This is a genomic window from Ferrovibrio sp. GW821-FHT12B10, from assembly GCF_058807515.1.
The window spans coordinates 1,503,384-1,559,271 of sequence record NZ_JBXAQT010000001.1 but is presented as its reverse complement, the minus strand read 5'-3'; the positions used below and the strand labels follow the sequence as shown (position 1 = coordinate 1,559,271).

At 63.5% G+C, this 55,888-nt stretch carries 55 protein-coding genes and 1 tRNA gene (2 of these 56 only partly in view); 36 read left to right on the top strand and 20 right to left on the bottom strand.

Features of this window, described 5'->3' with window-relative positions; translation table 11 throughout:
• The 7 genes from AC1RRT_RS07905 to AC1RRT_RS07875 all read right to left on the bottom strand — a co-directional run.
• A protein-coding gene (locus tag AC1RRT_RS07905) for a carbohydrate ABC transporter permease (protein WP_493013232.1) crosses the window boundary here: on the bottom strand, positions 1-665 show its 5' portion. Its footprint begins 289 nt before the window's first position; the window shows 665 of its 954 coding nt (coding positions 1-665); it begins with the start codon at positions 663-665; the stop codon falls past the left edge of the window.
• 95 nt (positions 666-760) lie between these two features.
• Positions 761-2,065 (bottom strand): ABC transporter substrate-binding protein, encoded by a 1,305-nt coding sequence (locus tag AC1RRT_RS07900; RefSeq protein ID WP_493013231.1) that lies wholly within the window; start codon positions 2,063-2,065, stop codon positions 761-763.
• Between the two features lie 22 nt (positions 2,066-2,087).
• Positions 2,088-3,146 carry an ABC transporter ATP-binding protein gene (locus AC1RRT_RS07895; RefSeq protein WP_493013230.1) on the bottom strand — a complete coding sequence of 353 codons (1,059 nt, stop codon included), beginning with the start codon at positions 3,144-3,146 and terminating at the stop codon, positions 2,088-2,090.
• Between the two features lie 263 nt (positions 3,147-3,409).
• Entirely contained in the window at positions 3,410-4,612 is a 1,203-nt protein-coding gene (locus AC1RRT_RS07890; RefSeq protein ID WP_493013229.1) for a BaiN/RdsA family NAD(P)/FAD-dependent oxidoreductase, read from the bottom strand.
• Between the two features lie 18 nt (positions 4,613-4,630).
• Positions 4,631-5,389: a precorrin-6A synthase (deacetylating) gene (gene cobF, locus AC1RRT_RS07885; RefSeq protein ID WP_493013228.1), complete on the bottom strand. Its 759-nt coding sequence runs from the start codon at positions 5,387-5,389 to the stop codon at positions 4,631-4,633.
• Positions 5,390-5,456: 67 nt separating this feature from the next.
• Positions 5,457-6,011 carry a DUF4142 domain-containing protein gene (locus AC1RRT_RS07880; protein WP_493013227.1) on the bottom strand — a complete coding sequence of 185 codons (555 nt, stop codon included), beginning with the start codon at positions 6,009-6,011 and terminating at the stop codon, positions 5,457-5,459.
• 85 nt (positions 6,012-6,096) lie between these two features.
• Positions 6,097-6,501 (bottom strand): hypothetical protein, encoded by a 405-nt coding sequence (locus AC1RRT_RS07875; protein ID WP_493013226.1) that lies wholly within the window; start codon positions 6,499-6,501, stop codon positions 6,097-6,099.
• Positions 6,502-6,796: 295 nt separating this feature from the next.
• On the opposite strand from AC1RRT_RS07875, the gene AC1RRT_RS07870 reads away from it, so the two are divergent.
• From AC1RRT_RS07870 to AC1RRT_RS07860, 3 genes are all read left to right on the top strand, one after another.
• Positions 6,797-7,549, top strand: coding sequence for a hemerythrin domain-containing protein (locus tag AC1RRT_RS07870; protein WP_493013225.1), 753 nt, complete (start codon positions 6,797-6,799; stop codon positions 7,547-7,549).
• Positions 7,550-7,694: 145 nt separating this feature from the next.
• On the top strand, positions 7,695-8,045 hold the full coding sequence (locus tag AC1RRT_RS07865) for a hypothetical protein (protein WP_493013224.1): 351 nt from the start codon (positions 7,695-7,697) through the stop codon (positions 8,043-8,045).
• A 9-nt stretch (positions 8,046-8,054) separates the two neighbouring features.
• The gene (locus AC1RRT_RS07860) at positions 8,055-8,357 is read left to right on the top strand and encodes a hypothetical protein (protein WP_493013223.1); all 303 of its coding nucleotides are present in this window, start codon (positions 8,055-8,057) and stop codon (positions 8,355-8,357) included.
• A gap of 8 nt (positions 8,358-8,365) precedes the next feature.
• Here the strand turns inward: AC1RRT_RS07860 and AC1RRT_RS07855 are convergent, their stop codons facing one another.
• Positions 8,366-9,430: an alpha/beta fold hydrolase gene (locus AC1RRT_RS07855; RefSeq protein WP_493013222.1), complete on the bottom strand. Its 1,065-nt coding sequence runs from the start codon at positions 9,428-9,430 to the stop codon at positions 8,366-8,368.
• Positions 9,431-9,525: 95 nt separating this feature from the next.
• Between AC1RRT_RS07855 and dinB the strand changes: the two genes are divergently transcribed.
• From dinB to AC1RRT_RS07840, 3 genes are all read left to right on the top strand, one after another.
• The gene (gene dinB, locus AC1RRT_RS07850; RefSeq protein ID WP_493013221.1) at positions 9,526-10,671 is read left to right on the top strand and encodes a DNA polymerase IV; all 1,146 of its coding nucleotides are present in this window, start codon (positions 9,526-9,528) and stop codon (positions 10,669-10,671) included.
• 128 nt (positions 10,672-10,799) lie between these two features.
• Positions 10,800-11,477 (top strand): peroxiredoxin-like family protein, encoded by a 678-nt coding sequence (locus AC1RRT_RS07845; protein WP_493013220.1) that lies wholly within the window; start codon positions 10,800-10,802, stop codon positions 11,475-11,477.
• Between the two features lie 106 nt (positions 11,478-11,583).
• Positions 11,584-12,495 (top strand): LysR family transcriptional regulator, encoded by a 912-nt coding sequence (locus AC1RRT_RS07840; protein ID WP_493013219.1) that lies wholly within the window; start codon positions 11,584-11,586, stop codon positions 12,493-12,495.
• Here the strand turns inward: AC1RRT_RS07840 and AC1RRT_RS07835 are convergent.
• On the bottom strand, positions 12,477-14,891 hold the full coding sequence (locus tag AC1RRT_RS07835) for a thiamine pyrophosphate-binding protein (protein ID WP_493013218.1): 2,415 nt from the start codon (positions 14,889-14,891) through the stop codon (positions 12,477-12,479). The two genes, AC1RRT_RS07840 and AC1RRT_RS07835, sit on opposite strands and share 19 nt — an antisense overlap.
• Before the next feature lie 113 nt (positions 14,892-15,004).
• Between AC1RRT_RS07835 and AC1RRT_RS07830 the strand changes: the two genes are divergently transcribed.
• From AC1RRT_RS07830 to AC1RRT_RS07820, 3 genes are all read left to right on the top strand, one after another.
• Positions 15,005-15,484, top strand: coding sequence for an Lrp/AsnC family transcriptional regulator (locus tag AC1RRT_RS07830; protein WP_493013217.1), 480 nt, complete (start codon positions 15,005-15,007; stop codon positions 15,482-15,484).
• Positions 15,485-15,555: 71 nt separating this feature from the next.
• Positions 15,556-16,599 (top strand): dihydroorotase, encoded by a 1,044-nt coding sequence (gene pyrC, locus AC1RRT_RS07825; RefSeq protein WP_493013216.1) that lies wholly within the window; start codon positions 15,556-15,558, stop codon positions 16,597-16,599.
• Positions 16,600-17,070: a nucleoside 2-deoxyribosyltransferase gene (locus AC1RRT_RS07820; RefSeq protein ID WP_493013215.1), complete on the top strand. Its 471-nt coding sequence runs from the start codon at positions 16,600-16,602 to the stop codon at positions 17,068-17,070.
• Here AC1RRT_RS07820 and AC1RRT_RS07815 read toward each other — a convergent pair.
• Positions 17,060-17,146, bottom strand: a complete 87-nt coding sequence (locus AC1RRT_RS07815; protein ID WP_493015154.1) for a small membrane protein YohP — start codon at positions 17,144-17,146, stop codon at positions 17,060-17,062. The genes AC1RRT_RS07820 and AC1RRT_RS07815 overlap by 11 nt on opposite strands.
• A gap of 45 nt (positions 17,147-17,191) precedes the next feature.
• On the bottom strand, positions 17,192-18,088 hold the full coding sequence (locus AC1RRT_RS07810; protein WP_493013214.1) for a LysR family transcriptional regulator: 897 nt from the start codon (positions 18,086-18,088) through the stop codon (positions 17,192-17,194).
• Positions 18,089-18,208: 120 nt separating this feature from the next.
• Between AC1RRT_RS07810 and AC1RRT_RS07805 the strand changes: the two genes are divergently transcribed.
• Positions 18,209-20,347, top strand: coding sequence for a malate synthase G (locus AC1RRT_RS07805; protein ID WP_493013213.1), 2,139 nt, complete (start codon positions 18,209-18,211; stop codon positions 20,345-20,347).
• On the opposite strand, the gene AC1RRT_RS07800 is transcribed toward AC1RRT_RS07805, so the two are convergent.
• Positions 20,344-21,237 carry a LysR substrate-binding domain-containing protein gene (locus AC1RRT_RS07800; RefSeq protein WP_493013212.1) on the bottom strand — a complete coding sequence of 298 codons (894 nt, stop codon included), beginning with the start codon at positions 21,235-21,237 and terminating at the stop codon, positions 20,344-20,346. The genes AC1RRT_RS07805 and AC1RRT_RS07800 overlap by 4 nt on opposite strands.
• 165 nt (positions 21,238-21,402) lie before the next feature.
• Between AC1RRT_RS07800 and speB the strand changes: the two genes are divergently transcribed.
• From speB to AC1RRT_RS07740, 12 genes are all read left to right on the top strand, one after another.
• Positions 21,403-22,455, top strand: coding sequence for an agmatinase (gene speB / locus AC1RRT_RS07795; RefSeq protein ID WP_493013211.1), 1,053 nt, complete (start codon positions 21,403-21,405; stop codon positions 22,453-22,455).
• Entirely contained in the window at positions 22,452-23,891 is a 1,440-nt protein-coding gene (gene argH / locus AC1RRT_RS07790) for an argininosuccinate lyase (protein ID WP_493013210.1), read from the top strand. Before speB ends, argH begins: the two co-directional genes overlap by 4 nt.
• A gap of 52 nt (positions 23,892-23,943) precedes the next feature.
• Positions 23,944-24,846: an amino acid ABC transporter permease gene (locus AC1RRT_RS07785; RefSeq protein ID WP_493013209.1), complete on the top strand. Its 903-nt coding sequence runs from the start codon at positions 23,944-23,946 to the stop codon at positions 24,844-24,846.
• Entirely contained in the window at positions 24,843-25,616 is a 774-nt protein-coding gene (locus AC1RRT_RS07780; protein WP_493013208.1) for an amino acid ABC transporter ATP-binding protein, read from the top strand. Before AC1RRT_RS07785 ends, AC1RRT_RS07780 begins: the two co-directional genes overlap by 4 nt.
• Positions 25,617-25,639: 23 nt before the next feature.
• The gene (locus tag AC1RRT_RS07775; protein WP_493013207.1) at positions 25,640-26,467 is read left to right on the top strand and encodes an ABC transporter substrate-binding protein; all 828 of its coding nucleotides are present in this window, start codon (positions 25,640-25,642) and stop codon (positions 26,465-26,467) included.
• A 76-nt stretch (positions 26,468-26,543) separates the two neighbouring features.
• Entirely contained in the window at positions 26,544-27,848 is a 1,305-nt protein-coding gene (locus AC1RRT_RS07770) for an Hsp70 family protein (RefSeq protein WP_493013206.1), read from the top strand.
• A gap of 190 nt (positions 27,849-28,038) precedes the next feature.
• Complete coding sequence (locus AC1RRT_RS07765) at positions 28,039-29,676, top strand: ABC transporter substrate-binding protein (RefSeq protein WP_493013205.1); 1,638 nt, start codon at positions 28,039-28,041, stop codon at positions 29,674-29,676.
• A gap of 66 nt (positions 29,677-29,742) precedes the next feature.
• Entirely contained in the window at positions 29,743-30,792 is a 1,050-nt protein-coding gene (locus tag AC1RRT_RS07760; protein WP_493013204.1) for an ABC transporter ATP-binding protein, read from the top strand.
• Complete coding sequence (locus AC1RRT_RS07755; protein WP_493013203.1) at positions 30,789-31,820, top strand: ABC transporter ATP-binding protein; 1,032 nt, start codon at positions 30,789-30,791, stop codon at positions 31,818-31,820. The genes AC1RRT_RS07760 and AC1RRT_RS07755 overlap by 4 nt, the downstream gene beginning before the upstream one ends.
• Positions 31,821-31,841: 21 nt before the next feature.
• On the top strand, positions 31,842-32,768 hold the full coding sequence (locus AC1RRT_RS07750; protein ID WP_493013202.1) for an ABC transporter permease: 927 nt from the start codon (positions 31,842-31,844) through the stop codon (positions 32,766-32,768).
• A gap of 15 nt (positions 32,769-32,783) precedes the next feature.
• On the top strand, positions 32,784-33,674 hold the full coding sequence (locus AC1RRT_RS07745) for an ABC transporter permease (protein ID WP_493013201.1): 891 nt from the start codon (positions 32,784-32,786) through the stop codon (positions 33,672-33,674).
• Positions 33,675-33,689: 15 nt separating this feature from the next.
• A complete protein-coding gene (locus AC1RRT_RS07740) occupies positions 33,690-35,225 on the top strand; it encodes an alkaline phosphatase family protein (RefSeq protein WP_493013200.1) in 1,536 nt (511 codons plus the stop codon).
• A 6-nt stretch (positions 35,226-35,231) separates the two neighbouring features.
• Here the strand turns inward: AC1RRT_RS07740 and AC1RRT_RS07735 are convergent, their stop codons facing one another.
• From AC1RRT_RS07735 to AC1RRT_RS07725, 3 genes are read right to left on the bottom strand one after another with little or no spacing between them, the layout of a single operon-like run.
• On the bottom strand, positions 35,232-36,731 hold the full coding sequence (locus AC1RRT_RS07735; RefSeq protein WP_493013199.1) for a tripartite tricarboxylate transporter permease: 1,500 nt from the start codon (positions 36,729-36,731) through the stop codon (positions 35,232-35,234).
• Positions 36,732-36,738: 7 nt separating this feature from the next.
• A complete protein-coding gene (locus AC1RRT_RS07730) occupies positions 36,739-37,197 on the bottom strand; it encodes a tripartite tricarboxylate transporter TctB family protein (protein ID WP_493013198.1) in 459 nt (152 codons plus the stop codon).
• A gap of 11 nt (positions 37,198-37,208) precedes the next feature.
• Positions 37,209-38,186: a Bug family tripartite tricarboxylate transporter substrate binding protein gene (locus AC1RRT_RS07725; RefSeq protein ID WP_493013197.1), complete on the bottom strand. Its 978-nt coding sequence runs from the start codon at positions 38,184-38,186 to the stop codon at positions 37,209-37,211.
• 129 nt (positions 38,187-38,315) lie between these two features.
• Between AC1RRT_RS07725 and AC1RRT_RS07720 the strand changes: the two genes are divergently transcribed.
• The 6 genes from AC1RRT_RS07720 (at position 38,316) to AC1RRT_RS07695 (ending at position 44,162) form a co-directional block, all read left to right on the top strand.
• Positions 38,316-39,191: a LysR family transcriptional regulator gene (locus AC1RRT_RS07720; RefSeq protein ID WP_493013196.1), complete on the top strand. Its 876-nt coding sequence runs from the start codon at positions 38,316-38,318 to the stop codon at positions 39,189-39,191.
• Between the two features lie 139 nt (positions 39,192-39,330).
• Positions 39,331-40,530 carry an ABC transporter substrate-binding protein gene (locus AC1RRT_RS07715; RefSeq protein WP_493013195.1) on the top strand — a complete coding sequence of 400 codons (1,200 nt, stop codon included), beginning with the start codon at positions 39,331-39,333 and terminating at the stop codon, positions 40,528-40,530.
• A gap of 201 nt (positions 40,531-40,731) precedes the next feature.
• Entirely contained in the window at positions 40,732-41,625 is an 894-nt protein-coding gene (locus AC1RRT_RS07710; protein ID WP_493013194.1) for a DUF3034 family protein, read from the top strand.
• A 23-nt stretch (positions 41,626-41,648) separates the two neighbouring features.
• The gene (locus AC1RRT_RS07705; protein ID WP_493013193.1) at positions 41,649-42,092 is read left to right on the top strand and encodes a group I truncated hemoglobin; all 444 of its coding nucleotides are present in this window, start codon (positions 41,649-41,651) and stop codon (positions 42,090-42,092) included.
• Between the two features lie 14 nt (positions 42,093-42,106).
• A complete protein-coding gene (locus AC1RRT_RS07700; protein ID WP_493013192.1) occupies positions 42,107-42,433 on the top strand; it encodes a cupredoxin domain-containing protein in 327 nt (108 codons plus the stop codon).
• 19 nt (positions 42,434-42,452) lie between these two features.
• Entirely contained in the window at positions 42,453-44,162 is a 1,710-nt protein-coding gene (locus tag AC1RRT_RS07695) for a methyl-accepting chemotaxis protein (protein WP_493013191.1), read from the top strand.
• Between the two features lie 3 nt (positions 44,163-44,165).
• On the opposite strand, the gene AC1RRT_RS07690 is transcribed toward AC1RRT_RS07695, so the two are convergent.
• Complete coding sequence (locus AC1RRT_RS07690) at positions 44,166-44,729, bottom strand: PilZ domain-containing protein (RefSeq protein WP_493013190.1); 564 nt, start codon at positions 44,727-44,729, stop codon at positions 44,166-44,168.
• A 155-nt stretch (positions 44,730-44,884) separates the two neighbouring features.
• Between AC1RRT_RS07690 and AC1RRT_RS07685 the strand changes: the two genes are divergently transcribed.
• The 4 genes from AC1RRT_RS07685 (at position 44,885) to AC1RRT_RS07670 (ending at position 50,317) form a co-directional block, all read left to right on the top strand.
• Positions 44,885-46,129: a pentapeptide repeat-containing protein gene (locus AC1RRT_RS07685; RefSeq protein ID WP_493013189.1), complete on the top strand. Its 1,245-nt coding sequence runs from the start codon at positions 44,885-44,887 to the stop codon at positions 46,127-46,129.
• 154 nt (positions 46,130-46,283) lie between these two features.
• On the top strand, positions 46,284-47,504 hold the full coding sequence (locus AC1RRT_RS07680) for a pentapeptide repeat-containing protein (RefSeq protein ID WP_493013188.1): 1,221 nt from the start codon (positions 46,284-46,286) through the stop codon (positions 47,502-47,504).
• A 110-nt stretch (positions 47,505-47,614) separates the two neighbouring features.
• Positions 47,615-48,835, top strand: a complete 1,221-nt coding sequence (locus AC1RRT_RS07675; RefSeq protein WP_493013187.1) for a pentapeptide repeat-containing protein — start codon at positions 47,615-47,617, stop codon at positions 48,833-48,835.
• A gap of 198 nt (positions 48,836-49,033) precedes the next feature.
• Positions 49,034-50,317, top strand: a complete 1,284-nt coding sequence (locus AC1RRT_RS07670; protein WP_493013186.1) for a pentapeptide repeat-containing protein — start codon at positions 49,034-49,036, stop codon at positions 50,315-50,317.
• A gap of 74 nt (positions 50,318-50,391) precedes the next feature.
• Here AC1RRT_RS07670 and AC1RRT_RS07665 read toward each other — a convergent pair whose 3' ends face one another.
• Both AC1RRT_RS07665 and AC1RRT_RS07660 read right to left on the bottom strand, forming a co-directional pair.
• Positions 50,392-51,870 (bottom strand): catalase, encoded by a 1,479-nt coding sequence (locus tag AC1RRT_RS07665; protein WP_493013185.1) that lies wholly within the window; start codon positions 51,868-51,870, stop codon positions 50,392-50,394.
• 116 nt (positions 51,871-51,986) lie between these two features.
• A complete protein-coding gene (locus tag AC1RRT_RS07660; RefSeq protein ID WP_493013184.1) occupies positions 51,987-52,250 on the bottom strand; it encodes a hypothetical protein in 264 nt (87 codons plus the stop codon).
• A 275-nt stretch (positions 52,251-52,525) separates the two neighbouring features.
• Between AC1RRT_RS07660 and AC1RRT_RS07655 the strand changes: the two genes are divergently transcribed.
• The gene (locus AC1RRT_RS07655; protein WP_493013183.1) at positions 52,526-52,885 is read left to right on the top strand and encodes a hypothetical protein; all 360 of its coding nucleotides are present in this window, start codon (positions 52,526-52,528) and stop codon (positions 52,883-52,885) included.
• A 16-nt stretch (positions 52,886-52,901) separates the two neighbouring features.
• Here AC1RRT_RS07655 and AC1RRT_RS07650 read toward each other — a convergent pair whose 3' ends face one another.
• On the bottom strand, positions 52,902-53,459 hold the full coding sequence (locus tag AC1RRT_RS07650; protein ID WP_493013182.1) for a PAS domain-containing protein: 558 nt from the start codon (positions 53,457-53,459) through the stop codon (positions 52,902-52,904).
• 90 nt (positions 53,460-53,549) lie between these two features.
• A tRNA-Thr gene (locus tag AC1RRT_RS07645) sits at positions 53,550-53,624 on the bottom strand.
• 244 nt (positions 53,625-53,868) lie between these two features.
• Between AC1RRT_RS07645 and AC1RRT_RS07640 the strand changes: the two genes are divergently transcribed.
• The 3 genes in view from AC1RRT_RS07640 to AC1RRT_RS07630 are tightly spaced (at most 43 nt apart) and all read left to right on the top strand, a layout consistent with a single transcriptional unit that may run on beyond the window.
• On the top strand, positions 53,869-54,651 hold the full coding sequence (locus AC1RRT_RS07640) for a CYTH domain-containing protein (RefSeq protein WP_493013181.1): 783 nt from the start codon (positions 53,869-53,871) through the stop codon (positions 54,649-54,651).
• Positions 54,652-54,694: 43 nt separating this feature from the next.
• Positions 54,695-55,249, top strand: a complete 555-nt coding sequence (dcd, locus tag AC1RRT_RS07635) for a dCTP deaminase (protein ID WP_493013180.1) — start codon at positions 54,695-54,697, stop codon at positions 55,247-55,249.
• 3 nt (positions 55,250-55,252) lie between these two features.
• Positions 55,253-55,888, top strand: partial view of a hypothetical protein gene (locus tag AC1RRT_RS07630; protein WP_493013179.1) — the 5' portion only. The gene runs 54 nt beyond the window's last position; only the first 636 of its 690 coding nucleotides appear in the window; the start codon lies at positions 55,253-55,255; its stop codon lies beyond the right edge, outside the window.

Sequence of the window (55,888 nt, the reverse complement as noted above, 5' to 3'; positions counted from 1 at the left end):
CGGAAACGCTGCCAAGGCGTGGCGCCGTCCAGTGTCGCCGCTTCGTAGAGCGACGGCGAGACGGTCTGCAGGCCGGCCAGCAGCGTGATCGCGACAAAAGGTACGCCGCGCCAGATATTGGCGAAGATGGTCGACCAGCGGGCGTTCCAGGGGTCACCCAGGAAATCGATGTTGGCCGTGATCAAGCCCATCTTCTTCAGCGACCATGAAATGATCGAGAACTGCGAGTCGTAGATCCACCAGAAGGCGATGGCCGAAAGCACCGTTGGCACGATGAAGGGGATCAGCACGGCAGCCCGGATCAGGGCTTTGAAGGGAATATGCTTGTTGAGCAGCAGCGCCAGATAGAGCCCGGCGACAAACTTCACGGCGCTGGCGAGGATCGTGTAGAGCAGCGTGTTGAAGACCGACAGCCAGAAGGTCGAATCACCCTGCAGCCATTCGTAATTCTCGAAACCAATGAATACGCCGCCGCGACCGATCTTGGTATCGGTGAAGGACAGCCAGACGCCCAAGCCCAGTGGATAGGCGAGAAAGAGTACGAGGATGCCGAGCGCGGGCAGCATGAACCAGTATCCAAGCCAGGTCCGGTTTGACTTGAGCTGGCTCCAGGCGCTGACCTCGATCTTCTGCGGCGGGCGCCGTACCGTGGGTTTATCGATCACATCAACCATGCTGTTCCCGTTCAATGCCGCCAGTATCAATACCGTCGATGGAAAAGCAGACGGTCACGGGCGGAAGCCGCCCGTGACCGTTAGCGTCAGCGGTAGATACGTTTTGCCTGTCGTTCTGCAACGGCGATGGCACCCTTGATGTCCTCGCGACCGGTCGCATAGTTGGCGAACATGTCGACGACGATGAAGTCGGCGATCGCAGCCGCGGCCTTCTCGCCCAGCGTACCCAGACCGCCCGGCGTAAGCGTGCGCTTGCAGACGTCACGATACGGCGTGCGCTTCGGATCGGCCATCCAGACCGGGTTCTTGTCGTATTCGTTCAGGAAGTGCGTCAGGTAGCCCTGCGCCGACTCGATCCACGGATTGAAGTTCACCGCTTCCAGCATGAAGGCGGTGAAGGCCTTGCAGGCCTGCGGAGCCTTGGTGAAGTTGAAGGTGAGGATCGGGAAGGCCAGATGCAGTTCGGTGGGTTTACCCACCGGGCCGATCGGCAGGTAGGCATGGTTCATGTCGTCGGCGACAGCCTTGTTTTCCTTTTGGGCCGCTACGTAGACCGAAATGCCGTTCGAGGTGAGGTGAAGATCGCCGGACACGAAGATCTTGTTGTTCGACGAGTCGTTCCACGACGCCGTGCCGGGGATGAAGTTCTCATAGAGAGCCTTCACGAATTCCAGCGACTTGGCCGTTTCGGGCGAGTTGATAATGACCTTGTCGTCCTTGTCGACCAGATTGCCACCATGCGACCACAGGGCCCAGTGCAGCCAGGTATTGGCGTCACCCGACGCGTGGCCGAGCGCGAAACCGGCCGGCGTGTTGTTCTTCTTCAGGGCCTTCACCAGTTCAAGCATGCCGCCCGTATCCTTGGGGAATTCCTTGAAGCCGGCCTTTTCCATCGAGGAGATGCGGTAGTTGATCAGGCCGCCGGTGCTGGCGATCGGGATGCAGATCCACTTGCCGCCCGACTTGCCATAGGCTTCGGCCGACGGCACCCAGCCACCGTATTTCTTGCCGAGATAATCGGCCACGTCGCTCACATCCAGGCATTTTGCCGGGAAGAGATGGGGCAGCGAATACAGGCCCCAGACCATGTCGAGGCCCTGGCCAGTATTGGCGACCACCGAAGCCTTCGGCTGGATGTCGTCATAAGATTCGTTGGAGACGGTGATTTCCACACCGGTCGCCGCCTTGAAGGCCTCGACCATCTTCATGAAGGCGACATCTTCGGCTTCGACGAAACGACGCCAGCGCATCAGGTTGAGTTTGGCGCCGGCTTCCGGTTTCCAGGGCGCGGTCTGCGCCCAGGCTTTGGCCCAATCAAAGAACGCGGTGCTGCTGAGCATAGCGGCAGCAGCAGAGCCCTGAACGAATGTACGGCGAGTCACATCTTTCATCAGTCGCTTCCTCCGTTGATTATCAGGCATTCAGCCTTTTTCCAGTCGAGGTATCAAACAGGTGGACAAGCCCCGGGTTGGGTTTGAGCCGGATCTTGTCGCCCGGCTTGAATTGGTGACGTTCATGAAACACGGCGATGACATCTTCACCGCCGAGCTTGGCGGCGACCATGATTTCCGATCCGGTCGGCTCGACCACGCGGACTTCCGCTTCCACGCCGTCAGCGGCGAGGGCGAAATGCTCGGGCCGGATGCCATAGACGGCCGGCCGGCCGGCGGATCCGCTGGGTGCCGTCGACAGGGGTAGGTGGATACCGCCCTGGCCCTCGAAGCCTCCGCCGTTGATCGTGCCACGCACGAAATTCATGGCGGGTGAACCGATGAAGCCAGCCACGAACTGGTTGTCCGGACGGTCATACAGGTCGAGCGGCGCGCCGATCTGTTCGACGCGGCCGTCATGCATGACGACGATCCGATCGGCCATGGTCATGGCTTCAACCTGATCATGCGTCACATAGACAGTGGTGGTTTTGAGGCGTTGATGGAGTTCCTTGATCTCGGTCCGCATCGCGACGCGCAGCTTGGCATCGAGGTTGGACAGCGGCTCATCGAACAGGAAGACCTGCGGATCGCGGACGATGGCGCGGCCCATCGCGACGCGCTGGCGCTGGCCACCCGAAAGTTGGCGCGGATAGCGTTCCAGCAGCGGTTTCAGGCCCAGGATATTAGCGGCCTGCTGAACGCGTTCGTCGATTTCGCTTTTCTCGGCGCCGCGCAGCATCATCGAGAAGGCCATGTTGGCCTCGACGGTCATATGGGGATAGAGCGCGTAGTTCTGGAACACCATCGCCACGTCACGCTCTTTGGGCGGAACATTGTTGACGACGCGGTCGCCGATCGAAATTTCACCGCCGGTGATGTTTTCGAGGCCTGCGATCATGCGCAGAAGGGTGGATTTGCCGCAGCCTGAAGGTCCCACAAGGACGACAAATTCGCCATCCGGGATATCGATCGAAACGCCATGCAACACATGCGTCGCGCCGAACGCCTTGCGGACGTCGCGGCAGATTACACCGGCCATTATGGCACTCCTCCCTATATCTCATATATTTGTTGAGGAGCATCCTATAGCCGGCGTGGAGACGCGAGCAAGCACAGTATGGAAGGCGCACAGAGGAGCGGCTGCGCGTGCTGACCGCAGTGCAATATCGATGAGCTGTCAGCCTGTGACTGGATGGATGGCGTGACAGATAAAGGTGTTATGTCCGATCGACTTCGGCCTGTGCACATGCAGCATGGCGTCAGGTGCGGTCTCTTCGTCGATGCGCCGGACGTTCTTATTTCTCAACGGCGCTGCAGCCAGTCCACCACGCCCTGGCCAGCCGCCAGGCCGGTGGCCAGACAGCCCTGCAACAGATAACCGCCGGTGGGCGCTTCCCAGTCGAGCATCTCGCCGGCCGCAAACACACCGGGTCTATGGCGCAACATCAGATGCGGATCCAGTTCATTGCGGGCAATGCCGCCAGCAGTCGAGATTGCTCGCGCCAGGCCAAAGGGTTCGGTCAACTGCAGTGGCAACGCCTTGATCAGATCGGCCAGCGGTGTGGCGGCGTCGCCGCCATGCAAGGCTTCCTGCACCAGGCCGATGGCGACCGGCGGCAGGTTGATGCGCTTGCGCAGGAAATTCGACAGTGATGCGCCGCGCCGTGGCTCTTTCAGGTCCTTGGTCAGGGCCGCCACAGCCAGGTCGGGACGCAGGTCGATCGTCAGCCGTGCGGCGCCATCGCGGGTGATGGCGTCGCGCAAGGGAGCGGAGAGCGCATAGACCGCGCCACCTTCGATGCCTTCTGCCGTGATCATCGCCTCGCCACGCGCGGCATGGCCGTCGACCGACAGTGCGATGTGTTTCAGCGGCGCGCCGGCATGACGCTCGCGGAACATGTCGGACCATGCGACGCGGAAACCGCAATTGGATGGCTGCAGTGGCGCAATCGCGATGCCGGGCAGCAGCGCAGTCCAGCTGCCATCGGCGCCAAGCCGGGGCCAGGAGGCGCCGCCTAGCGCCAGCACGGTTGCATCTGCGGTGAAACTTGTGCCATCGGCAAACCGCAATGCGCCATCCTCTGTCCAGCCGGCCCACTGCGCGCGCGTCACGATGCGTACGCCCAGGTCATCCAGCCGTGCCAGCCAGGCGCGCAGCAACGGGCTTGCCTTCATCGCCTTGGGGAACACGCGGCCGCTGCTGCCGGTGAAGGTCGGTTGCCCCAGTGCTTCGCACCACTGCACCAGCGCTGTCGGCGAAAAGGCATCCAGATACGGCTGCATCCAGTCGCTGGCTGCGCCATAGCGGTTGCGGAAACGCTCGATCGGTTCGGAATGGGTGATGTTGAGGCCGCCGCGTCCGGCCATCAGCAGCTTGCGCCCCAGACTAGGCATGCGGTCGAAGACGCTGACGGCGAGGCCAGCGCGGCTCATCACCTCGGCGGCCATCAATCCGGCCGGGCCGCCGCCGATGACGGCGACACGATGCTTGTGCGGGCTGCTCATGATCCTAGGCGGGTTGCTTCAGCGTCTTTTAAGCAGATAGCTGTCCATGATCCAGCCATTCGCCGTCTTGGCCGCATTGCGCCGGCGGCCGATTTCCTCCGCGACGTCGCCCAGTTTCCCTGAGATCAGGATCTCGTCGGGCGTGCCGATATAGGCGCCCCAGTAGATGTCAAAGGCCTCGCCATCCAGCGTGGCATAGGCATTGTCGGCATCCAGCATGACGAAGGCGCTGTCGGCATCGGCGGGAAAGCCCTGCGCCAGGCGACGCCCGGTGGTGATCGTGACGCCTTGCCCGATCTGGTTCAGGGTGGTGCGATGAACGGCGGTCAGGGCATGCAGGCTGCTAATGCCGGGAATCACCTCATAAGTAATGTCATGCCGGCCGGCGCGGGCGATCTCCTCCACGATGCGGATGGTGCTGTCGTAAAGCGAGGGGTCGCCCCAGACCAGGAAGCTGCCGCAGTCTCCGTCCTGCAGTTCCTCGGCGATCAGGCGCTCGAAGATTGCCCGCTTGTCGCGGTTGAGACTGTCGATCACGGCGCCATAGGCACCGGCATCGCGGCTCCAATCGGGGCTCTGTGCCTCGGCGAAACGATAGCTACGACCCTTGTCGATGAAGCGCTCGCAGATGTCGCGGCGCAGCGCGATCATCTTGTTCTTGTCGGCGCCCTTGTCGAGCAGGAAGAACACGTCGGTGCGGTTGAGCGCCTTCACCGCCTGCATGGTGATGTAATCGGGATGTCCGGCGCCAATGCCGATGATCAGAATAGTCTTCATGGGTCCTGCCGCCGTCTGACCGGCGCAGGGTAGCAGGTCTGTCCTTAAGAGGGCAGGGCCGGCGGTCTCAGGATTCGGCGCCGAGGCTACCCGAGATGCTGCGGATATCCTGCAGATGGGCCTGCACCATCGGTATGCTATCCTGCGCCGCGGCGCGCAGCGGCGGCCGGTCGCCGGCGGCTGCGTAGCCCTGATGCAGCGCCAGAGCCTTTTCATGCGCCTCGATCTGCATGGCGACATAGAGCCGGTCGAAGGCCGAGGCCGAGACGATGCGCAGCTGCTCCAGCCGGTTCAGGTGGTCGGTATCCAGACCCACCGGCTTGGCCTTCAGGCCGGATTTCTCGGCAGCTCTGGCGAAGGTGGCGGCGGCCTTCGAATGCTCATCCACCATCCGGCGCGCGAATTGCTGCACGTCTATCTTCTGGGCGCGCTGCATCGCGATTTTGCCGGCCTCGATCTCAAACTGGGTGACGATCTGCACGCGCGGCACATAGGCCGGGGTCGAGGTCTTGGTGGTCACGATCTCCTGCCGGGCGGCCACTTTGGACTGGGCATAGGTGCCGCAGGCACTGACCCCGATGGCGGCAGCCAGCGCGCAGGCGATAACGAGTGACGGCTTCATGGCCTTATCCTCCCATGATTTCCACCTCCACTAGAATGAATGGATTACCGCCAAGTTCCGTCTGTTCCAGTGGCGCCGGACATTGTCACAAGGACTCAGGCAATTCTTCCGCCCCTGGGATTTCGGCCGCGGGCTCCATGGCCGAACGGCTGGCCTGATCATGATGCCTGCGGCGGTAGGGCAGGCGGCGACAGGCGGGCCTGCGCTCACCCAGCCGTTCATCGGCGCCCATCCATTGCATCCGGGTTCGGACGGTCGAGTGTTCAGGGGTGGACGCAGACGGCGCTTCCGATGTGCGGCTCGACCAGGCGACGCGATAGCCGGCCGCAGTCTGCTGCGTCACCACATAGGTTTCATCCCGGGATTCGCGCGCCGCCGCGATGGCCTGCTGCAGGGCGTGGTCCCGGGTCAGATAGCCGCCATAGGTTTTGCCCCGCACGCGGATACGCCAGATGTCGTCTTCCTCGATGACAAAGTAGTAGACCGGCATCCATGCCTCCCGAAGTTTCTGTTTCCGGAGTCCTCTCAGTTGGCGCGACAAACGGTGTCATGCACGATGCTGTTCCGTGATCTTTTCTTAAAACAACCGTGAAGTCTTTTTGGTGCATTGCGGCGCTTCAACGTTCGCCTCACACCGCACTGTCCGTGCAATGGGGAACCAAAGAGGGGCGTTTCGGGTTGATGGTGTATGCGAGCCGCTTTCGCGCTGTGACCATCCGCGTTCACAAGCTCGCATCTGTTCCCGTCGCGACCAGCGACCTCCATTGCATACCAGGAGACGCCCCATGGCCAAACGCGCCACAAAAACCAAGGCCCGCACTGTCACGAAAGCCCGCAAGACTACGAAATCCGCCACCACCCGTCGCAAGACTGCGGCCAGCACGAAGACGGTGGCGCGCCGCAAGACCGCTGTGACCGCGCGCCGCAAGACGGCTGCGAAGACCACCGCGCGCCGTCTCACCGCTCCCGGCACGCCGGCCTCGAAGGCGCCACGCCAGGACATGACGGCGCTGGCCGATACGATCAAGACGACCGCCATGGTCGGCCGCGCCGCGCAGGAAGTGAAGACCAGCCTGGTGGTGGCTGATATTCCCGACGACGCGATCGCCCTGCTGCAGCAGGATCATCGCGAGGTTGAGGCGTTGTTCGAGGAATTCGAGAACACCCAGAGCAAGGCCGATAAAGCCAAGCTTGCCGCCAAAATCTGTCTTGAACTGCGCGTTCATACGCAGATCGAGGAAGAGCTGCTCTATCCGCCGGCCCATAAGGAAATCGAGCATGATCTGGTCGACGAGGCGGTTGTCGAACATGCCTCGGCCAAGGAGCTGATCCATCAGATTGAAGGTATGGATCCCTCGGAACACCTCTACGACGCCAAGATGAAAGTGCTGAGTGAATACATCAAGCACCACGTCAAGGAAGAGGAAGAGGAGATGTTCCCCAAGCTGCGTGGGCGCCGTATCGACATGCATGACATGGCGGCCAAGATGGCCAAGCGCAAAAGCCAGCTGGTGGCCCAATACGCCAAGACGCGCTGACCGCACGGCGATAGCGAAACGGGCTTGGCCATGCAGCCGGGCCCGTTTTTTGTTTGTAAAGTCGGCATAAAACTTGGGCAGTGCGACGAAACAAAGCCCGGCCTGCAGCGTTCGCTTCCTGCCCTGTTTATGCGGGAGACTGACGATGGCCAGTGTTGTGCCCAAGATGCTGCCGGAGCCACAGGCCTTCGCGCAGTTGTCGGCGAGGAAGCAGCGCAAATGCCTTCAGAACGCGCTCGGCACTTTCGTTGACACGCTGCAGGTAGATGGCCGCGACCCAAGGCAATATGAAACCCTGCGCTTCCAGAGCGCGATGGAGGCACTGGGCGAAGGCAATCTCGATCAGGCTTATGAGGACGCCTTGGCACTGCAGCGCCATATCCCCGCGCTTGATGACGATATTGCCATCTCGGGGCAGCCGCTCAGCCGGGATGACATGGCCGTCGGCCTGCGTAACTTGGTCGACCGGCTGCAGGAGAAGAGAGTACAGCGATAGGAGGTGGCGATGCCGCGCGGCGACAAGTCGAGTTACACAGCCAAGCAGAAGCGCAAGGCCGAGCATATCGAAGAAGGTTACGAAAAGCGCGGCGTGAAGAAAAAAGAGGCCGAGCGCAGGGCCTGGGCTACGGTGAATCAGGAAAGCGGCGGCGGCAAGAAGAGCGGGTCCGGTCGCGGCAAGACAGAGAACAAGAGTGCCTCGAAGAAGGGCGGCAAGAAAGGCGGTGCGGCCTCCGCCGCCCGACCCAAGATCGCCCGCAAGAAGGCTGCCAAGAAGGCGGCGGCCACGCGCAAGCGGCGAGGTAGCTGACAAAGCTCCTAGCCGTTGACCTTGGGCGCGCCGGCCAGGAAGTCTTTCAGTTGCACAGCCCAGAACTTCGCCATGCCGGTGGTGCCATGGCCGCGCGTTTCGGAGCTGGCCGGAATGATGTAGACCTTGCCACCCTTCACGTTTTTCATCGCCTCGGCCATCACGCCGGTCTCGGGCGGGTTGCGCTCGTCATCGGCGGCGTTGATCGCCAGCAGCGGCGCCCTGATCTTCGATAGGTTCGGCGCCGGGTTGTAGTCGCCTGACGAGGCCCATTGATAGACGAAGTCGTTTGCATCCGCATTGAACGGTGCGGCCAACCGGTCATCGACGAACTTGTCGGCCGTGGCCCGCGTTGGCGCCTGCTGCTGATAGGCCAGTGTGCCGCCATTGGTGGCGATGCCGAAGAACAGATTGGCCATCTTCATCGATTTTGGCTGCTGGGTATAATTGCCGCCCATATAGTCGGGATCGTTGCGCACCGTATCGACCAGCAGGCGGCGCAGCATCCAGTTGCGGCTCGACATTTCGGTCGGCTGCGAGGCCATTGGCACCAGCGCATCCATCATGCCGGGATATCTGGTACCCCAGATCCAGGTCTGCATGCCGCCCATGGAATTGCCCAGCACCAGGCGCAGATGTTTGATCCCTAAGCCCTCGGTGACCAGGCGATACTGCGCATCCACCATGTCGTCGTAGTTATACTGCGGGAATTTCGCCTTCAGGCCGTCCGACGGCTTGCCGGATTTTCCCGCACCGATGGCATCGGGCAGGATGATGAAATACTTCTTCGCATCCAGCGGCTGACCCTCGCCGAACAGTTCGCCCGCAAAGGCCGGGGTCAGCATGCTCTGCGCCGAACCGGCCGTACCATGCAGGATCAGCACCGGTTCGCCGGTCGGCTCGCCCACCGTCTTGTAGGCCAGCGTCAGTGCCGGCATCACCTCACCGGTATGGAACTTGAAATCCTTGGCGACAAAGCTGCCGTCCTTCGGTGCCGGATAGTCGGCGGCCATGGCAGGAATTGTCAGGAACAGGGCGGCGGCGACGGCGGTGACATGGCGAAGACTGTGCATGGTTTCCTCCTGGAAAGTCCGGTCTGCGCCGGTCTGAAGCCGAAAGCCTACGTCCGCTTTGCCGTGGAATCCACCGGAAGCTTGCAGGCCACCCGGTGACCAATGATCACAAAGCCGGTATCCATACCGGCATGACCGGGGATTCGCCGCAGGACATGCCGCAGGAGCGGATACGCAAGATCATCCATATCGACATGGATGCCTTCTACGCCTCGGTGGAGCAGCGCGACAATCCGGACCTGCGCGGCAAACCGGTGGCCGTCGGCGGTTCGCGCGAGCGCGGCGTGGTTGCGGCCGCGTCCTATGAGGCGCGCAAGTTCGGCGTGCGCTCGGCCATGCCCTCGGTGACGGCAAAACGCAAATGCCCCGAACTGATTTTCGTGCCGCACCGGTTTCCGGTTTATCGCGCGGTGTCGCAGCAGATCAGGGATATCTTTGCCGAATACACGCCGCTGATCGAGCCGCTGTCGCTCGACGAGGCCTATCTCGATGTCACCGAAAACTTGAAGGGCATCGAGTCTGCCACCCAGATCGCCGAGGAAATCCGCGCCAAGATAAAAGCCGTGACACAGCTCACCGCCTCGGCCGGCGTGTCCTACAACAAGTTCCTAGCCAAGCTGGCATCGGACCAGAACAAGCCCGATGGCTTGTTCGTGATCACGCCAAAGGCGGGTCCGGCTTTTGTTGAGACGCTGCCGGTGGGCCGTTTCCATGGCATCGGACCGGCAACGTCTGAAAAGATGAACCGGCTCGGCATCCAGACCGGGCTTGACCTGCGCGCGCAGACCATGGAGTTCCTGCAGCAGCAGTTCGGCAAGTCCGGGCGCTATTACTACTGGATCTCGCGCGGCATCGACGAACGTCAGGTGCGGCCCGATCGCATCCGCAAGTCGGTGGGGGCAGAGAATACCTTCTCGGACGATCTCTTCACCAGCGGCGAGGCCGAGATCGAGCTGCAGCCGATCATCGCCAAGGTCTGGCGCTATTGCGAGAAGTCCGACATCCGCGGTCGCACAGTGACGCTGAAAGTAAAATACGCCGACTTCCAGCAGATCACCCGCAGCCGCACCCTGCCGGCACCGGTGGCGTCAGAGGCCGAGATTGCAGAGATCGTCGAAACGCTGCTGCAACCGCTATTCCCGTCCACCAAGGGCATCCGCCTGCTCGGCGTGACGTTGTCCTCCCTGGGCGAGGACGAACAGCCAGCCGAAGATGAACCGCAGTTGAGGCTGATTTTGTAGGACCGCTCCATTCCCGCCCGGAATGGGCGTTATTGCTCCAGGCCATCTACTGGATACGAGTGCTTTCCGACATTTCTGTAGCCGCCGCCGACAGCCTTTTGCCGTCGCCCGGAACAGAAAGATCCATCATGTCCTTGCAAGCCAAGCTTGACGCCTTCCGCGAAACCATCGAATCCGGTGCGCCGCCCTACAATCTGCCGCGCGCCATCGTTGATACCATGCATCGCGCCACTGATGACTTGGTGACCTCCGGCGCCGCCGCCCGCGCCCTGAAGGCGGGCGACGCGGCCCCGCCTTTCAGCCTGAGCAATCCCGAGGGCAAGCTGGTGTCCTCCGCCGATCTGCTGGCCCGAGGTCCGCTGGCGATCAGTTTCTATCGCGGTATCTGGTGTCCGTATTGCAACATGGAGCTGCAGGCGTTGCAGGCGACGCTACCGGCTCTGCAGGCTTTGGGCGCTTCGCTGGTTGCGATCTCGCCGCAGACCCCAGTGAACAGCAGGCGTTCCATGCGCGAGAACAAGCTCGACTTTCCGATTCTGTCGGATCCTGGCAATGCTGTTGCGGCGGCCTTCGGCCTGCGCTTCACGTTGCCCGGCTATCTGGCTGAGTTGTACAAGACCACCTTCAAAAATGACCTGGCTGCGGTGAATGGCGACGATAGCTGGACGCTGCCGATGCCGTCCCGTTTCGTGATCAGTCAGGCCGGCGTCATCCTCTATGCCGAGGTGAACCCGGATTACACCCGGCGGCCGGACCCGGAAGAACTGCTGCCGGTGCTGGAAAAGGCCCGCGCGCTGGCGGCCTGATCCGGTTGGATGGCGGCCTGCTTCTATCCTGGGGCGGGCCAGTCATTCCTTCCAAATTGGAATTCAGTCAGTCACAGCCCTATTATTATTCCGCAGGAGAATGGGTATGGACCGACTGGCGGCAATGGAAACCTTTGTACGGGTGGTGGATACCGGCTCGTTTTCCGGTGCCGCCCGCCAGTTGCAGGTCGGCCAGCCGGCCGTTTCCAAGACCATCGCGCAGTTGGAGGACCGGTTGGGCGTGCAGCTTCTGCTGCGGTCTACGCGTGGCCTGACGCCCACCGAGGCTGGCCAGGGATTTTACGAACGTGCCCGCCGCGCCATTGAGGAAGCTGACGAAGCCGACCTGGCGGCGCGCGGTGCCGGAGGGGGGCTGACCGGCCGTTTGCGTGTCGGTATGGCAGTCACCTTCGCGCGTCTGCATGTCATCCCGCATCTGTCCGCCTTCCTGGCGGCACATCCGGCGCTTGATATCGAGATGGTGATGGAGGACCGCACCAGCGATCTGGTGGAGGACGGTATCGACGTCGCGCTGCGTATTGGCGTCATGCCTGATTCAGCGCTTACCGCGCGCAAGGTTGGTGAATGCCGCCGCATTATTGTCGGCTCGCCCGCGTATTTAGCACGCGCCGGCGAACCCCTGGTGCCGACGGATCTGGCCAAGCATGAGGTGATCCTGATGTCGCAATCCAGCCTGCTCGGTAACACCTGGTCCTTCCGTCATGGATCGACTGAAATCTCGGTTGCCGTGCAGGGCCGCATTCGGGTCACCTCCGGCGAGGGCGTACGCGCGGCTGTGCAGGCGGGCCTTGGTTTGACGATCGGCTCGGAATGGATGTTCAGCCCCGAACTGGCTGATGCAAGCATCACCGAAGTTCTGTCGGCGTGGACCATGCCGCCGCTGGAACTCTGGGCGGTCTTCCCCAGCGGCCGGCGCGCCAGCGCCAAGGCACGCGCCTTCACAAGCTTTGTCGAAACGACGTTGGTGGCAAATCCGGTTCAAACCGCGCGCAGGTGACGCACCGGCCGGCCGGGCACCAGCGCCTGCGCCGCCAGCGCGATGGCATCGGCATCCAGGCCGTAATGGCGATAGAGATCACTGAGGCTGCCGGTCTGGCCGAAATGCTCGATGCCGAGTGAGCGCACACGGTTGCCGTTCACTGAACCGAGCCAGGCCAGCGTCGCTGGATGACCGTCGATTGCGGTCACGATGCCGCAATGGGGCGGCAGGCTTTCGAGCAGGCGTTCGATATGGCTGCGGGCATGCACCAGGCCACGTTCGCGCGCCCGCTGCGCGGCCGTCCAGCCGGCATTCAATCGGTCGGCAGACGTAATCGCCAGCACCGCCACATCGCGGCGGTCTTCGGCAATCATGCCGGCGGCCTCGATGGCCTCGGGCGCCAGCACGCCGGTGTAGGCGATGACGATCTCGGTATTGGGCGTCGGTTCACGCAGCCAGTAGGCACCATCGATGATGCCCTGCTTGAGTGCTGGCGTCATCGCGCGCTTCTGCTGTTCCAGCGTGCGGGTGGAGAGCCGCAAGTACACCGCGCCACCGATCTCGTCGCGCAGCCAGGTGCGCTCGTCCGGCTGCCCTTCGCCGTCACGCTGCATGTAGTCGAAGGCAAAGCGCAGGATGACGGCGAGCTCATCGACATAGGCCGGCTCGAAAGAGGCCAGACCATCCTGCGCCAGGCCGATCAGCGGCGTGGAGATCGACTGATGCGCGCCGCCTTCGGGTGCCAGCGACACGCCGGACGGCGTCGCCACCGCGATAAAACGTGCATCCTGGTAGCAGGCGTAGTTCAGCGCATCCAGCCCGCGGCAGATGAAGGGATCGTACAGCGTGCCGATCGGCAGCAGCCGCGCGCCGAACAACGAATGCGACAGGCCGAGAGCAGACAGCAATGTGAACAGGTTCATCTCGGCGATGCCGAGTTCCAGGTGCTGGCCCTTGGGCGAGAAGTCCCAGGTAAACGTCGATGGAATCTTCTCCTTGCGGAACAGGTCGGCCACGGCTTCCTGCGCAAACAGCCCGCGCCGGTTGACCCAGGCTCCCAGATTGGTCGAGACAGTGACATCGGGTGCGGTGGTGACGATGCGCGTGGCCAGTTCGTCGGACGAGCGCCCGATCTCGTTCATGATTAGGCCGAAGCCCTGCTGGGTCGACATCTCGGCCTGCAATGGTGCGGGTAGGTCGGCCGGCACCGGGATCCTCGCCGAGGGCAGCCGGCGCTGCTGCAGCGCATTGAACGGCGCAGCCTTGATGAAGGCGTCCAGTTCACTGGCGGAATGATTCAGGCCTTCGAACTTGTCCCATTCATGGCCAGGACGGATGTTCATCGCAGCGCGGAACGTCTCCATCTGCGCCGGCGTCAGCATGCCGGCATGGTTGTCCTTGTGGCCAGCCAGCGGCAAGCCGAAGCCCTTCACGGTGTAGCAGAGGAAGACGACCGGCCGGTCATGGTCGATGGTATCGAAGGCCTCGACCAGCGAGGGCAGGTCATGGCCGCCGAGATTGGTCATCAGCCGGGCCAGCTCGTCGTCACTGCGCTTTTCAATGAGCTGCGTCACATCACCCTGGTCGCCGAGGTCGTCGAGCAGCCGCTTGCGCCAGGCCGCGCCGCCCTGGAAGGTCAGCGCGGAGAACAACTGGTTGGGGCAACTGTCGATCCACTGCCGCAGTTTCTCGCCGCCAGGTTCGGCAAAGGCCGCCTGCTGCAGACGGCCATGCTTCACGGTGACGATATCCCAGCCAAATGCGCGGAAGATCGCTTCCAGCCGGTCATACAGGCCTTCGCGCACCACAGCATCCAGACTCTGGCGGTTATAGTCGATCACCCACCAGGTGTTGCGCAGGCCGTGTTTCCAGCCTTCCAGCAGCGCTTCGAAGATGTTGCCTTCATCCATCTCGGCATCGCCCAGCAGCGACACCATGCGACCTTCGCCGATGCCCTCGCGCCAGCCATGGGCAGTGACGTAATCCTGCACCAAGCTGGCGAACAAAGTCTGCGCCGCGCCCAGGCCCACCGAGCCGGTGGAGAAATCGACATCGTCCATGTCCTTGGTGCGCGACGGATAAGACTGCGCACCCTTGTAGCCGCGGAAGTTTTCCATCTTCTCGCGCGTCTGCCGGTCCATCAGGTAATGGATGGCATGGAAGATCGGGCTGGCATGGGGCTTCACCGCGACGCGGTCGGCGGCCTTCAGCGCGTGGAAATACAGCGCCGTCATGATGGTGGCGAGCGAGGCGCTGGAGGCCTGGTGCCCACCCACCTTCAGGCCGTCGCTTTTCTCGCGCAGGTGATTGGCGTTGTGGATCATCCAGGTGGAGAGCCACAGCGCCTTGCGCTCCAGGTCGGTCAGAATATCGATGGTCTTTGAAGAAATCGGGGTCTGCGGCGAAACGGGCATGGGGCAAATCCTGTGGGGAATGCCCAATCATAATCCCCGAAAAGGGGCATTTTCTTGCAATCTAGCCCGCATATGGCTGGGAATTTGCAAAATTCGTCCCTAAAATTGTCACTATGAGCAAAAATCCTGCAGATCTGGACCAGATCGACCGCAATATCCTGCGCGCCCTGCAGGAAAACGCCCGGCTTTCCAGCGCCGAGCTGGCCGAGGAGGCGGGGATTTCCTCCTCCCCCTGCTGGCGCCGGGTGAAGGCATTGGAAGATGCTGGGGTGATCTCGAAATACGTCACGTTGGTCGACCCGGAAGCGCTCGGGCTATCGATCAGCATCTTCACCAGTGTCTCGCTAGACAAGCAGGTGGAATCCGCGCTGGAAACCTTCCAGAAGGCGGTGCGCAAGCGGCCCGAAGTGATGGAATGCTACCTGATGACCGGCGATTTCGATTACCTGCTGCGGGTGGTGGTCGGCAGTCTGCAGGATTACGAGCGCTTTCTGCTCGATCACCTGACTCGGGTGCCCGGCGTGGCCAGCATCAAGTCGAGCTTCGCGCTCAAGCAGGTGAAATACACCACCGCGCTGCCAGTGACAGGCTAAGGCGGTGACAGGCTGAGTGACTTGTTTTATGTAAATCCGATCGTCCTCATTGCTTCGCGAGTCCCGCCCGCATGACCGCCATCACCATCCGCCGCCCCGACGATTGGCATGTGCATCTGCGCGACGGCGATATGCTGAAAGCGGTACTGCCGCATACGGCAGCCCAGTTCGCCCGCGCCATCGTGATGCCGAACCTGAAGCCGCCGGTCACCACCGTGCAGCAGGCGACCGAATACCGCGCCCGCATCATGGCCGCACTGCCAGCAGGCATGGCGTTCGAACCGCTGATGACCTGCTATCTCACCGATACCACCGCGCCGGCCGAAATCGAGCGCGGCTTCAAGGACAAGGTCTGGGTCGCCGCCAAGCTCTATCCGGCCGGCGCCACCACCAATTCGCAGCATGGTGTGACGGATATCAAGAAGGCCTATCCGGCACTGGAGATGATGCAAAAGATCGGCATGCCGCTTCTGGTGCATGGCGAGGTGACGGATCGCGCGATCGATATCTTCGACCGCGAGAAGGTCTATATCGACCGCGTCCTGATCCCGCTGCTGAAGGATTTTCCGGCGCTGAAGATCGTGATGGAGCATATCACCACGTCGGAGGCCGCAACCTTCGTGGCCGAGACCGCCGGGCGTCTTGCCGCCACCATCACTTCGCATCACCTGATGATCAACCGCAGCTCGATCTTCGAGGGTGGCGTGCGTCCGCATCTCTATTGCCTGCCGATCGCCAAGCGCGAGGACCATCGCCTGGCGCTGCGCAAGGCGGCAACGTCTGGTAAAGCCTGCTTCTTCCTTGGCACCGATACGGCGCCGCATGCGGCCCATACCAAGGAAGCGCCCTGCGGCTGCGCCGGCATCTTCAACGCGCCGACCGCCATGCAGTCCTATGCGCAGGTCTTCCATGAAGATGGCGCGCTGGACAAGCTGGAGGCATTTGCCTCGCTGAATGGCCCGCGCTTCTACGGCCTGCCGCTGAATGAGTCGAAGCTGAAGTTGGAACTGGCGTCATCCGACGTGCCGGCCGAGATCACCGTCGGCGCCGAGCGTGTCGTGGTTTTCTCGCCCGAGGTCGCCGCCACCTGGCGCCTCACCACCCTGCCGGCCTGAGTGAAACTCTATCTCGCCGGGCCTGACGTTTTCGCGCCTGATGCCGATGCGCGTTTCACGGCCATGCGCGAGGCCTGCCGCCGTCACGGCTTCACGCCGTTGACCCCGATCGACAATGCCCTGCCCGTGCATCTGAGCGGCGCGGCGCTGGCGCGCCATATCAAGGATGCGAATGTGGCGCTGCTGCTGGCCTGCGACGCTGTGGTCGCGCATATCGCCAGCTTCCGTGGACCTAACATGGATCCGGGCACGGCCTGGGAAATCGGCTATGCCGAAGCGCTGGGCAAGCCGGTTCACTTGTGGATGCAGGACCGGCGCCTGCTGGCCGAACGCACGCCGGGGCAGGGCGGCAAGGATGAGGGGGGCTGGGTGATCGAGGATTTCGGCTTGGCCGAGAATCTGATGATCGGGGTCAGTCAGTTCCCGGTCGCCGGCAGCTTCGAGGCTGCACTGGGGCAGATCAGAAAATAGCCTTGAACACGCCGAGCACGACCAGCAGGCCGATCAGGAAAATGATCAGCACGGCCCATCCGATGAATTTGAGCATGATGCCTCCATGGGCTTGTAAGCAGCCCATGGGAAACGCCTGGACTCAGGCCGGGTTCCAGTCCGGCTCCGGGCCGTAGATTCCGCGCAGGTGCTCCACAAAAGCGCCGACGCTGGCCGGGATGAAGCTGGTGGCCGGATGTACGGCGAAGATGCTGACATCGGCGGCGCCGGGATGCTCAGGCAGGATCACGCGCAGGCGGCCGTCGCGCAGGTCGGCGCCGATATCCCAGGTCGAACGCAGGGCGATGCCTAGGCCTGCGATGGCCAGCTCGCGCACCACCTCGCTGGAGTTGGTGCGCACGGCGCTCTCGCCCGGCACCGTGACGATGGTGCCGCCCTTGCCCTGCAGACGCCAGGGCAGCTGCGCCGCCGCCGCCAGCAATTTGTGCTGCGTCAGATCGGCCAGCGTTTTCGGCATGCCATGCTGTTTCAGATAGCCGGGGCTGGCGCAGAGTACGCGATGATTGGGAGCCAGCCGATGTCCGGTCAGGCCGGGCTCGACGGCGGGTGCGATGCGGATGGCGAGATCGATGCGCTCACCCAGCAGGTCGACATATGAGTCTGTCAGATCGAGTTCGACTTGCAGACGTGGCCAGCGGTCGAGAAAGCTTTTCACATGCGGGGCGACATGCAGGCGACCAAAGGAGGTCGGCGCCGAGATGCGCAGGCGCCCCGAGGGCGCGCCGGCCACACCGGTGACAAAGCTCTCAGCCTCGCGCGAGGCGGCCAGAATCTGCACCACGCGTTCATAGAAGCGCTGCCCCGCCTCTGTTGTGGCGAGCTTGCGCGTCGTCCGGTGCAAGAGCCGCGCGCCCAGCCGCTCCTCCAGCCGCGCGATGCGCTTCGACACCATGGCGGGCGAGAGATGCAGGCTGCGGCCGGCGGCAGCCAGGCTGCCGGTCTCGATCACCCGGGCGAACAGCTCGTATTCCTTGTCCATTTACATTCGTTCTCATAAAGAACGACTGCTTTCAATTCTTTTCGTCTACAGAATGAATACGGGCTTTGCTACACTGGTCGGCAAGATTAGATAACCCTCTGTAACACTTCAGGAAACGCCATGAGCAAGACCGTGGACAAGGCTGGCCTCAAGGTCGCCGCCGAACTCGCTGATTTCATCGATGCCAAGGCCCTGCCGGGCACTGGGCTTGAGCCCAAGGCCTTCTGGGCCGGTGTTGCCGATATCTATGCCCGGTTCACGCCGGAGAACCGCGCGCTGTTGCAAAAGCGCGATGATCTCCAGGCCAAGATCGATGCCTGGCACCAGCAGCGCAAAGGCAAGCCGCATGATGCCGCCGCCTATGAAGCCTTCCTGAAGGAGATCGGCTATCTCGTGCCCGAGCCGGCGCCGTTCAAGATCGCCAGCCAGAATGTCGATCCCGAGATCGCGCGCATGGCCGGGCCGCAGCTCGTCGTGCCGGTGCTCAATGCGCGCTTCCTGCTCAATGCTGCGAACGCGCGCTGGGGCAGCCTCTATGATGCCTATTACGGCACTGATGCGATCCCGCACGATCCGGCCGAGAAGAAGGGCTACGATCCGGCGCGCGGCGCCAAGGTGATTGCCAAGGCCAAGGCTTTCCTTGATTCAGCCGTGCCGCTGGCCTCGGGCAGCCACACCGATGTGAAGGGCTGGAGCATTAAGGACGGCGCGTTGTCGCCGGCGCTGAAAGATCCGGCCGCCTTTGTCGGCTATCGCGGCGATGCCGCCAATCCGTCGTCGGTGCTGCTGCAGCATAACGGCCTGCATATCGAACTGGTGATCGACCGCGCGCATCCCATCGGCAAGGGCGATCCGTCCGGCATGGCCGATGTGATTCTGGAAGCCGCGCTTACCACCATTGTCGACCTGGAAGATTCGGTCGCTGCCGTGGACGCCGAAGACAAGGCAGCTGCCTACGCCAACTGGCTCGGCCTGATGAAAGGCGATCTGGAAGCCAGCTTCGACAAGGGCGGCAAGACCATGACCCGCGCGCTGGAGGCGGACCGCGAGTATACCGCCGCGAAGGGCGGCAGGCTCACCCTGGCTGGCCGCAGCCTGCTGTTCGTGCGCAATGTCGGCCACCTGATGACCACGCCGGCGATCCATCTGCCCGATGGCTCGGAAGCCTTCGAAGGCATTCTCGACGGAATTGTCACCAGCCTGATCGCGGTTCATGACCTGCAGAAGAAGGGCCGTTTCACCAACAGCCGCGCCGGTTCGGTCTATATCGTCAAGCCGAAGATGCACGGTCCGGAAGAGGCCGCTTTCACCAACAAGCTGTTCGATGCCATCGAGGATTTGCTGGGCCTGAAGCGCTTCACCGTCAAGGTCGGCGTGATGGACGAGGAGCGCCGCACATCGGCCAACCTCGCCGCCTGCATCAACGCCGTGAAGGATCGCATCGTCTTCATCAATACCGGATTCCTCGACCGCACCGGCGACGAGATGCATACCTCGATGCAGGCCGGCCCGATGGTGCGCAAGGCGCAGATGAAGGCCAGTGCCTGGATCAAGGCTTACGAAGAGCGCAATGTCGCCATCGGCATCGGTTGCGGTCTTTCCGGCATGGCGCAGATCGGCAAGGGTATGTGGGCCGCGCCGGATCGCATGGCTGATATGCTGGACCAGAAGATCGGCCACCCCAAGACCGGCGCTAACACCGCCTGGGTGCCGAGCCCGACGGCGGCCACGCTGCATGCCACGCATTATCACACCGTCGATGTCTTCGGCCGTCAGGCTGAAGTTGCCAAACAGGCGGTGCCGCCGCTCAGTGAGTTGCTGAGTATTCCGCTGTCGACGGGGCAGAATTTCTCCGAACAGGATGTGAAGGACGAGCTCGACAACAATGCGCAGGGCATCCTGGGCTATGTCGTGCGCTGGGTCGATCAGGGTGTGGGCTGCTCCAAGGTGCCCGATATCCACGATATCGGCCTGATGGAAGATCGCGCCACATTGCGCATCTCGTCGCAGCATATGGCAAACTGGCTGCTGCACGGCATCTGCACCAAGGAACAGGTCGATGCGGCGCTGAAGCGTATGGCCGCCAAGGTGGATGCGCAGAATGCCGGCGATCCGCTCTACAAGCCGATGGCCCCGAATCCCGATGCCAGCCTGGCCTATCAGGCCGCGCGCGCGCTGGTCTTTGAAGGCGTGGCGCAGCCCAACGGCTATACTGAACCGCTGCTCCACGCTTTCCGCCAGAAAGTGAAGGCGAGCTAGCGCCCCGCAAGAGTCATTGCGGCGAAGCTGTCGCGGATCCACTGCCGCAACAGGATCACCGCCGGCCGGGTTTCCGATTCCGGCCGTACCACCAGATAGAAGCTGTTGGCTGCGCGCGTGCTGTGCTGGATCGGACAGACCAGCCGCCCGTCGGCGAGATAGCGCGAGGTGGTGACGTTGTCGCCGATGGCGATGCCGAAGCCCGCCGCGCTCATCTCGATGGCGGTCAGCGCATTGCCCAGATAATGCCGGGGGCCTTGCGCCAGACGTGGTCGCCCGCTGCTGGCTAGCCATTTGTCCCACTCATCGCCGTTGTCTGCACACAGCAGCGGCGTGGTTTCCAGAAGTGCGAAATCGTCGCGGCGCAGGCCGTGGGTGCTCAGCAGTTCCGGGCTGCAGACCGGCATCAAATGCACGTCGCTCAAATGTTCGACGATCTGCGCGGGCCAGCGGCCGTCGCCATAGCGGATCGCCATGTCGATCGGTACGGCACGGGCCGGTCGCGCGTCACTGCCCGAGATCAGCCTCAACTGCAGCGCTGGATGCTGCGCGAGCAGGGCGCCGGCCTGCCGCACCAGCCACAATGTGGCCAATGCCGGCGGTGCGCTGATCACCACCTCGCCGCCGGTTTCGCCGGTGGTGATCTGGCGGGTGGCGTCGGTCAGCAGGTCGAAGGCTTGGCGCAACGGCTGCAGCAACGCTGTGCCGGCCGGGGTCAGGCGCAGGCGGTTGCCGCTGCGCTCGAACAGCGCCGCGCCGGTGATCGCCTCGAGCTGCCGCACATGCTGGCTCACCGCGCCATGGGTGACATTCAGCTCCTCCGCCGCCCGGGTCATCGACAGATGCCGGGCCGCCACCTCGAAGGCGCGCAGCGCATTCAGTGGCGGCAAGCGGGACGGGGAAGGGGTATTCCGAGAGTTTTTCTCACGCTGGAGCATGCCGATAAACTCGCTTGTCCTGCAGCCACCGTCCAGCGCAAAGTCGTCGGCAAGGCGGAAAACAGGGCCGCGCGATAGAAATCCTCCCATGACGGACCAAACAGGTCAGGGGTTGCCATGAACATCAGCAAGCTGCAGGCATTGCGGGCGAAATACGGAGACGCCAAGGGCGGCGATATCTTCGATCCCCATTTCGCTGCCGTCGCCACCCAGATCTTCCTCGACCCGGAACGGCGCAAATGGCCGTTCGCCGATGTCGCCACCTTCGTCAGCGCGCCCTACCGGCCGATCCAGTCGGATGCCGATTTCGCCGGCCTGGACTGTTGCCTGGTCGGCGTGCCGATGGACCTGGGTGTCACCAACCGCGCCGGCGCGCGCCTCGGCCCGCGGGCCGTGCGCGGCATCGAGCGGATCGGACCCTACGAGCATGTGCTGAAGCGCGCGCCGCTGGGCGAGATCAAGGCCGCCGATATCGGCGATGTGCCGATGCAGAGCCGATTCAGCCTCGAGCGCTGCCATGCCGATATCGAAGGTTTTTACCGTCGCATCAAAGCTGCCGGGGTGATCCCGCTCTCGGTTGGCGGCGATCATTCGATCACCCTGCCGATCATGCGCGCGCTCGGCGGCGATAAGCCGCTGGGCATGGTGCATATCGATGCTCATTGCGACACCAGCGGCGAATATGAGGGCGCCAAGTTCCATCATGGCGGCCCATTCCGCCAGGCCGTTCTGGATGGCGTGCTCGATCCGGACCGCTGTATCCAGATCGGCATCCGCGGCGCCGCCGAATATCTGTGGGAATTCTCGATCGAGAGCGGCATGACCGTGATCCACGCCGAAGAGGTGGATGCCATGGGCATTCCAGCGGTGATCGAGAAGGCCCGTGCCGTGATCGGCGATGGTCCGCTGTATGTGACTTTCGATGTGGATGGTCTAGACCCCGCCTATGCGCCGGGCACCGGCACGCCGGAAGTGGGTGGCCTGACGCCACGCGAGGCCCTGGCGATCCTGCGCGGTCTTGCCGGCCTCGATATCGTCGGCGGCGATGTGGTCGAAGTCGCGCCGCAATATGATGCCAACACGGTGACGGCTCAGACCGCCGCCCAGATGCTGTTCACCATGCTCTGTCTGGTGTCGATCAAGAAGACCGGGGGGCTGCTGGCGCCATGAGCAAGAATCATTCGGACGACACACCCCGCCTCTGGGGCGCGCGGTTCCGCTCGCCACCCGACCCGGCCCTGATGGCACTGTCGCGCTCGCCGCAGAACCATCATCGCCTGATCCCCTATGACATCATCTCTTCGATGGCGCATGCCCGCGAGCTGCAGCGTGCGTCGCTGCTGACCGATGCCGAATGCGCCAGCATCATCGAGGCGTTGCAGGTGATCCTTGCTGACCAGCAGGCTGGCCGCATTGCGCCCACCGAGGCTGATGAGGATATCCATACCTTCGTCGAGCGTGTGATGACCGAGCGGCTGGGGCCGCTGGGCGGCAAGCTGCGGGCTGGGCGCTCGCGCAACGATCAGTCTGCCAATGACCTGCGCCTGTACCTGCGCGATTACGGCCGCCGTCTGGTGCGCGGCATGCTGGAGCTGCAGGCGGCGCTGACCGGCCAGGCCGAGCATCATATCGCCACCGTGGCGCCGGGCTTCACCCATCTGCAGCCGGCGCAGCCGATCCTGTTTGCGCATCAGCTGCTGGCCCATGCGCAGGCCGTGTCGCGCGACATCGCACGCATGCAGGACTGGGACAGCCGTTTCGCCCGCTCGCCGCTCGGTGCTGCCGCGCTCGCCGGTTCGGCGATTGCCATGCATCCGGAGCTGGCGGCCGTCGAACTTGGTTACGATGCGCCGACCGAGAATTCCATCGATGCGGTCGGCAATCGGGACCATGTCGCCGAATTCCTCTTCGTGCTGGCCATGCATGGTGTGCATCTGTCGCGGCTGTCGGAGGAAATCGTGCTCTGGTGCTCGCGCCAGTTCGGCTGGATCGTGCTGGACGATGCCTTTGCCACCGGTTCGTCGATCATGCCGCAGAAGAAGAATGCGGATATTGCCGAGATTACGCGCGGGCGCTCGGCTCGCCTGATCGGTGATCTCAACACCATTCTGGTGGCGCTGAAAGGTCTGCCGCTGGCCTATAACCGCGACATGATCGAGGACAAGGCGGCCGCTTTCGATGCGATCGATGGCCTGCTGCTGGTGCAGCCGGCGCTGTCCGGTCTGGTGCGCAGCATGACCGTGCAGGTGGGCGAACTCCGCCGCCAGTCGACCCAAGGCTTCACGCTTGCCACAGAAGTGGCCGACTGGCTGTCGCGGCGCGGCGTGCCTTTCGCCCAGGCGCATGAGATCACTGGCGCCGTGGTGCGGCTCTGCGAGGAACGTGGCATTGAGCTGGAGCAGCTGACCGCCGAGGACCTGGCACTGGTCGATGCGCGCCTTGATATCTCGATCAAGGCGGCGTTGACGCCGGATGCCGCCGTGGCGGCGCGCCAGGGCTATGGTGGCACCGCGCCGGAGCGGGTGCGCGAGCAGCTCGCTCGCCTGAAGGCCGCTTGTGCCGAACAGGCGGCCTGGTGTGCGACCTACAAGGGGCCGCAGCCGTAGCTATTAGCATCGTTCTTGCATGCGAAATGACGAGAGAGTCGGGGGACCGGTCATGAATGCAGAGCCATCGAAGGATACGCCGCGAGACCGCTACGATATCGCGCGTCTGCCTATCGTCGCCCCACGCCATTATGGCCGCTGGCTCGCCGCTGCCGCGATTATCGCCATCCTGCTGTTCATCGTGAAGGCATTCGCCGATGGCCAGATCGCCTGGCGCATCGTCGGGCAGTTCTTCACTGCGCCGGCGATCCTCAGTGGTCTGGTCAACACCATCATCATGACCGCCTGCGCTATGCTGCTGGGCATCGTGCTGGGCGTGCTGTTCGCCATCATGGTGATGTCGCCCAATCCGGTTCTGAAGGGCGTTGCCGTCTTCTACATCTGGTTTTTCCGCGGCACGCCGCTGATCCTGCAACTGCTGCTGTGGTTCAACCTGGCGCTGGTCTTCCCGCGCATCGGCATCCCGGACGTGTTCTCGGTGCGCACGGTGGAAGTCATCACGCCCTTTGTGGCCACCCTGCTCGGCATGGGCATCAACCAGGGGGCTTACACCGCCGAAGTGGTGCGCTCAGGGATCCTCTCGGTGGATGCCGGCCAGACTGAAGCGGCTCAGGCCATCGGCATGACGCGGCTGACCGTGCTGCGCCGGATCATCATGCCGCAGTCGATGCGGGTGATCATCCCGCCGGTCGGCAACGAGGTGATCAGCATGGTCAAGCTGACCTCGATCGCCAGCGTGATTCAGTATTCCGAAATCCTGCGCAACGCCCAGACCATCTATTACGCCAACAACTTTGTCATCGAGATGTTGTTCGTGGCTGCCATCTGGTATCTGGCGGTGGTCACCGTGCTCAGCATCGGTCAGCATTTCCTCGAGCGCTATTTTGCCAAGGGCCATCGTCGGCCCGAGACGGCGCGCAAGGCCGCCGTGGACGCCGCGGGAGCGCCGGCATGAGCATGAGCGAGCCCATGCTGGTTGCGCGCGATGTGCGCAAGACCTTTGGCAGCTTCACGGCACTGCAGGGCGTGTCGCTGGACATCCATCATGGCGAGGTGCTTTGCATCATCGGACCATCGGGTTCGGGCAAGAGCACCTTCCTCCGTTGCCTGAACCAGCTAGAACGCGTGGATGGCGGCGGCATCTGGATCGATGGTGAACTGATCGGCTATCGCCGCAGTGGCGACAAGCTCCATCCGCTGCCCGACAGGGATGTGGCGCGTCAGCGCCTGGCCACCGGTATGGTGTTCCAGCGTTTCAACCTGTTCCAGCATATGACGGCGCTGCAGAATATCATCGAAGGCCCGGTCACCGTGCAGAAGCGCCGCAAGGCCGAGGTCATCGCGGAAGCGATGACGCTGCTCGAGCGCGTCGGCCTCGCCGACAAGCGTGATGCTTATCCGGCGCAGCTCTCGGGCGGCCAGCAGCAGCGCGTGGCGATTGCCCGTGCGCTGGCCATGAAGCCGAAGCTGATGCTGTTCGACGAGCCGACCTCCGCGCTCGATCCTGAACTGGTGGGTGAGGTGCTGCAGGTGATGCGCGGCCTGGCGGGCAGCGGCATGACCATGATCGTGGTGACCCATGAACTGGGTTTCGCCCGCGAGGTTGCCCATCGCGTCGTCTTCATGGATCGCGGCGCCATCGTCGAGGCCGGCACGCCGCAGGAGATTCTGAGCAACCCGCAGCAGGCCCGCACCCGCGAATTCATTGCCGCCGTTTTGAACTGACAGCCCCGAAGGAGACCTCACCCATGTCGCTTATGAAGCATTTCACTCTCGGCCTGCTGGCCGCTGCGATTGCGCTGCCCGCTGCCGCTGCCGACCTGCCCGACCGCATCAAGAGCGCCGGCAAGGTGGTGATCGCCACCATGCCGAATTATCCGCCGATCACCTTCAAGGACCCGGCCACCAACACGCTGAAGGGCTTCGATATCGAGCTTGGTGCCGCGTTGGCCAAGGAAATGGGCGTCGCCGTCGAATGGCAGGAAATCGCCTTTGCCCAGATGCTGCCTTCGCTGCAGACCGGTCGCGTCGATATGGTGATGGCTGGCATGACCGACCTGCCGACCCGCCGCGACCAGCAGGATTTCGTCAACTACCTGAAGACCGGCGCGCAGTTCTATACCTCGACCGCGATGTCGAAGGAGATCAAGTCGCTGAACGATCTCTGCGGCAAGAAGGTTGGCGCCAGTCGTTCGACCAACTGGCCGAAGCAGATCGAGGCTTGGAGCGAGGCCAACTGCGTCGCCAAGGGCAAGCCGGCGATCACCGTGGTCGGCACCGAGGGCTCGATCGATGCGCGCACCCAGCTCAAGACTCAGCGCATCGATGCCGGCGCCCAGGGCAACGAGACGCTGCCCTACCTGCAGACCCAGGAGCCCAACACCTATGTGATTCTGGGCGATGCCTTCACGGTCACCCTGGCCGGCATCCCGGTGCTGAAGTCTGAGCCAAAGCTGCGGGATGCCGTACTGGAGGCGCTGGCCAGCCTGCAGAAAAAGGGCGTCTATGACGAACTGCTGGCCAAGTATGACCTCAAGGCCATGACCCTGCCCGCCAGCATCAACAAGGGCGAGTAATTCGGCTGTTCACCGTGACGCGGCTTGCCCGTGTCACGGTGCCGGCCTATAAAGCCCGCCCTTCCGAGGCGGGACCATGGCCCAGCAGACAGATTACGCAATCGGCGTCGATTTCGGCACCACCAACACGGTGGTGGCGATCGCGCGTGCCGATGGTACGGTCACGCCGGTCATCTTTGACCATGTGGGTCTGGCGCATGACATCTTCCGTTCGGCGCTGTGCTTCTGGGATGAGTCCGAGGACAGGACGCGCCGCATTGGCATCGAGGCCGGCCCTTGGGCCATCGCGCAGTTCCTCGACAGCCCCTATGAACACCGCTTCGTGCAGTCGTTCAAATCCTTTGCCGCCAGCCACCTGTTCCAGTCGACGGTGATCTTCGGCAAGCGCTTTTCCTACGAAGACATTTTGTCGAACTTCCTCAGTCTGCTGCGCGGCCATGCCGGTGGCGCCCTGGCCCTCCATGGTCCGGTGATTGCCGGTCGTCCGGTGGAATTCGTCGGCGCCAGTCCAGATCCTGCGTTGGCGCTCCAGCGCATGGATGCGTCCTACGCCCGTGCCGGCTTCCCGCCGGTGCGCTATGCCTATGAACCGGTGGGCGCGGCCTATTACTTCGCCCGCCGGTTGAAGGCGGACGCGACCGTGCTGGTCGCCGATTTCGGCGGTGGCACCAGCGACTTCTCGTTGATGCGCTTCACCAGGGGCACGAACGGCTTCACGGCCCAGCCGCTCGGCCATGCCGGCGTCGGCGTGGCGGGCGATGCCTTCGATTACCGCATCATCGACAACGTGATCTCGCCGCGCCTGGGCAAGGGTGGGCATTATCGCAGCGACGGCAAGCGCCTGCCGATCCCGGGCCAGCAGTACATGCAGTTCGCCCAGTGGCACCAGCTCGCCATGCTGAAATCGCCGAAAACCATGGCCGACCTGAAGGCGCTGGCCAAGGAAGCCGAAAATCCCGAAGCCCTCGCGGATTTCATCACGGTGATCGAGAATGATCTCGGCTTCGGGCTCTATCGCGCCGTCTCGGCGGTGAAGACCGCACTGTCTTCGGTCGAAAAAGCCGATCTAGTCTTCGAGGCCGACGGCATCAGAATCCGCGAACAGGTGACACGCAAAAGCTTCGAGAGCTGGATCGCGCCGGAGCTGGCGCAGATCGATGAGGCGCTGGATCGCGTGTTTTCCGCGGCCAGAATCGGGCCAGCCGCTGTCGACCAGGTCTTCATGACCGGCGGCTCGTCCTTCGTGCCGGCCCTGCGTCGCCTGTTCGAAGCGCGGTTTTCCGCGGATCGACTCGCCACCGGCGACCAGCTTCAGTCGATTGCCTCAGGCCTTGCACTGATTGGCCTTGATCAAAACGCGGGCAACTGGCTCGCGCGCTGACGCTCCGTGACGACCGCGGCGAGACTGGCGTGTGCAGTTCCTCAACCCGCGCCGTGTGACCTCTGTCGCACAGGTCGAGGTGCAGTGATCACGACTCGGTGGGTTCATATACGGGTCATCGCAGCGTCACGGCCCGGTCATGCAGTCTGCTTAAGCCTTCCGCCTCAGTTTCGAAAACGGAGGGGAAGCCATGCTGGTTCATCGTCGTCATTTCCTGGCCGGAGCCGGCCTTGCTGCAGGCAGCTTGGCGCTGCCGCGGTTCGCCATCGGTCAGGCCGATAGCCGCCCGAGTATCACCATCGCGGTGCAGCAGATTGCCAATTCGGCCTCACTCGAGCCGCTGCGCGAACAGTCCAATGTAGGCACGCGCACCTTCTCATTCCTTTATGAAGGCCTGATCGGCCGCAATCTGATGAGCGAGCTGGAAGCCGTGCCCGCGCTGGCCGAAAGCTGGCGCCGCATCGATAGTCGCACAGTGGAACTCACCCTGCGCAAGGGTGTGAAGTTCCATAACGGCGACGAGCTGACCGCCGAGGATGTGGCCTATACCTATGGCCGCGAGCGCATGTTCGGCCCCGATTACGATATCACCAGCAACAAGACCGTCTTTGCCAATGTGATGGTGCGCGACGCCATGAAGGGCAAGGACCTGCCGCCGGAAGTGCCCGCGGTGGCCAAGCGCAACTGGCCGGCGCTGGAGAAGATCGAGATCGTCGACAAATACACCGTCCGCTTCGTCAACCGCACGCCGGATGTGACGATGGAAGGGCGTATCGCCCGCTCGGGCAGCGAAATCATTTCGCGTCGCGGCTTCGAGGAAGCCAAGACCTGGCTCGACTGGTCGATCAAGCCGGTCACCACCGGCCCCTACAAGGTGCGCGAATACAAGGCCGACCAGGAACTGGTCCTGGATGCCCATGATGAATACTGGGGCGGCCGACCGCCGCTGAAGAGCATCCGCATGGTGGTGGTGCCGGAAGTGGCCAGCCGCATCAACGGGCTGCTGTCGGGCCAGTTCGACTTCATCTGCGACATGCCGCCGGATCAGATTCCGGGCATCGAGAAGAATGCCAAGTTCGAGGTGAAGGGCGGCCTGATCGATAACCACCGCCTCACCGTCTTCGACAAGTTCCATCCGCAGCTGGCCGATCCGCGAATCCGTCAGGCCTTCACCCATGCTATCGACCGCCAGGCGATTGTCGACAGCCTGTGGTCGGGCCGCACCCGCGTGCCGGCCGGTCTGCAGTGGGAATTCTACGGTCCGATGTTCGTCGAGGGCTGGAAGGTGCCGGAATACAACCCGCAGAAGGCCCGGGAGCTGCTCAAGGCGGCCGGCTACAAGGGCGACCCGATCCCCTACCGCATGCTCAACAACTACTACACCAACCAGAACGCCACCTCGCAGATCCTGATCGAGATGTGGCGCCAGGTCGGCCTGAACATCCAGAGCGAGATGAAGGAGAACTGGCAGCAGATCTTCGAGAATAACGGCCAGCGCGCCGTGCGCGACTGGTCGAACAGCGCGCCGTTCAGCGACCCGATCTCTTCGATCGTCAACCAGCACGGCCCGCAGGGTCAGCAGCAGCAGGTCAAGGAGTGGATGAACGTCGAGATGAACAGTCTCTCCGAAGCGCTCGGCACCGAGATCGACATGGGCAAGCGCAAGGCGATGTTCAAGCGCATGCTGGAAATCTGCGAACGCGAAGACCCGGCCTATACGGTGCTGCATCAGAACGCCACCTTCACGGCCAAGCGCAAGGACATCCAATGGAAGGCTTCGCCCTCCTTTGCGATGGAATTCCGCAGCCATAACTTCAAGATCGGTTGAACAAGTGCCCTGCGGCGGCGGAGATGATCCGCCGCCGCTTTCCTTTTTGCCCATAAGGAGACCGGCATGGATTCTCTTGTCGAAATTCGCGGCCTCACGGTCGATTTCCCGCATGGCAAGCAAAGCACCCGTGCCTTGCATGGCGTCGACCTGAGTGTCGGCGCTGGTGAGGCGGTCGGCCTGGTGGGCGAGTCGGGCTCCGGCAAAAGCGTCACCTGGCTGGCTGCACTGGGTCTGCTGCCGGGCAAGGCGCGCGTGCATGGCAGCGTCATGCTGGGCGCGCAGCAGATGATCGGCGCGTCGCGCAACGTGCTCGAGACCATCCGCGGTCGCCGCATCGCCATGATTTTCCAGGATCCATCGTCGTCCTTAAATCCCGTCCTGCGCATCGGTCGCCAGATCGGTGAGGCGCTGGCGCTGCATCGCGGCCTGACCGGCGCCGCCGCCGAAGCCGAATCGAAACGCCTGCTCGATCGCGTCGGCATCGCCAATGCCGGGCGTCGTCTCCGCGATTATCCGCATGAACTCTCCGGCGGCATGAACCAGCGGGCGATGATCGCCATGGCGCTGGCTGGCGAGCCAGAACTGCTGATTGCCGACGAACCGACCACGGCGCTGGATGCGACAGTTCAGGCGCAGATTCTCGTTTTGCTTCAGGATATCCGCCGCGACAGCGGCATGGCCATGGTGCTGATCAGCCATGATCTTGGTGTGGTGGCGGAGAATGTCGACCGCGTCTGCGTGATGTATGCCGGCCGCCTGGTCGAGGAAGCGCCGGCGGAGACCATGTTCGACCGGCCGCGCCATCCCTATACGCGCGGACTTTTGGCCGCTTTGCCCGCATTGGAGGGGCCGCGCCGACGTCTGGCCGCCATTCCCGGCACGGTGCCAGAGCCCTGGAACCTGCCGCAGGGCTGTGCCTTCGCGCCGCGTTGCGGCGAAGCGGAAGAGAGCTGCCATCGCAACGCGCCGCCGCAACTGCATGTCAGCGCTGGCGAACGCGTGCTCTGCTTCCACGGCCGTTATCATGCCGACCCGGTTCACGATACAACCGCCCCGCAGGCAGTGCCACATGTCGCTGCATCGGGCCATGCCGTCGCGGTGATCGCCCAATGATGGCAGATAATATGAAGGATGGGGCGCTGCTCGATGCGCGTAACCTGACGCGCCATTTCAATATCCGCCAGAAGGGTGGCCCCGGTCTCGAAGGGTTGATCGGCCGTAAGGCGGTGTTGCGTGCCGTTGATGGCATCTCGCTCAGCGTGATGCCAGGCCGCACGCTTGGTCTGGTGGGCGAGTCCGGCTGCGGCAAATCCACCACCGGCCGGCTTCTGCTTGGCCTGATGGTTCCGACCGCCGGCGAGTTGCGCTTCGAGGGGGCGCCGCTGGAGAAATCCGGCAGTCGTGGCTGGCAACGGCAGCGTCAGGCCATGCAGATGGTCTATCAAGACCCGCTCGGTGCGCTTGATCGCCGGCTCACCGTCGGTCGCCAGATCGCCGAGCCGCTGGACATTCATCATCCGCGGATGCCGCAGGCCGAGAAGCAGCAGCGCTTGCGCACCGCGATGGCTGATGTCGGCCTGCAGGCGCATCACGCCGAGCGCTATCCGCATGAACTCTCGGGCGGCCAGCGCCAGCGTGTGGTGCTGGCACGCGCACTGATCCTGAATCCGAAACTGCTGGTCTGCGACGAGCCGATCTCGGCGCTGGATGTCTCGATCCAGGCGCAGGTCGTCAACCTGCTGCTCGATCTGCAGGAAAAACTGAACCTCGCTTACGTGTTCATCAGCCATGACCTCAAGGTCGTGCGCCAGATCAGCCACGAGGTCGCCGTTATGTATCTCGGTCGCATTGTCGAGTATGGCGAGGCCGAGAGTCTGTTCCGAAATCCGCAGCATCCTTATACCCGCGCGCTGCTGGCCGCGATCCCCAGCATCTCACGCCATGGCGGCGAGAAGCCGAAGCCGATCCAGGGCGATCCGCCCGATCCGGCCAATCCGCCATCGGGTTGCGCCTTCCGCACGCGTTGCCCGCGCGCCACCGGGCTCTGCGTCGAGAGTGCGCCGGTGCTGCGCCCGATGGCCGATGGGCGCCAGGTCGCCTGCCATTTCGTCGAGCCGGATGAAGCCCGTGCCGCAGCCTGATCACCGTTTCGGAGTGAATTGATGCTGGCCTTCATCGCCACCCGCCTGGCGCGCGCCGCGCTGACCATCGCCTTCGTGGTGACCTTCGCCTTCGTGGTGCTGCGGCTGTCGGGCGACCCGGCCCTGCTGATCATGTCAGTCGATGCGCCGCCCGAAGCCATCGCCGCCTTCCGCAAGTCGTGGGGCCTGGACGAGCCGATCTGGGAACAGTTTCTGACCTATGCCAGCCGTGCCGTGGTCGGCGATTTCGGTAACTCCATGCGCGATGGCCGCCCGGCCATCGACCTGGTGCTGGAGCGCGTGCCGATGACGCTGGCCATCACTATCCCGGCTTTCCTGATCAAGCTTGGTCTGGGCATTCCCGCCGGCATCTTCGCGGCCCTGCATCGCAACTCGCTGCTTGACCGCCTGACCATGACCGCTTCGGTCGCGGGCTTCACGGTGCCGAGTTTCGTGCTGGCGCTGGTGCTGGTGCTGGTCTTCTCGGTGCAGCTCGGCTGGCTGCCCTCCAGCGGCAATGACAGCTGGCGGTCGGGCATCCTGCCTGTTTTCACACTCGGTATCTCGGGCGCGGCCGTGCTGGCGCGCTTTACCCGCTCGGCCATGCTGGAAGTGCTGGGTCAGCCTTATATCCGCACGGCATCTGCCAAGGGCGTGCCGTGGCACCGCGTCATCGCCGACCATGCCCTGCCCAATGCCGCCATTCCCACCGTCACCATCATCGGCTTCATGGTCGGCACCCTGATCGCCGGCGCCGTGGTGGTGGAAAGCGTGTTCGCCTGGCCGGGCGTCGGCCGCCTGCTGGTGTCTGCCGTGGCCAACCGCGACCTCGCGGTGGTGCAGGCCATCCTGCTCGCCATCGCGCTGTCCATGGTGGCGGCCAATCTCACTGTCGACCTGGCCTATGGCTGGCTCGATCCGCGCCTGCGCCGCGGCCGCGCACATTAAGGGAGCGGCAGTACCATGACCGATATCGCCACGTCTTTGCCGGCTGAACGTCCCGATCGCGGCGCCGCGCTGAAGCGCTTCCTCGCCGCCTGGCCGCCGGGCGTGCTGCTGGCACTGTTATGGATCGCCATCATGCTGGTGCTGGCGCTGGGTGCCGACCATCTGACGCCCTACAGCTTCACGGCTTTCGACCTCAAGGCGCGGCTGCAGCCGCCGATCGGCATGGGTGGCGCGTGGAACCATGCGCTTGGCACCGATGAACTCGGCCGTGACGTGCTGTCACGCCTGATCATGTCGATCCGTATGAGTATCCTGATCGCCTTCTTCGGCACGCTGATCGCCGCCGGCATGGGCACGACGCTGGGGATTCTTGCCGCGCATCTGCGTGGCAAGGTCGAATCACTAATTCTGGTGCTGATCGACTTCCAGGCCAGCATGCCCTTCATGATCATCGCGCTGTCGGTGCTGGCCTTCTTCGGAAATTCGATCACGCTGTTTGTCGTGCTGATGGGATTCCACAGCTGGGAACGCTATGCCCGCATCGCGCGCGGCCTGGCGCTGTCAGCCAACGAGCAGGGCTATGCGTCGGCGGTGCGCAATCTCGGCGCCGGGTCTTTCCGCATTTACGGCCGTCATGTGCTGCCGAATATCGCCTCCACCCTGATCGTGTCGATGACGCTGACCTTCCCCGAGATCATCCTTCTGGAAAGTGGTCTATCCTTTCTGGGGCTCGGCGTGCAGCCGCCGTTGACTTCGCTGGGCAACATGGTCGGTTATGGCCGCGAATACATCACGCGTGCCCCCTGGATCATGCTGGCGCCCAGCGCCGTCATCGTCCTCACCACCCTCTCGATCAGCATGCTGGGCGACTGGCTGCGCGATCGTCTCGATCCCACCCTGCGTTAAGCGAAGAAGAAAGCCATGACCGACAAGGCCCGCAAGAACATCCTGCTCATCGTCGTCGATCAATGGCGCGGCGATATTCTGTCTCATCTCGGCACGCCGGGCCTGAAGACGCCGAACCTTGATTTCCTGTGCAGCCAGGGCGTCACTTTCCGCAACCATTTCACCACGGCCGTACCTTGCGGCCCGGCGCGCGCCTCGCTGCTCACTGGCCTCTACCAGATGACGCATCGCGCGGTGCAGAACACCATCCCGCTCGACAAGCGCTTCACCAATCTGGGGCATGAACTGCGCAAGGCTGGCTATGATCCGGCGCTGATCGGCTATACGACCACGACTCCAGATCCGAGGACGACAGGGCCAAACGATCCGCGATTCTTTGTGCTGGGCGATATCATGGATGGTTTCCGCCCGGTCGGCGTCTTCGAGCCTTACAAGGAAGCCTATTTCGCCTGGGTCGCCTCCAAGGGCCATCAGCTGCCCGACAACCCCGAGGATATCTGGCGTCCCAAGGAAGGCACACCGGGCGCGACGCGCAGCGCCGGCCAGCTGCACAAGGATCTGACCGATACCGCCTGGTTCACCGAACGCGCGCTTACCTATCTGAACGGCGCCAGCAACCGGAACTGGTTCCTGCATCTGGGCTATTACCGTCCGCATCCGCCCTTCATCGCGCCCGAGCCCTATAACAGCATGTACGATCCGGCCGACATGGCGCCGCCGGTGCGCGCCGCGACGCCGGAAGAGGCCGGCAAGGCGCATCCGCTGCACAAGTTCTATATCGACCATGTGAACCAGCGCGGCTTCTTCCAGGGCGCCAGCAAGCTGGGTTCGGCGATGACCGAGGAGGATGTGCGCGTCATGCGCGCGACCTATTTCGGCCTGATGAGCGAAGTGGACGATCATCTCGGCCGCGTCTTCCAGTTCCTTAAGGACAGCGGCCAGTGGGACGACACGCTGATCGTCTTCACCTGCGACCATGGCGAGCAGCTCGGTGATCACTACTTGCTGGGCAAGGTCGGCTATTTCGACGGCAGCTTCCGTATCCCGATGATCATCTACAATCCGGATGAATCAGCCGACGCCACGCGCGGCCAGATCGTCGACAGTTTCACCGAGACGGTCGACACCATGCCGACCATCCTGGAGTGGATCGGCGCGCCGGTGCCCCGCCAGTGCGACGGCCGTTCACTGCTGCCTTTCACCTATGGCGCAGCGCCGGCGGACTGGCGCACCGAGGTGCATTACGAATTCGACTTCCGCGACATTTTCTATTCCAAGCCGGAGGGCGTTCTGGGCACGGCGATGGACCAGAGTTCGCTCGCCGTGGTGCAGGATGCGGACTACAAATACGTCCACTTCGCCGCCCTGCCGCCGCTGTTCTTCGATCTGAAGCAGGATCCGGCGCAACTCGACAACCGTGCCGCTGATCCGGCCTATGCGCCGAAGATCATGGAATATGCGCAGAAGATGCTGAACTGGCGGCTGGCCCATGCCGACCGAACGCTGACCGGGTATCGCGCCAGCCCCGAGGGCCTGCAGGAACGGCGTTGACGGCTGTTATTCCGTCAACGCCTGCTTGCGCTTGCGCAGGATGGCCGGCGACAGCATCGCCAGCAGCAGCAGCGCCACGATGCCCAGCAGGGTGGCGCTGATCGGGTGGCGCAGGAAGACAGTGAAGTCGCCGTCGGCCAGCAACATGGCGCGGCGGAAGTTTTCCTCCAGCTGCGGTCCCAGCACCAGGCCGAGCAGCAGTGGCGCCGGTTCGACACCGATCTTGATGAAGAAATAGCCGATCACCGCGCAGCCCAGCATCAGCCAGACATTGAACAGGCTGTTCGAGATGCCATAAGTGCCGATGCAGCAGAATAGCACGATGGCGGGGAAGAGCAGGCGATAGGGGATCTTCAGCATCGAGACCCAGACGCCGACCAGCGGCAGGTTGATCACCAGCAGCATCAGGTTACCGACCCACATGCTGGCAATCAGGCCCCAGACGAGCGCCGGCTGCTCGGTCATCACCTGCGGGCCTGGCTGGATGCCCTGCATCATGAGCGCGCCGATCATCAGCGCCATCAGCGCATTCGAGGGAATGCCGAGCGTCAGCAGCGGGATGAAGCTGGTCTGTGCGCCGGCATTGTTGGCCGCTTCCGGCCCGGCTACGCCCTCGATGGCGCCCTTGCCGAAACGCGACGGGTCCTTCGCCAGCTTCTTCTCCAGCGCATAGGCCGTGAAGGGCGGCAGGGCCGCGCCGCCGCCGGGCAGCACGCCGAGGAAAGAGCCGACCATCGTGCCGCGCAGCATGGCGGGGAAGGCGGCCTTCATGTCGGCCATGGTTGGGATCAGGTCGCGGAAGGATTGCGTGACCACACGGCGGTCTTCCTTGCGCTCCAGGTTGGCGATGATCTCACCCAGACCGAACAGGCCCATGGCAACGGGTACGAAGTCGAGGCCGTCGGAGAGATCGGCAATTCCGAAAGTCATGCGCGTCACGCCGGAATTCACATCCATGCCCACCAGGCCGATCAGCAGGCCGAGCAGCACCATGGCCAGCGATTTCATCACCGAGCCATGCGCCATCACCACGGCGGCGATCAGGCCGAGTACCAGCAGGCTGAAGTATTCGACAGCCGTGAATTTCAAAGCGAGTGCCGCCAGCGGCAGGCTGAGTACCGCGATCACCACGGTGGCGACCGTGCCGGCGAAGAAGGAGGATATCGCCGCCGTCGCCAATGCCGCGCCGGCGCGGCCGCGCTTGGCCATCTCATGGCCGTCGATGCAGGTCACGACAGATGATGTTTCACCTGGAACATTGACCAGGATGGCAGTGGTCGAACCGCCGTATTGCGCGCCGTAGAAGATGCCGGCCAGCATGATCATGGCCGAGGCCGGATCGAGGCCGTAGGTGAACGGCAGCAGCAGCGCCACGGTGGGAATAGGCCCGATGCCGGGCAGCACGCCGATGGCTGTGCCAATCAGCGCGCCGATCAGGCAGAACATCAAATTCTTGAGCTGAAAGGCGGTGCTCAGTCCCAGCAGAAGATTGTCGATCAGCTCCATGACGCACTCACTCGAACAGGCCGGGCGGCCAGACCGGCACTGGCAGCGCCAGAACCTTGACGAACAGCAACACGGAAAGCCCGGCCATCACGCAACCGAACAGCACGGCTTCGACTGGCCGCACCTCTTTCGTTGCGACGGCGGCGGCGATGATGCAGGTCAGCGAGGCCAACACCAGGCCGGCACGTTCGGCCAGCAGGGCGAAGACGCCGACGGACAGCGCGATGCAGATCAGCGGCCGCATCTGCACGGCGGCGATGCCTTGCCAGGCCGAGAGGAAACCGCGGATCAGGAAAAAGACACCGAAGCCGATCAGGCCGAAGGCAACGACACGCGGCACGTAGCCCGGACCCATGTCCGATGCGATGCCGACGGAAAGCTTCCTGGTCGCAACGAGGGTGATCGTCGCGACCAGGATCAGGAACAGGCCGAGGAGGAGGTCCGGCCAGTCTATGCGCTTGGTCACAGGTGCTATGCTCAGTCGTTGGCGGGCTTGATGCCGGCTTCCTTGATGATGCCGCCCCAGGTCTTGATGCTGGCCGAGAGCCAGGTCTTGAAATCATCGGGCGAGCCCACCTTCACCACGCCGCCCTGCTCGGCGATCTTGGCCTGCACGTCAGGCATGGCGAGAATCTTCTTCAGCTCGGTATTCAGGCGGTTCACGGTCGCCGGCGGCGTGCCGCCGGTGGCCAGCAGGCCCTGCCAGGTGCCGGAGTCGGCGGCGGGGATGCCGGCTTCCTTGAAGGTCGGCAGGTCCTTCGCGCTGGACAGGCGCTCATCGCCGCTCACCGCGATGCCGACCAGCTGCTTGTTGGCGACAAACGGCAGCGTCGCGGTGGTGCCGTTGATGATCACGTTGCTCTCGCCCGCGACGACGGCGCGCGAGGCGGCCGCCCCGCCCTTGTAGGGTACGGCCTTCCATTCGAGGCCGAGCTGCTTGGCGATCATCACGCCGGTGATGTGGTTGACCGCGCCGACGCCGGAATTGGCCACCGCCAGCTTGCCCGGATTGGCCTTGGCGTAGGCGATCAGCTCTTTCGCGTTGGTGGCGGGGACCGAGGGATGCACGGCCAGCACATAGGGGCCGAACATCACCATGCCGACCGGCGCGAGGTCCTTCTCGACATTATAGGTGAGGTCGGGGAACAGGCTCGGCGCGGTCGAGAGCGACCCGACATCGAGCAGCAGCAGGGTATGGCCGTCCGGCTTGGCCTTGGCCACCGCATCGGCGCCGAGATTGCCGGCAGCGCCGGGCTTGTTCTCGACCACGACCGACTGGCCGATCGCCTCGGAGAGTTTCGGCCCGATCAGGCGGGCGAGAATGTCGGATGTGCCGCCGGGCGCGAACGGCACGATGATGCGCACGGGACCCTTGAAGTCCTGCGCCATAACGGGCGCGGCAAAGGCGACGGCGGCGATGGCCGTCAGGGCGACGGCCTTGATCAAGGTGTTCATCGGTGTTCCTCCAAGAACATGCATGCATGTGATGCCGGGCGGTCTGTGCCGCCTCTGCCGGGCATGGTAGTGGACAGTCCATGCGCGAGTGAGTTAATTTCAGGATGGATCAATACCTTTTTTGGATCAATGTTCGAACTCGGACAGCTCAGATGCTTCGTGGCAGTGGCCGAGGAACTGCATTTCGGCCGGGCCGCCCGTCGCCTTAACCTGACCCAGCCGCCGCTCAGCCGGCAGATCCAGTTGCTGGAACATGCTCTTGAGGTGCGGCTGTTTGATCGCACCAGTCGATCGGTCGTGCTCACCCCGGCCGGCGCCGGCTTCCTCCCGGAGGCGCGGCGGTTGCTGCGTCTGGCCGAAGCGGCGGCGCTGTCAGCTAAGCGCATGGCGCGCGGCGAGGCTGGCCGGGTCACCATCGGCTTCACGGCCGCCTCGGGCTACGACTTCCTGCCCAAGCTGCTCGCCACCTTCCGCACCGCGGTTCCCGATATCGACATCATCCTGCGCGAGATGGTCTCGGCCGATCAGCTCGAGGCGCTGGCCACCGGGCGCATCGATATCGGCTTGATCCGCCCGCCCTTCAGTCGCGTCGAGCTGGAATCGAAATGCGTGGTGCGCGAGCCGTTGATCCTGGCCGTGCCGGATGGCCATGTGCTGGCCAGGGCGGAAGAGGTCACGCTGGCCGATCTCGACGGCCAGCCGATGATCACCTATTCGCCTTACGAGGCGCGCTATTTCTATGACCTGCTGGCAGCGATCTTCGCTGAGGCCCGCGTGTCGCCCTCTTATGTGCAGCATATTGGGCAGATTCATTCGATTCTCGGCCTGGTGAAGGCGGGGCTGGGGCTGGCACTCGTGCCGCAGGCGGCCGGCAATCTGCGCTTCCGCGGCGTGGTGCTGCGGCCCATCGCCATCAACCCCAATCGCATCGCCGAGCTTTATCTCGCCTGGCGCCGCGGCACCGGTAACCCCTCGGTGCCCGTGCTGGCCGCCCTGCTGGGTTGATACGCTGCATTGCAGCAGCAGAACCAATTGAACGAACCTATAAAAACAGCGTTACAAAAGGCTGGAGTACCGTTGCCCGGTCTGCGAAATCGCAGGACGATGGCGGTCGATAAACAACAAAAACCTTGGAGGATTACCCGTGACGAAACATGCCATTCCTGCCGGCCTTGCTGCGGCGCTTGCCGTTTCGCTAGCCGTCGCCACCCCGGCTTCCGCGCAAGGTGTGAAGATCGGCGTACTCAATGACCAGTCGGGCGTCTATGCCGATTACGGCGGCAAGTTCTCGGTCGAGGCCGCTAAGATGGCGATCGAGGATTTCGGCGGCAGCGTGCTGGGCCAGAAGATCGAGCTGATCTCGGCCGATCACCAAAACAAGCCCGATCTCGGCTCCTCCATCGCGCGCCAGTGGTATGATACCGACGGCGTCGACATGATCACCGAACTCACCACCTCCTCGGTGGCGCTGGCGGTGCACGAACTGTCCAAGGCCAAGGGCAAGATCGACATTGTGGTCGGCGCGGCCACCTCGCGTATTACCGGCGATGCCTGCCATTCGCTCGGTTTCCACTGGGCGTATGACACGCGTGCCCTGGCTGTGGGCACCGGCGGCGCGTTGACCAAGGCCGGCGGCGACAGCTGGTTCTTCCTCACCGCCGACTATGCCTTCGGCTACCAGCTCGAAGAAGACACCGCCAAGATCGTCACGGCCTCCGGCGGCAAGGTGCTTGGTGCGGTCAAGCATCCGCTGAACGCCACCGACTTCGCCTCCTTCCTGCTGCAGGCCCAGAGTTCGAAGGCTAAGGTGGTCGGTTTGGCCAATGCCGGCGGCGACACCATCAACTCCATCAAGCAGGCGGCCGAATTCGGCATTGCCGCCGGCGGCCAGAAGCTCGCCGGCCTGCTCACCACGCTGGCGGAAGTGCATGGCCTCGGACTGCAGGTTGGTCAGGGCCTGGTGATCACGGAAGGCTACTACTGGGACAATGACGACAAGTCGCGGGAATTCGGCGAGCGTTTCCAGAAGCGCACCGGTCGCATGCCCAACATGATCCAGGCCGGCACCTACTCGGCCACGCTGTCCTACCTGAAGGCGGTCAAGGCGGCCAACACCAAGGACGCCGCCGCGGTGGCCAAGAAGATGAAGGAATTGCCGGTCGACGACTTCTTCGGCCAGGGCGGCAAGGTGCTGGCCAACGGTCGCATGGTGCACGACATGTATCTGTTCGAGGTGAAGAAACCCTCCGAGAGCAAGAAGCCCTTCGATTATTACAAGAAGCTGGCGACCATCCCCGGCGAGCAGGCCTTCTTTAAACTGGAAGAGAGTGGCTGCAAGATGTAACGCGCGCCATCAGCGCGGGTAACGACGGGCGGGTGGAAACACCCGCCCGTTTTCATTTGTGATCGCCATCACGCGAACCGGGAGCGCACCATATGAACCAGTAAACTGCCGGTGATCGAGAACGTCCGTGCGATCCGGTGCTGCGTAGGAAGGCCGTGACCTAGCAGGGGATTGGCCCCACCAGCATCTGGAGCCCTAATGATGTCGTTCCGCACAGTTTTATCCGCCGCAGCCTTCCTGCTGCCGGCTCTCGCTTTCATTCCGTCCGCTTCGCATGCCGATGACGGCAAGCTGCTGGCCACCGGTGGCGTCAGCCAGGTGGAAGGCGCTGGCGGCGGCGGCCTCACGCCTTGGGCATTGATCACCGGCTACGGCACCCGTGACAGCGTCGGCTTCACCGGCCATTACACCTATGTGCCGCTGCGCGATTTCACTCTGCAGACGCCCGGCGTGGCCGTCGGCCTCTATGATCGCGTCGAGCTGTCTTACGCCAAGCAGTTCTTCTCCACCGAGGATGTCGGTGCGACACTTGGCCTGGGCCAGGACTTCACCTTCGAGCAGGACATCATCGGCGTCAAAGTGAAGCTCTTCGGCGATGCTGTGTACGACCAGGACAGCTTCCTGCCGCAGGTCGCGGTCGGCGCGCAGTACAAGAAGAATGACGATGGCCGCACGGTGCGCGCGCTCGGCGCCAAGGATGACGAGGGCATCGACTACTACGTCAGCGCCACCAAACTGCTGCTGGCGCAGAGCCTGCTGCTCAACGGCACCGTGCGCATGACCAAGGCCAACCAGTTCGGCCTGCTCGGGTTCGGCGGCGACAAGAACGACGACTACAAGGCGCAGTTCGAGGGTTCGGCCGCCGTTCTGCTGTCCAAGAAGTTCGCCATCGGCGCGGAATATCGCATGAAGCCTGACAACCTGAACGTCGCCAAGGAAGACGACGCCTGGGATGTCTTCGCCTCCTACTTCTTCAACAAGAATGTCTCGGCCACGCTGGCCTTCGTCAACCTGGGAAACATCGCCGGCGTGCCGGGCGTGACGCCCACGCATGACCAGACCGGCGCCTATCTGTCCATGCAGGTCAGTTTCTGATCCCCCGTTCCAGGAGATACCCAATGATGTTCACGGATAAGGTTTTTGCCACCTCGGCCACCGTCGCCATGCTGATGGCCATGCTCGCCATGCCGGTGGCGGCGCAGACCAACGATAGCTTGTACCGCGATCTCGGCGGCAAGGAGAAGATCGAGCTCTTCACCAACGACTTCGTCGAAATCCTGCTGCAGGACGCGCGCATCAAGGATTTCTTCAAGGACACCAACATCCCGCGCCTGAAGATGCTGCTGGCTGAGCAGTTCATCTCGCTGGGTGGCGGCCCGGTGAAGTATTCTGGCGGCGACATGAAGTCGGTCCATGCCGGCTTGAATATCCGCAATGCGGATTTCAATGCCCTGGTCGAAGACCTGCAGATCGCCATGGACCGCGCCAAGGTGCCGTTCTTCACGCAGAACCGCCTGATCGCGCTGCTGGCGCCCATGCAGCGCGACGCCGTTACCAAGTAAGCGGAGCCATGGTCATGCGCTATCTGATCGCAGCCGCAGCCCTTGTCGGCATTGGTGCCGGCAGCCTTGCCTCGATGGCGGCCGATGGTATCAGCGTCTCGCAGAAGGGTCGGGCATTCAGCCCGACCCAACTCGAGGCCAAGGTCGGCACTGCGGTGATGTTCGTCAATGACGACACCATCCCGCACAACATTTCGGTGAAGACGCCGGGCGGCAAGACCGAGAACAGCGGTGCGCAGCGCCCCGGCCAGGACTATGCCGTGACGCTGGCTGAAGCCGGCACATACCAGGTCAATTGCCTGATTCATCCCAAGATGACCATGGCGATTGAGGCCAAGTAGCGGAGGTCGTCGCACCCGCATGACCATCCGCTGGAAGCTGCTGCTGGGGTTCCTGTCCGTGGCGGGAATCACGGCGCTCCTCGGGGCCTATGCCCTGGTCGTGCAGGATCGGCTGGGTGATCTGGCGGTCGATATCTACGACCGTCCGCTCATGGCGATCAACTACGCCCGCAACGCGCAGTCGGATTTCGCCCGCATGGATGCCGCCATCTTCGCGGCCCGGATGGCGACCGAGGAAGAGTCCCTCAAGCGGCATCGCGACGCCGCCACGTTGCATCTGCGCAACATGCTCGACAATCTCGAGATCGCCGAGCGTCGCGCCATCGTGCCGGACAGCGCGACGCTGATCGCCGCCGTGCGTACTGAACTGGCGGATGTCGACAAGGTTGCCGCAGGCCTGGGCGTCGGCGGGCTGGATTCAGACCGCATCCACCTTCTGTTGGACGAACTCATCGAGATCACGGTGGCGGAAGGTTTCGAGTTCCGCCAGCGCGCCGAGGAGCGCGTGATGGAGGAGCGCCTGCAGACCATCGCCATGGGCGGCGGAGGCATCCTGCTCGCCATCGTGCTGGCTGGCCTGCTGGGCAGCCGGATCAGCCGTTCTCTGCGTCGCGCCGTCGCCACCGCCGATGCGATTGCCGCCGGCCGGCTCGATACCGATATCGGCGCCGCCGGTCGCGACGAGGTGGGCCAACTGCTGCGTGCGCTCGCCATCATGCAGCAGAGCCTGCGCGACCGCATCGCCTTGCAGGAACAGGCCTATCGCGAGCGCGACGAGCAGCGCGCCGCTCACGAACGGGCCGAACGTGACCGTCAGGCGGCCGAAGAGGTGACGCGCCGGCGCGTGGAAGAGGAGCGCAAGCAGCAGATCGCCGAGGAGCGTCGTGCCGCCATGGTCGAAATGGCCGACAGTTTCGAGGCCAGTGTGCGTACGCTGCTCGAAAATGTCGCCACTGCGGCCGGTGCCTTGCGCGAGACGGCAGCCACCATGACCACGGTCTCGGAAACCTCGGCGCGTGAATCGGAAGCGGTGGCCACCGTGTTTCACCAGGCCAGTAGCAATGTACACGAGGTCGGCATCTCGGCGCACCAGATCGGTCTGGCAGTGGAGAAGGTGGCAAAGCAGGCCGACCGTTCGCGTCAGGTGGTGCGACAGACCGTCGGCGATGTGCGCCGCACCAGCGGCACCATGCAGGGCATGGAGCAGGCGGCGCGGCGCATCGATGCGGTGATCCAGATGATCAGCAGCATTGCCCAGCAGACCAACCTGCTGGCGCTGAACGCGGCCATCGAGGCGGCACGCGCCGGGCCGGCCGGGCGTGGCTTTTCCGTGGTGGCGGCAGAAGTGAAGATGCTGGCCGGCCAGACCGCCAAGGCGGCTGGTGATATCGTGCAGCAGATCGGCGAGATCCAGGAGGCGACGCGCGCCGCCGTCGAGGCCATCGGCAATATCGAGACCACGATCGGCGAGGTCGACCTGATCGCCGGTGCGGTGGCGGAAGCGGTGGCCGAGCAGCGGGTCGCGACCCAGGCGATCAATGTCAATGTCGAGCAGGCCTCCAGCGCGGCCGAAGCTGCTGCGCGCAATATCCTCGGCGTCAGCGAGGCGGCGACGGAAACCGATCGCTCGGCCGGTCAGGTGCTGGATGCGGCCGGCATTCTCTCCCAGCAGTCGGCCGCCCTGCTCGGGCGGGTGACCACCTTCGTCGGCACGCTGCGCTCGGCGTGAGGATCAGCGGCCGCGCTTGCGCTTGGCCGCTTTTTTCTTCGGTGCCGCTTTCTTGGCGGCCTTCTTCTTCACGACCGTCTTTTTCGCAGGCGCCGTCCTCGCGGCCTTCTTTTTGACCACAGCCTTCTTCTTCGCCTTGGGCTTTGCGGCTTTCTTGGCGGTCTTGGGCTTTGCCGCCTGCTTTAGCGCCGGCGGAGTGATTTCATGCGGGCGGCCGGCATTCAGCATCAGCAGCGCCATGTCGTCGAGATCGGCTGACAGGCGGCCCAGCGTCACGCCACCGGCATGCAGCAGGCAGTGCAGGCCCTGGTCGCTGATCGCCTTCACGGTGGCGGCCACCGGAGTCTCGCCGGCCAGCTTCAGCTTCACGCGGGCACCGATGGCGACATCGATCCTGGGTTCGAAGAGACAGCCCGCCAGCGACAGGTTGGTCACCGTACCGGCGATCATGGTCCCGTCATGCTCAAGCTCGGCGGCGATTCTGGTATCTCGGCGATCAAAGCGGCGGCGATTGGGGGCTGCGGCCTTCTTGGCCGGCTTGCCTGTCTTGCCTTTGGACAACGCCATTACTCCTTTGCTGAATACAACAACACTAACCATATGGTCCGATTTTTGGGAAGGGGCCAATAAGGCCTATGGGCTATGACAAAGCCATGGCGACACGGGGCGCTTTTCTTTACAGTGTCGCTGTCTGTTTCATCACTCGATTCAAAAGCATCGCCATGTCCGCGCGAATTCCGCCGGAGCCCGTTCTCTGGGCCTTGTCGCGCCATAACGCCTATCTCAACAGCCGCCCGGGCGGGACACGCCTGCAGCAGCGCGGCGGGGATTTTGCTGACCTGCGGCTCGACGGTGTCACGCTGGATGACGCGATCCTGCCTGGCTGCAGCTTCGCGGGTTCCTCGCTGATCGGGGCGCAATTTCTGCGCGCCGACCTGTTCGGCGTCGATTTCACCCGCAGCAACCTGACCAAGACCCTGTTCGACCGCGCCGATCTGCGCGGGACGAACTTCCTGATGGCAACGCTGAAGCAGACGTCTTTCCGCCAGGCCGACTTGCGACCGGGCCAGATCGTGCAGCATGTCGCCGATGTCACGGGGGATGAAAAGGAAAAGACCCAGGACGTGCCGGTCAACATGTCTGGCGCCAATCTGGAAGAGGCCAATCTGGGCCATGCCCATATGGACCAGGCCAACTTGTCCAACGCCCATGCGGTGAATGCCACTTTCGCCGGCGCCTCGCTTTTTGCGGCCAATCTCACCGGCGCTGATCTCTCGGGCGCGGATTTCTCCGGCGCCAAGCTGAAGGACACCAATTTCGTCGGCGCCAATCTCGATGGCGCCAAGCTGGCCAACTGCGATCTGCGCGGCGCCAACCTGCGCAGCGTGGACTTAAGCAACACCGATCTCAGCGGCGCGATGATGCAGGGCGCAATCTATCGCGGCGCCAAGCTGCCGGCGGAAATCGAGGAAAAGCTGGCCAGGCACGGCAAATGGATTGCCTCCAACGGCCTGTCGGGCGAGCGCGCGGTGTTTTCCAACATGAAGCTGCCCGGCCTGGATTTCTCAAGCTGCGACCTGCGCGCCGCCGTTTTCCACGAGACCAACCTGGCTGGTGCGCATTTCACCAAGAGCCAGCTTCTGTTCGCCAGCTTCGTCGGCGCCGACCTGCGCAAGGCCAATTTCGACCAGGCCAGCATGGGCGGCTCCAACATGTCGGGCAGTCTGCTGATGGGCGCGACCTTCCGCGGCGCACAACTGGTGGGCGTGGAGATTTACAACGCCCTGAACCAGCGCACCGGCAAGACCATTTTCCCCCGCTTCGACAATGCCGACCTGACAGGTGCGGATATGCGTGGCGCGGCGATCGAGGGCGTGGATTTCGCCAGCACAGTCTTCGAAAAGGTTAACATCGCGGGCACTGACCTGCGCCAATGCATTGGAATGCGAGTCACTAAACGCGGTTGAGTTGTTTGGGTTTTTCCGGAAATCCAAGGTTAATATCGATATTTCGCTTGTGAGAATTGGTAAGAATTACACTTAGCGGTTGCGCCCGAATTTGCCAGAGCTTAACGTCTAGTAACTATCCCGTTCGTGGATAGCAGCAGATGCTGGTTGAACGATGGCAGACCGTATTCTTCCTAGTCACGAGGTTCAGGTCGTCCTGTCCCGCCACGCCGCCTTCCTGGCTGGCCGTCCGGGCGGTTCGCGTCTGCAGCAGGCGGGTGGCCATTACGAAAACATGCGGCTCGACGGCGCCAAGCTGGATGATGCCATTCTTTCCCGCGCTGGTTTCGGGAACGCCTCGCTGTCAGGTGCCCATCTGCGCCGCGCCGATCTCTTCTGCGCCGATTTCCAGAATGCCGATCTGACCCGTGTGGTGCTCGACCGCGCCGATCTGCGCGGCGCAAACATGGGCCGTGCCATTCTGCGCCATGCCTCCCTCAGCCAGGTCGATCTGCGGCCGGGCCAGATCATGATCGCCGAAACCAGCGAGAACAAATCGGTCGCTGCCAATCTCGATGGCGCCAAGCTCGACGGCGCCGATTTCAAGAATGCCCAGCTGGACCAGGCCAACATGGCCGTGTCCTCGGCCTCGAACACGAATTTCTCCAATGCCAGCATGTTCGCGGTGAACCTGGCCGGCGCTGATCTCTCGGGCGCCAATATGGCTGGCGCCAAGCTGAAGGACGCCAACCTGATCGGCGCCAATCTCGCCGGGGCCAAGCTCAAGGGGGTCGATCTGCGCGGCGCCAACCTGCGCAATGTCGACATGAGCAAGGTCGATCTCGATGGCGTCTCGCTGCAGGGCGCGATCTACCGCAAGGGCGACCAGCTTCCCGAAGAGATCGAGGAGCTGCTCAAGGCGCATAGCCTGTGGATCGCCACCAATGGCGCCGAGGGCCAGCGCGCCGTGCTCAACGGCCTGAAGATGGACGGCTGCAATTTCTCGGGCTGCGACCTGCGTGGCGCCGAACTGCAGAACGCCTCGCTGGAGGGCGCGGACTTCTCCAACGCCCAGATGATGTTTGCCAGCTTTGCCGATGCCAACCTGGCCAAGGCGAGCTTCGACATGGCCGACCTGAGCGGGACCAATTTCACGCGCGCGGCGCTCGGCGGCAGCCGTTGGCGTGGCGCCCGTGTGGTCGGTGTGGATATCTTCAATGCCCGCAACCAGCGCACCGGCAAGGTGGTCTATCCCCGCTTCGAGCAGGCCGATCTGAGCGCCGCCGACCTGCGTGGGGCCACCTTCGAGGGGGTCGATTTCACGGGCGCCACCATGACCGGTGCCAATATGCAGGGTACGGACCTTCGCCAGTGCGTCGGGATTAATAACCGCTAACCTCCGGGAAATGCGCTTGGCGGGCGAATAAGGGCCTGTTTTACTCTAGCTGTATAGCTCCGTTGGCGTTCTATCCGGGGGGCGGCCCGTATTTCTGTGAGACCTGAGGCATGACCGAACTCCGATTTCCGCCGCAAGCGATCACGGTCGCCCTGTCGCGTCACGCGGCCTGGGCTGGCGGTCGGAGCGAGGGCGAGCGACTGCAGCGCCGCGGCGAAGATTTTTCTTTTCTGCGCCTGGATAACGCCAAGCTGAATGACGCCGTGCTGGCACGCTGCCTGTTCACCGGCGGGTCGCTGGTGAAGGCCGAACTGCGTCGCGCCGATCTGTTCGCTGTCGATTTCATGCGCGCCGACCTGTCGGGTGCGATTCTGGATCGCAGCGACCTGCGCGGCGCCAATATGATGAAGACGGTGCTGCGCGGCGCCTCGCTGAACCAGGCCGACCTGCGGCCGGGCCAGATCATGGTCGAAGGCGGCGAGTCCAAGACCCAGAGCGCTAACCTGACGGAAGCCAGGCTGGATGGCGCCGACCTGCGCTCGGCCCAGCTCGATGAGGCCAACCTGTCAGTTTCCTCGGCGACCGGCGCGAATTTCTCCAATGCCAGCATGTTCGCGGTGAACTTGGCCGGTGCCGATCTCTCGGGCGCCAACATGACAGCCGCACGTCTGCGCGACGTCAACCTGATCGGCGCCAAGATGGATGGCGCGTTGCTGCAGGGCGCCGATCTGCGCGGCGCCAACCTGCGCAATGTCGATCTCAGCAAGGTCAACCTGAAGGGCGTGGACCTGTCCAGCTCGGTCTACCGCAAGACCGCCACCTTGCCGACCGAGGTGGAAGTCATCCTGCATGCCCACAGCCGCTGGATCGCCACCGGCGGAGCCGAAGGCTCGCGCGCCATCTTCAACGGCAAGAAGCTCGCCGGCTGCGATTTCTCCAGCTGCGACCTGCGGGGCGCCGAGATGCATGGCTGCGACCTGAAGGGGGCAGATTTCTCCTCGGCCCAGCTGCTGTTCGCCAGCTTCCTGGGGGCGGAACTGAACAAGGCGAATTTCGACCAGTCCGATCTCGGCGGCGTCAATTTCACCAGCGCGCAGCTGGCCGAAGCCACCTTCCGCGGCGCCAAGCTGGTCGGCGCGCCGCTGTTCAGTGCCAGCCATCAGGCTACCGGCCGCACGCTCTATCCGATCCTGATCGATGCTGACCTCACCGGCGCCGACCTGCGCGGCGCGGTGCTGGATCATGTCGACCTGAGCCGCGCCAAGCTGGCGCGTGCCAATTTCGCCGGCGCCGACCTGCGCCATTGCGTCGGCCTCAGCGGCGCGGCGTAGCCGCGCCGCATTTTCATGGACTCTTCTGGGGTACGGCGTAGCCGCGCCGAGTTTAAGAGAGGCCCGAGCGTGCGGCCTGGCCGCGTCTTAACGCATCGCCTGCGGATGAACGCCTGACCGAAAGGCGTAGAGCAATTCCATTGGCGGCCGTCAGGGCAGCGGGCTAGAGTATCGGTTCATCGCTGACAGAAGGCCACGATGCCCGACCGCCATCTCCCATCCCCAGAGCTGATCCATGCGATCTCCCGGCACGCCGCCTATATAGCGCGGCGCAGCGGTGGTGAACGCCTGGTGCGGCGGGATCGCGATTTTTCCTGGCTGGTGCTGGATGGGGCGCCACTGGATGACGCTGTGCTGGCTGGCTGCCGATTCATCGGCGCAAACCTGACCAAAGCATCTTTCCGCCGCGCCGACCTGTTCGCGGCCGATTTCGCCGTCGCGGAACTGACCAATGCACAGCTCGATCGCGCCGATCTGCGCGGCGCGAATTTCAACACCGCCAAACTGCGCGGCGCCTCGCTGCGCCAGGCCGATATGCGGCCGGGCCAGATGATGATCGATGACCGGGAAAACGGCACGCGCAAGCAGGTCACCACGTTGCGCGGCGCCGATCTCGATGGCGCCGATCTGTCGCTGTCGCAGCTTGAAAGCGCGGATATGGCCGTCGCCTCGGCACGCGGTAGCAGCTTCGCCCAGGCCAATCTCTATGGCGTCAATCTTGCGGGCGCGGATCTCAGCGGCGCGGATTTCACCGAAGCCAAGATGAAGGAATGCAACCTTCTGGGCGCCAAGCTGGATGGCGCGAAGCTGCAGGGCGCTGATCTGCGCGGCGCCAACCTGCGCAATGTCGATCTCACGGCGGTGAATGTCACCGGCGCGAATCTCACCGGCGCGGCGATGCGCAACGCCAATCTGGCGTTGGCCGGCGAGATCGAGGCGATTCTGGCGGCGCATTCGCGCTGGATCGCCACCGGCGGCAGCGAAGGCACGCGCGCGCTGTTTGGCGGCCGCAAACTGTCGCGCGCGGATTTTTCCGGCTGCGATCTGCGCGCCGCGGATTTCTCCAGCGCTGATCTGGCTGGCGCCTTCTTCACGGGCAGCCAGCTTGCCTTCACCAACTTCACCACCAGCGACTTGCAGCGGGCCAATTTCGATGGCGCGGTCTGCGGCGGCACCATCTTTGCCGGTGCTGATCTTTTGGCTGCCAGCTTCTGCGGCGCGCGTCTGCTGCCGGCCGAGCTGACTGATGCCGACGGTCGCCCCACCGGCCGCATGTTTGCCCCGCAATTCGCCGGTGCGAAGCTGCAGGGGGCCGATCTGCGCGGGGCGCGGATCGAAGGCGTGGATTTCGCCAGGGTGCTCTGCGCAGGGCTCGACCTGACCGTCGCCATGCTGGTCGACTGCCTGAATGTTCCGGAACCCGAGCCGATGGTCACGGTCTCGCTCAAGAAACCGGCCGACCGGCTCAAGTCCGGCGCCTGAATGGAAAAGCCGGCGCAGATGTCTGCGCCGGCTTTGTTGTTGCCATACGAAGGTGGGCCAAGAGTGGCTGGGGCCTACTCCGCGGCAGCCTTGTCGTCACGCAGGCCGAGCCGCTGCGCCACGCCCGCGCCATAGGCCGGGTCGGCCTTGGCGAAATGTGCGATCTGGCGGCGCTGGATGAATTCGGGCACGGTCTTCATTGCACCCGCGATCGCATCCATCAGGCGACCCTGCTGCGCCGTATCCATCAGACGGAACAACTGGCCGGCCTGGCCGTAATCGTCGTTGCCGTCGCGATGGCTGTAGCGGTCGGCGTCGCCGCTGATCTTCAGGGGCGGCTCTGCAGCGTAGGAAGACTGCACAGGCCCACTGAAGCTGTTCGGTTCATAGTTTGGCCGTGATCCGCCATTGCCATCCACCCGCATTTGCCCGTCGCGCTGGTAGTTGTGATACGGGCATTTCGGCTGGTTTACCGGAATCTGGCCGTGATTGGCGCCCAGCCGATAGCGATGCGCATCGGCATAGGCGAACAACCGCGCCTGCAACATCTTGTCGGGCGAGGCACCGATGCCCGGCACCAGGTTGCCCGGCGCGAACGCGGCCTGCTCGATCTCGGCGAAATAGTTCTCGGGGTTGCGGTTCAGCTCCACCACACCCACCTCGATCAGCGGGTAGTCGCTATGCGGCCACACCTTGGTCAGGTCGAAGGGATTGTAGGATGTCTTCTCAGCATCCAGCTCCGGCATGATCTGCACCGACATTGTCCACCGGGGATGCTCCCCACGTTCGATGGCGTCATAGAGATCGGCCTGGGCGCTTTCGCGGTCGACGCCGATGATCTTCTCGGCTTCCGCACCCGTGATGCTCTTCACGCCCTGATGGCTGTGGAAGTGGAATTTGACCCAGAAACGCTCATTGGCGTCGTTGACGAAGCTCAGCGTGTGGCTGCCATAGCCGTTCACATGGCGATAGCTGAGCGGCAAGCCGCGGTCACCGAACAGGTAGGTGACCTGGTGCAGGCTTTCCGGGCTTAAGGACCAGAAGTCCCACATGGCGGTGGGATTGCGCAGGTTGGTGCGCGGATCGCGCTTCTGCGTATGGATGAAGTCGGGGAATTTCAGCGGGTCGCGCACGAAGAAGACCGGCGTGTTGTTGCCGACCAGATCGAAGTTGCCTTCACTGGTATAGAATTTCAGGGCAAAGCCGCGCACGTCGCGTTCGGCATCGGCGGCGCCGCGTTCGCCGGCGACGGTGGAGAAGCGCAGCAGCAGATCGGTTTTGCTACCCGGCTTGAACAGGGCCGCCTTGGTGTAGCGCGTGATGTCCTTGGTCACCGTCAGGGTGCCATAGGCACCCGAGCCTTTCGCATGCACCACACGCTCGGGGATGCGCTCGCGGTTGAAGGCCGCCAGCTTCTCGATCAGATGCACATCCTGCAGCAGCAGCGGGCCGCGCGGGCCGGCGCTGAGCGAGTTCTGGTTATCGGCGACCGGTGCGCCCGCGCTTGTCGTCAAAACAGGCGCAGTGGTCTGGGTGGGGGTGGTCTTGGTCATGGCGGCTCTCCTCAAGGCGGGTGGTAATGCCCGTGAGGGAAAGCTAGTCAGTCAGGCCAGATCGGGGAAATTGATTGTTTTCACCACTATGATCGATTGAATCGATCATAGACGGGTCACATCTCGACCTGGCCCCAGGGAATGCTGTGCAACGGGATGTCCTTCAACCGCTCCACGAAGGGTCGCGCACCGATATAGGTGGGCGCCAGGCTGACGCCCTTGCTCACCAGCACGATGTCGTCCTTCTTCAGGCGCGACTTGAAGGCGGCCATGGAACGCTGCGCGTTTTCAGGTGTCGCAATGCCGGCTTCAGCCACCATGATCAAAGTGACGACCTTGCCTTCGATGTTGTAGTTCGCGAACGGATACCGCTGGCCCATGCTCTTCCCCCCGGCGACTGCGTCGCCTTTGCCGCGATTACTCAAGGGTAAGACAGTTCCGTGAAAATGGCTAACAGATTATGAAACAAGGATAATTTCTAAGCGCACGTGAATTGCCGGGTGTGATGATCGCTGCAAAGTGGCGCATTTCACGCCATCATGACTTGGCCTTCCGCGCAAAAGCGCCATTTTATTTGCAGCCGTCACGAGACAGCGCCGTATACGCTAACCTGGGCACTGCATCGCAAAACAGACAGACGGCAAGGAGCATTCCCATGAATAACCGTCTTCCCTCACTCGCCGCTGCTGCTTTGGCACTCACGGTTCTTGCCAGTGGATTCAGCGGTGCGGCACAGGCCGGCAGCTTCGAGATCGCGCCGGGCGCGACCACGCAGATCGATGTCGGCGATCGCTACAACTACACCACGCTCAAGATCACCAATCGCGGTGCGGCTGCCGGCCGCCTGCAGCTGGCTGATGGCCGCAGCATCGATGTGTCCGCGAATGGCGCGGCCGAAGTCTATGATCGCCTCGGCCGCAGCGGTCGCGGCGGCAGCTATGTCACGGTCACCAACACCGGCACGACGCCGCTGCGCGTGATCAGCAGCTATCAGTGGAGCGACCCGGCTCCGTAATGAGGACGGCCGATGATTATTGATCGGCCAGCGGCGTGAAGCTGTCGCGATCCAGTGCGGCGAAAACGCCATCCTTGAATCCACCGCTGCGGCTGAGCTCGGCAATCGAGCGTGGCTGCAGCGGCATCGCTGTCGGCCAGACCTGTACGGTCAGCACAACGGCCGCCTGATCGGGATTGCCATGGCTGAGCGGCAGCATCAGCCGCCGCGTCATAGCAAAGCCCTGCGTATCCCAGCGGAACACGCTTTCGGAATAGACCGGCACGCCATCGCGCAGCGCGGTGCCGTAGATGAGCTCCATGTAATCGCGATAGCTGCCCTGCATGATGTCCGACGTCGTCTTGCCGGTGAAGTCGAAGGTGTAGCGTTCGACATGGGCCGAGCCGACGAGGCGATAGCGCATCGCGCTGCTGCCCGGCACCGGTTCGGCCAGCAGCAGGTTTGGCCACACTGCCGCCGACAGGTGCAGCGGATCGATATCGGCGCGCGCCGGCATGCGCTGCCCGCGCCGCTGCCGGGTCCAGTAGTCGGATACTTCGGTCAGGGCGGGATCGTCGGCGAAAATGGCGGGCATGGTGCCAGTCTATGACAAGACTGCGCCGGAGCGATAATCCGGAAAGCGGGTGATCACCAGGATGGGATCAGGTCGGATCGGGCTGGGGGATGGTGCTGCTGGACAGGATTGAACTGTCGACCTCCTCATTACCAATGAGGTGCTCTACCACTGAGCTACAGCAGCCCGGCTTTCGGCCCGATCAGAGACAGGCTGAAAACAACAAGCCGGCGCTTGGACCTGACGGTCCGGCCGGCGTCGGGCGCGGAAACTGCCACAGCCGGCGGGCGGGCGCAAGCCGGACATGCATGCTTTTGCAAAAGCCCGGATTCAGCGTTTTTTCATTGCGCGCCAGCGGGGTTAACCACCCCCGCTTGACGGCCGGGGGCGGGGTTGGCTATCGCTGGGGTCCCCAGAGCGGAGCCATCCCATGATCGGTGCGGAATCCCCCGTCATCGGCCCCAAGGTCGGACTGGAAATCGAGCGGAAATTCCTGCTGCGCCAGCCTGACGGCGATCCGGTCGTCGCCGGCCTGACCGGCCTGGCACTGCTGCAGGGCTATTTCCGCGATATCGATGGCTGGTCGGTGCGCCTGCGCCAGGCTGGTCATCAAGCCTGGCTGACGCTCAAGAGCCGCGACAAGAGCGCCATGCGCTGGGAAATCGAAAGTCCGGTGGCGCCCGATCTCGCTGCCCGCCTGCTCGGCCTGCTGCCGGCCGACCGCAAGATCGAGAAGATCCGCTATCGCCGGCCCGTCGATGGCGATGCCGCGCTTGTGTGGGAAATCGATCGCTTCCTCGGCCGCCATGCCGGCCTGTGGCTCGCCGAGATCGAACTGCCGCATGCCGACCATCCGGTCGTTCTGCCGGACTGGCTGGGCGAGGAAGTGACCGCCGATCCGCGCTATCGCAATGCCGCGCTTGCCAATGACGGCACTGGTGCAGATGGCGAGGACGCACCGCTGCCCGAGACGCTGGAGCAGCTGGCGCGCCGACTGCTCGCCACCAGCGGCGCGGCCACCGCGCCGCCTGAAGCAAAACACGGCCCGCGCCATGCCGGCCGCGAGGCCGAGCGGCGCCTGCGTCAGGCCCGGCTGGAGCGCGAGCTGCGCGCCAACCTGCTCCGCCGCAAGCAGCAGAATCGCGGCCGCGATGCCGGCGTTGCCGACCCCGACTCCGGGGCGGGTCTTGACCGCGAAGAGCCGGCCCAGTAAGCCCGAAGCAGGCATATTCCTGCCGTCCTGAGGGGATTATCCGATGAGCGTCATGTCCGATATCTGGATTCGCGAACAGGCGAAAACCAAAGGCATGATTGAGCCGTTCGTGGAGGCGCAGAAGCGCGAAGGCACGATCTCCTACGGCCTGTCCTCCTACGGCTACGACGCGCGCGTGGCGCGCGAGTTCAAGATCTTCACCAACGTGAACAGCGCTGTCGTCGATCCGAAGGAATTCTCGCCCGAGTCCTTTGTCGACCGCGACACCGATGTCTGCGTCATCCCGCCGAATTCCTTCGCGCTGGCGCGCACCGTGGAATATTTCCGCATCCCGCGCGACGTGCTGGTGATCTGCCTGGGCAAGAGCACCTACGCGCGCTGCGGCATCATCGTCAACGTCACGCCGCTGGAACCCGAATGGGAAGGCCATGTGACGCTGGAATTCTCCAACACCACGCCTTTGCCCGCCAAGATCTATGCGAATGAAGGCGCCTGCCAGTTCCTGTTCCTCAAGGGCGACCAGCCCTGCGAGACCTCTTACGCCGATCGCGCCGGCAAATACATGGGCCAGCGCGGCGTCACGCTGCCGAAGCTGTAAGCGATGGCGGTGCAGGCGCGGAGCAGCCTCAGGCTTCGCCTTCGCCGCGCGCTTCTGTACATCCTGCTGCTGTCCTCCGGCCTGGTGCTGCTAACGCTGTGGCCCTTCGACCGCGCGCCGCCTGCCGTGCATCTGCAGCGCGGCAATCTGCAGACCATCGCCGGGGCCTCCTTCCTCATTCCCACCGGCTACATCATCTATCCGCGGTTTCGCGGCGATGGCGAGAAAACCCTGATCACGGTTGATGCCGCCCTGCCCGATCTGTCGCCGGCGATGACCGCGCAGGACCGCTATGCATCGGTCATGGACAGCGTGCGGGTGATGCTGCTGCCCCAGGCATCGCCGCCCGAGGTGCTGGAGCGCCTGCGGCGGCTTCCATACTATGATTTTTCCGGCATCGACTGGACGCGGCCGGGATTGCAGGAGATGCCGGGCGACGATCTCCATCACCGCTATGTTTTCGTCGAAGGGGGCACCATGGCCGCCCGGATCGACTGCGTCCGCATGCCCGATCCCACGGCCCCGCAGCAGCCGCTGCCGCTCTGCAAGGCCGGCGTCATCCCGTATCTGCCCGGACTCAATGCCGAGATGTCCTTTCCTGCCGCGCTGCTGCCGGAATTTCCCGGGCTCCGGAACCGG

Bases quoted from the DNA above. Each gene is read 5' to 3' on its own strand.
- AC1RRT_RS07900 (WP_493013231.1), bottom strand. From the start codon at position 2,065: ATGAAAGATGTGACTCGCCGTACATTCGTTCAGGGCTCTGCTGCTGCC.
- AC1RRT_RS07895 (WP_493013230.1), bottom strand. From the start codon at position 3,146: ATGGCCGGTGTAATCTGCCGCGACGTCCGCAAGGCGTTCGGCGCGACG.
- AC1RRT_RS07890 (WP_493013229.1), bottom strand. From the start codon at position 4,612: ATGAGCAGCCCGCACAAGCATCGTGTCGCCGTCATCGGCGGCGGCCCG.
- cobF (WP_493013228.1), bottom strand. From the start codon at position 5,389: ATGAAGACTATTCTGATCATCGGCATTGGCGCCGGACATCCCGATTAC.
- AC1RRT_RS07880 (WP_493013227.1), bottom strand. From the start codon at position 6,011: ATGAAGCCGTCACTCGTTATCGCCTGCGCGCTGGCTGCCGCCATCGGG.
- AC1RRT_RS07875 (WP_493013226.1), bottom strand. From the start codon at position 6,501: ATGCCGGTCTACTACTTTGTCATCGAGGAAGACGACATCTGGCGTATC.
- AC1RRT_RS07870 (WP_493013225.1), top strand. From the start codon at position 6,797: ATGGCCAAACGCGCCACAAAAACCAAGGCCCGCACTGTCACGAAAGCC.
- AC1RRT_RS07865 (WP_493013224.1), top strand. From the start codon at position 7,695: ATGGCCAGTGTTGTGCCCAAGATGCTGCCGGAGCCACAGGCCTTCGCG.
- AC1RRT_RS07860 (WP_493013223.1), top strand. From the start codon at position 8,055: ATGCCGCGCGGCGACAAGTCGAGTTACACAGCCAAGCAGAAGCGCAAG.
- AC1RRT_RS07855 (WP_493013222.1), bottom strand. From the start codon at position 9,430: ATGCACAGTCTTCGCCATGTCACCGCCGTCGCCGCCGCCCTGTTCCTG.
- AC1RRT_RS07845 (WP_493013220.1), top strand. From the start codon at position 10,800: ATGTCCTTGCAAGCCAAGCTTGACGCCTTCCGCGAAACCATCGAATCC.
- AC1RRT_RS07840 (WP_493013219.1), top strand. From the start codon at position 11,584: ATGGACCGACTGGCGGCAATGGAAACCTTTGTACGGGTGGTGGATACC.
- AC1RRT_RS07835 (WP_493013218.1), bottom strand. From the start codon at position 14,891: ATGCCCGTTTCGCCGCAGACCCCGATTTCTTCAAAGACCATCGATATT.
- AC1RRT_RS07830 (WP_493013217.1), top strand. From the start codon at position 15,005: ATGAGCAAAAATCCTGCAGATCTGGACCAGATCGACCGCAATATCCTG.
- pyrC (WP_493013216.1), top strand. From the start codon at position 15,556: ATGACCGCCATCACCATCCGCCGCCCCGACGATTGGCATGTGCATCTG.
- AC1RRT_RS07815 (WP_493015154.1), bottom strand. From the start codon at position 17,146: ATGCTCAAATTCATCGGATGGGCCGTGCTGATCATTTTCCTGATCGGC.
- AC1RRT_RS07810 (WP_493013214.1), bottom strand. From the start codon at position 18,088: ATGGACAAGGAATACGAGCTGTTCGCCCGGGTGATCGAGACCGGCAGC.
- AC1RRT_RS07805 (WP_493013213.1), top strand. From the start codon at position 18,209: ATGAGCAAGACCGTGGACAAGGCTGGCCTCAAGGTCGCCGCCGAACTC.
- speB (WP_493013211.1), top strand. From the start codon at position 21,403: ATGAACATCAGCAAGCTGCAGGCATTGCGGGCGAAATACGGAGACGCC.
- argH (WP_493013210.1), top strand. From the start codon at position 22,452: ATGAGCAAGAATCATTCGGACGACACACCCCGCCTCTGGGGCGCGCGG.
- AC1RRT_RS07785 (WP_493013209.1), top strand. From the start codon at position 23,944: ATGAATGCAGAGCCATCGAAGGATACGCCGCGAGACCGCTACGATATC.
- AC1RRT_RS07780 (WP_493013208.1), top strand. From the start codon at position 24,843: ATGAGCATGAGCGAGCCCATGCTGGTTGCGCGCGATGTGCGCAAGACC.
- AC1RRT_RS07775 (WP_493013207.1), top strand. From the start codon at position 25,640: ATGTCGCTTATGAAGCATTTCACTCTCGGCCTGCTGGCCGCTGCGATT.
- AC1RRT_RS07770 (WP_493013206.1), top strand. From the start codon at position 26,544: ATGGCCCAGCAGACAGATTACGCAATCGGCGTCGATTTCGGCACCACC.
- AC1RRT_RS07765 (WP_493013205.1), top strand. From the start codon at position 28,039: ATGCTGGTTCATCGTCGTCATTTCCTGGCCGGAGCCGGCCTTGCTGCA.
- AC1RRT_RS07760 (WP_493013204.1), top strand. From the start codon at position 29,743: ATGGATTCTCTTGTCGAAATTCGCGGCCTCACGGTCGATTTCCCGCAT.
- AC1RRT_RS07755 (WP_493013203.1), top strand. From the start codon at position 30,789: ATGATGGCAGATAATATGAAGGATGGGGCGCTGCTCGATGCGCGTAAC.
- AC1RRT_RS07750 (WP_493013202.1), top strand. From the start codon at position 31,842: ATGCTGGCCTTCATCGCCACCCGCCTGGCGCGCGCCGCGCTGACCATC.
- AC1RRT_RS07745 (WP_493013201.1), top strand. From the start codon at position 32,784: ATGACCGATATCGCCACGTCTTTGCCGGCTGAACGTCCCGATCGCGGC.
- AC1RRT_RS07740 (WP_493013200.1), top strand. From the start codon at position 33,690: ATGACCGACAAGGCCCGCAAGAACATCCTGCTCATCGTCGTCGATCAA.
- AC1RRT_RS07735 (WP_493013199.1), bottom strand. From the start codon at position 36,731: ATGGAGCTGATCGACAATCTTCTGCTGGGACTGAGCACCGCCTTTCAG.
- AC1RRT_RS07725 (WP_493013197.1), bottom strand. From the start codon at position 38,186: ATGAACACCTTGATCAAGGCCGTCGCCCTGACGGCCATCGCCGCCGTC.
- AC1RRT_RS07720 (WP_493013196.1), top strand. From the start codon at position 38,316: ATGTTCGAACTCGGACAGCTCAGATGCTTCGTGGCAGTGGCCGAGGAA.
- AC1RRT_RS07710 (WP_493013194.1), top strand. From the start codon at position 40,732: ATGTCGTTCCGCACAGTTTTATCCGCCGCAGCCTTCCTGCTGCCGGCT.
- AC1RRT_RS07705 (WP_493013193.1), top strand. From the start codon at position 41,649: ATGATGTTCACGGATAAGGTTTTTGCCACCTCGGCCACCGTCGCCATG.
- AC1RRT_RS07700 (WP_493013192.1), top strand. From the start codon at position 42,107: ATGCGCTATCTGATCGCAGCCGCAGCCCTTGTCGGCATTGGTGCCGGC.
- AC1RRT_RS07695 (WP_493013191.1), top strand. From the start codon at position 42,453: ATGACCATCCGCTGGAAGCTGCTGCTGGGGTTCCTGTCCGTGGCGGGA.
- AC1RRT_RS07690 (WP_493013190.1), bottom strand. From the start codon at position 44,729: ATGGCGTTGTCCAAAGGCAAGACAGGCAAGCCGGCCAAGAAGGCCGCA.
- AC1RRT_RS07685 (WP_493013189.1), top strand. From the start codon at position 44,885: ATGTCCGCGCGAATTCCGCCGGAGCCCGTTCTCTGGGCCTTGTCGCGC.
- AC1RRT_RS07680 (WP_493013188.1), top strand. From the start codon at position 46,284: ATGGCAGACCGTATTCTTCCTAGTCACGAGGTTCAGGTCGTCCTGTCC.
- AC1RRT_RS07675 (WP_493013187.1), top strand. From the start codon at position 47,615: ATGACCGAACTCCGATTTCCGCCGCAAGCGATCACGGTCGCCCTGTCG.
- AC1RRT_RS07670 (WP_493013186.1), top strand. From the start codon at position 49,034: ATGCCCGACCGCCATCTCCCATCCCCAGAGCTGATCCATGCGATCTCC.
- AC1RRT_RS07665 (WP_493013185.1), bottom strand. From the start codon at position 51,870: ATGACCAAGACCACCCCCACCCAGACCACTGCGCCTGTTTTGACGACA.
- AC1RRT_RS07660 (WP_493013184.1), bottom strand. From the start codon at position 52,250: ATGGGCCAGCGGTATCCGTTCGCGAACTACAACATCGAAGGCAAGGTC.
- AC1RRT_RS07655 (WP_493013183.1), top strand. From the start codon at position 52,526: ATGAATAACCGTCTTCCCTCACTCGCCGCTGCTGCTTTGGCACTCACG.
- AC1RRT_RS07650 (WP_493013182.1), bottom strand. From the start codon at position 53,459: ATGCCCGCCATTTTCGCCGACGATCCCGCCCTGACCGAAGTATCCGAC.
- AC1RRT_RS07640 (WP_493013181.1), top strand. From the start codon at position 53,869: ATGATCGGTGCGGAATCCCCCGTCATCGGCCCCAAGGTCGGACTGGAA.
- dcd (WP_493013180.1), top strand. From the start codon at position 54,695: ATGAGCGTCATGTCCGATATCTGGATTCGCGAACAGGCGAAAACCAAA.